39 protein-coding genes and 1 other annotated feature are annotated in these 48,827 nt (G+C 39.6%); of the genes, 23 read left to right on the forward strand and 16 right to left on the reverse strand.

What is annotated here, in order from left to right:
• Positions 1-164: 164 nt before the first annotated feature.
• Positions 165-977, forward strand: coding sequence for a pyrroline-5-carboxylate reductase (gene proC / locus H541_RS0104320; RefSeq protein WP_022796116.1), 813 nt, complete (start codon positions 165-167; stop codon positions 975-977).
• Positions 978-1,361: 384 nt separating this feature from the next.
• Positions 1,362-2,342: a D-2-hydroxyacid dehydrogenase gene (locus H541_RS0104325; protein ID WP_033420778.1), complete on the forward strand. Its 981-nt coding sequence runs from the start codon at positions 1,362-1,364 to the stop codon at positions 2,340-2,342.
• A 40-nt stretch (positions 2,343-2,382) separates the two neighbouring features.
• Here H541_RS0104325 and H541_RS0104330 read toward each other — a convergent pair whose 3' ends face one another.
• Positions 2,383-3,039 carry a Crp/Fnr family transcriptional regulator gene (locus H541_RS0104330; protein ID WP_022796118.1) on the reverse strand — a complete coding sequence of 219 codons (657 nt, stop codon included), beginning with the start codon at positions 3,037-3,039 and terminating at the stop codon, positions 2,383-2,385.
• A 353-nt stretch (positions 3,040-3,392) separates the two neighbouring features.
• On the opposite strand from H541_RS0104330, the gene H541_RS0104335 reads away from it, so the two are divergent.
• Both H541_RS0104335 and H541_RS0104340 read left to right on the forward strand, forming a co-directional pair.
• Positions 3,393-4,604 carry an MFS transporter gene (locus tag H541_RS0104335; protein ID WP_022796119.1) on the forward strand — a complete coding sequence of 404 codons (1,212 nt, stop codon included), beginning with the start codon at positions 3,393-3,395 and terminating at the stop codon, positions 4,602-4,604.
• 314 nt (positions 4,605-4,918) lie between these two features.
• A complete protein-coding gene (locus H541_RS0104340) occupies positions 4,919-6,571 on the forward strand; it encodes an acetolactate synthase large subunit (RefSeq protein ID WP_022796120.1) in 1,653 nt (550 codons plus the stop codon).
• A gap of 232 nt (positions 6,572-6,803) precedes the next feature.
• Here the strand turns inward: H541_RS0104340 and H541_RS0104345 are convergent, their stop codons facing one another.
• The gene (locus tag H541_RS0104345) at positions 6,804-7,799 is read right to left on the reverse strand and encodes a biotin--[acetyl-CoA-carboxylase] ligase (RefSeq protein WP_022796121.1); all 996 of its coding nucleotides are present in this window, start codon (positions 7,797-7,799) and stop codon (positions 6,804-6,806) included.
• A gap of 304 nt (positions 7,800-8,103) precedes the next feature.
• Here H541_RS0104345 and H541_RS0104350 point away from each other — a divergent pair, with 304 nt between their 5' ends.
• The 3 genes from H541_RS0104350 to H541_RS0104360 all read left to right on the forward strand — a co-directional run bounded on the left by H541_RS0104350 (position 8,104) and on the right by H541_RS0104360 (position 10,616).
• Positions 8,104-8,655 carry a biotin transporter BioY gene (locus H541_RS0104350; protein ID WP_022796122.1) on the forward strand — a complete coding sequence of 184 codons (552 nt, stop codon included), beginning with the start codon at positions 8,104-8,106 and terminating at the stop codon, positions 8,653-8,655.
• Positions 8,656-8,839: 184 nt separating this feature from the next.
• A complete protein-coding gene (locus tag H541_RS11540) occupies positions 8,840-9,841 on the forward strand; it encodes a magnesium transporter CorA family protein (protein ID WP_022796123.1) in 1,002 nt (333 codons plus the stop codon).
• A 253-nt stretch (positions 9,842-10,094) separates the two neighbouring features.
• Complete coding sequence (locus tag H541_RS0104360) at positions 10,095-10,616, forward strand: DUF2975 domain-containing protein (protein WP_022796124.1); 522 nt, start codon at positions 10,095-10,097, stop codon at positions 10,614-10,616.
• Here H541_RS0104360 and H541_RS0104365 read toward each other — a convergent pair.
• From H541_RS0104365 to H541_RS0104375, 3 genes are read right to left on the reverse strand one after another with little or no spacing between them, the layout of a single operon-like run.
• Positions 10,613-11,047, reverse strand: a complete 435-nt coding sequence (locus H541_RS0104365; RefSeq protein ID WP_022796125.1) for a hypothetical protein — start codon at positions 11,045-11,047, stop codon at positions 10,613-10,615. The genes H541_RS0104360 and H541_RS0104365 overlap by 4 nt on opposite strands.
• A 50-nt stretch (positions 11,048-11,097) precedes the next feature.
• Positions 11,098-11,958 (reverse strand): DUF1129 domain-containing protein, encoded by an 861-nt coding sequence (locus H541_RS11545; RefSeq protein ID WP_022796126.1) that lies wholly within the window; start codon positions 11,956-11,958, stop codon positions 11,098-11,100.
• Positions 11,955-12,308, reverse strand: coding sequence for a PadR family transcriptional regulator (locus tag H541_RS0104375; protein ID WP_022796127.1), 354 nt, complete (start codon positions 12,306-12,308; stop codon positions 11,955-11,957). The genes H541_RS11545 and H541_RS0104375 overlap by 4 nt, the downstream gene beginning before the upstream one ends.
• Positions 12,309-12,577: 269 nt before the next feature.
• Positions 12,578-12,828 (forward strand) — a binding site (T-box leader).
• A 90-nt stretch (positions 12,829-12,918) separates the two neighbouring features.
• Between H541_RS0104375 and H541_RS0104380 the strand changes: the two genes are divergently transcribed.
• Positions 12,919-14,034, forward strand: a complete 1,116-nt coding sequence (locus H541_RS0104380) for a 5-methyltetrahydropteroyltriglutamate--homocysteine S-methyltransferase (protein WP_022796128.1) — start codon at positions 12,919-12,921, stop codon at positions 14,032-14,034.
• A 314-nt stretch (positions 14,035-14,348) separates the two neighbouring features.
• Here the strand turns inward: H541_RS0104380 and H541_RS0104385 are convergent, their stop codons facing one another.
• The 3 genes from H541_RS0104385 to H541_RS0104395 form a co-directional block, all read right to left on the reverse strand.
• Positions 14,349-15,680 (reverse strand): GntP family permease, encoded by a 1,332-nt coding sequence (locus tag H541_RS0104385; protein WP_022796129.1) that lies wholly within the window; start codon positions 15,678-15,680, stop codon positions 14,349-14,351.
• A gap of 84 nt (positions 15,681-15,764) precedes the next feature.
• Positions 15,765-17,219 carry a CoA-acylating methylmalonate-semialdehyde dehydrogenase gene (locus H541_RS0104390; protein ID WP_022796130.1) on the reverse strand — a complete coding sequence of 485 codons (1,455 nt, stop codon included), beginning with the start codon at positions 17,217-17,219 and terminating at the stop codon, positions 15,765-15,767.
• 61 nt (positions 17,220-17,280) lie between these two features.
• Complete coding sequence (locus H541_RS0104395; protein WP_022796131.1) at positions 17,281-18,471, reverse strand: iron-containing alcohol dehydrogenase; 1,191 nt, start codon at positions 18,469-18,471, stop codon at positions 17,281-17,283.
• Positions 18,472-18,731: 260 nt separating this feature from the next.
• Between H541_RS0104395 and H541_RS11550 the strand changes: the two genes are divergently transcribed.
• The 5 genes from H541_RS11550 to H541_RS0104420 all read left to right on the forward strand — a co-directional run bounded on the left by H541_RS11550 (position 18,732) and on the right by H541_RS0104420 (position 24,158).
• A complete protein-coding gene (locus H541_RS11550; protein WP_022796132.1) occupies positions 18,732-20,510 on the forward strand; it encodes a sigma-54-dependent Fis family transcriptional regulator in 1,779 nt (592 codons plus the stop codon).
• A gap of 222 nt (positions 20,511-20,732) precedes the next feature.
• Positions 20,733-21,434, forward strand: a complete 702-nt coding sequence (locus tag H541_RS0104405; RefSeq protein ID WP_022796133.1) for a 5-oxoproline transporter, DUF969 family subunit — start codon at positions 20,733-20,735, stop codon at positions 21,432-21,434.
• Complete coding sequence (locus H541_RS0104410) at positions 21,434-22,378, forward strand: DUF979 domain-containing protein (RefSeq protein WP_022796134.1); 945 nt, start codon at positions 21,434-21,436, stop codon at positions 22,376-22,378. The genes H541_RS0104405 and H541_RS0104410 overlap by 1 nt, the downstream gene beginning before the upstream one ends.
• Positions 22,379-22,541: 163 nt before the next feature.
• Positions 22,542-23,186: a pyroglutamyl-peptidase I gene (gene pcp / locus H541_RS0104415; protein ID WP_022796135.1), complete on the forward strand. Its 645-nt coding sequence runs from the start codon at positions 22,542-22,544 to the stop codon at positions 23,184-23,186.
• 102 nt (positions 23,187-23,288) lie between these two features.
• Positions 23,289-24,158, forward strand: coding sequence for a DegV family protein (locus tag H541_RS0104420; protein ID WP_022796136.1), 870 nt, complete (start codon positions 23,289-23,291; stop codon positions 24,156-24,158).
• Between the two features lie 237 nt (positions 24,159-24,395).
• Here the strand turns inward: H541_RS0104420 and H541_RS0104425 are convergent, their stop codons facing one another.
• From H541_RS0104425 to H541_RS0104435, 3 genes are read right to left on the reverse strand one after another with little or no spacing between them, the layout of a single operon-like run.
• Positions 24,396-25,235: a sugar ABC transporter permease gene (locus H541_RS0104425; protein WP_022796137.1), complete on the reverse strand. Its 840-nt coding sequence runs from the start codon at positions 25,233-25,235 to the stop codon at positions 24,396-24,398.
• Positions 25,235-26,599 (reverse strand): carbohydrate ABC transporter permease, encoded by a 1,365-nt coding sequence (locus H541_RS0104430; RefSeq protein ID WP_022796138.1) that lies wholly within the window; start codon positions 26,597-26,599, stop codon positions 25,235-25,237. Before H541_RS0104430 ends, H541_RS0104425 begins: the two co-directional genes overlap by 1 nt.
• A gap of 29 nt (positions 26,600-26,628) precedes the next feature.
• On the reverse strand, positions 26,629-27,894 hold the full coding sequence (locus H541_RS0104435; RefSeq protein WP_022796139.1) for an extracellular solute-binding protein: 1,266 nt from the start codon (positions 27,892-27,894) through the stop codon (positions 26,629-26,631).
• 355 nt (positions 27,895-28,249) lie between these two features.
• Here H541_RS0104435 and H541_RS0104440 point away from each other — a divergent pair, with 355 nt between their 5' ends.
• The 8 genes from H541_RS0104440 to cydC all read left to right on the forward strand — a co-directional run bounded on the left by H541_RS0104440 (position 28,250) and on the right by cydC (position 40,405).
• Positions 28,250-30,031: a glycoside hydrolase family 13 protein gene (locus tag H541_RS0104440; RefSeq protein ID WP_022796140.1), complete on the forward strand. Its 1,782-nt coding sequence runs from the start codon at positions 28,250-28,252 to the stop codon at positions 30,029-30,031.
• A 23-nt stretch (positions 30,032-30,054) separates the two neighbouring features.
• Entirely contained in the window at positions 30,055-32,361 is a 2,307-nt protein-coding gene (locus H541_RS0104445) for a family 65 glycosyl hydrolase domain-containing protein (protein WP_022796141.1), read from the forward strand.
• Positions 32,354-33,025: a beta-phosphoglucomutase gene (gene pgmB / locus H541_RS0104450; protein ID WP_022796142.1), complete on the forward strand. Its 672-nt coding sequence runs from the start codon at positions 32,354-32,356 to the stop codon at positions 33,023-33,025. The genes H541_RS0104445 and pgmB overlap by 8 nt, the downstream gene beginning before the upstream one ends.
• A gap of 68 nt (positions 33,026-33,093) precedes the next feature.
• On the forward strand, positions 33,094-34,125 hold the full coding sequence (locus H541_RS0104455) for a LacI family DNA-binding transcriptional regulator (protein WP_022796143.1): 1,032 nt from the start codon (positions 33,094-33,096) through the stop codon (positions 34,123-34,125).
• Between the two features lie 362 nt (positions 34,126-34,487).
• Positions 34,488-35,903 (forward strand): cytochrome ubiquinol oxidase subunit I, encoded by a 1,416-nt coding sequence (locus H541_RS0104460; RefSeq protein WP_022796144.1) that lies wholly within the window; start codon positions 34,488-34,490, stop codon positions 35,901-35,903.
• Positions 35,900-36,922: a cytochrome d ubiquinol oxidase subunit II gene (cydB, locus tag H541_RS0104465; protein ID WP_022796145.1), complete on the forward strand. Its 1,023-nt coding sequence runs from the start codon at positions 35,900-35,902 to the stop codon at positions 36,920-36,922. The genes H541_RS0104460 and cydB overlap by 4 nt, the downstream gene beginning before the upstream one ends.
• Positions 36,919-38,670: a thiol reductant ABC exporter subunit CydD gene (cydD, locus tag H541_RS0104470; protein WP_022796146.1), complete on the forward strand. Its 1,752-nt coding sequence runs from the start codon at positions 36,919-36,921 to the stop codon at positions 38,668-38,670. The genes cydB and cydD overlap by 4 nt, the downstream gene beginning before the upstream one ends.
• Positions 38,663-40,405 carry a thiol reductant ABC exporter subunit CydC gene (gene cydC / locus H541_RS0104475; protein WP_022796147.1) on the forward strand — a complete coding sequence of 581 codons (1,743 nt, stop codon included), beginning with the start codon at positions 38,663-38,665 and terminating at the stop codon, positions 40,403-40,405. Before cydD ends, cydC begins: the two co-directional genes overlap by 8 nt.
• A gap of 24 nt (positions 40,406-40,429) precedes the next feature.
• On the opposite strand, the gene H541_RS0104480 is transcribed toward cydC, so the two are convergent.
• Positions 40,430-41,410 carry a polyprenyl synthetase family protein gene (locus H541_RS0104480; protein WP_022796148.1) on the reverse strand — a complete coding sequence of 327 codons (981 nt, stop codon included), beginning with the start codon at positions 41,408-41,410 and terminating at the stop codon, positions 40,430-40,432.
• 307 nt (positions 41,411-41,717) lie between these two features.
• Here H541_RS0104480 and H541_RS0104485 point away from each other — a divergent pair, with 307 nt between their 5' ends.
• Positions 41,718-42,626: a prenyltransferase gene (locus tag H541_RS0104485; protein ID WP_022796149.1), complete on the forward strand. Its 909-nt coding sequence runs from the start codon at positions 41,718-41,720 to the stop codon at positions 42,624-42,626.
• A gap of 56 nt (positions 42,627-42,682) precedes the next feature.
• Positions 42,683-43,891, forward strand: a complete 1,209-nt coding sequence (locus H541_RS0104490) for an NAD(P)/FAD-dependent oxidoreductase (RefSeq protein ID WP_022796150.1) — start codon at positions 42,683-42,685, stop codon at positions 43,889-43,891.
• 414 nt (positions 43,892-44,305) lie between these two features.
• Here H541_RS0104490 and H541_RS0104495 read toward each other — a convergent pair whose 3' ends face one another.
• The 4 genes from H541_RS0104495 to H541_RS13170 form a co-directional block, all read right to left on the reverse strand.
• Complete coding sequence (locus H541_RS0104495) at positions 44,306-45,304, reverse strand: LacI family DNA-binding transcriptional regulator (protein WP_022796151.1); 999 nt, start codon at positions 45,302-45,304, stop codon at positions 44,306-44,308.
• Positions 45,305-45,487: 183 nt separating this feature from the next.
• Positions 45,488-47,074, reverse strand: coding sequence for a UDP-glucose--hexose-1-phosphate uridylyltransferase (gene galT, locus H541_RS0104500; RefSeq protein WP_022796152.1), 1,587 nt, complete (start codon positions 47,072-47,074; stop codon positions 45,488-45,490).
• A gap of 123 nt (positions 47,075-47,197) precedes the next feature.
• On the reverse strand, positions 47,198-48,400 hold the full coding sequence (locus H541_RS0104505; RefSeq protein ID WP_022796153.1) for a galactokinase: 1,203 nt from the start codon (positions 48,398-48,400) through the stop codon (positions 47,198-47,200).
• Between the two features lie 293 nt (positions 48,401-48,693).
• Positions 48,694-48,827, reverse strand: a 134-nt coding sequence (locus H541_RS13170; RefSeq protein WP_022796154.1) for a transposase, incomplete at its 5' end; no start/stop codon positions are given.

Below are 48,827 nucleotides of genomic sequence, written 5' to 3' on the forward strand. Positions count from 1 at the left end.
AACGACAAGATATACAAGTGTTGGATATCCTTGTATTGATTGCTTTAAAAATATCATTTTGGGGTTGCTATAACAATCATATATATCATTTCTTATGAAAAACTAAAAAAACCAAACGGTATAATGGTATACTAAATGAAAAGTTCTGATGGAGGGTGTTCTGGATGAAAATTGGATTTATCGGGGTAGGTAACATGGCTAGTGCGATTATCAAAGAGTTTGTAAGGAGTGGTGTTGTCGCACCTGATGCTGTTTACTTATTCAACCGTACGCCGGCTAAAGCTGAGGCTGTTGCTCGTAGTGTTGGTGGAGTGGTCGTTGAGTCGGCATCTGAGGTCATCGCGATTTCTGATGTGGTTATGTTGGGTGTTAAACCAGACGGCATTAAACAAGTGATTGAAGCTAATCTGGAAGTTCTAAAAGAGAAGCGTCCTGTGATCGTTTCAATGGCAGCCGGTGTGAGTTTAGAGGCAATGGCAGGGTATTTGGAAGATGAATCACTTGAACTGCTTAGAATTATGCCTAATATCAATGTTGGGATTGGGCAGGGAGCTACTGCGGTATGTGCGACTACTGGAACCTCACAAGTTACTCTAACTGCAATTGTTGATTTATTTGAAGCGGTCGGGAAAGCATGGGTATTACCTGAGGAGGACTTCACAACTTTTGCAGCATTGGCTGGGAGTTCTCCAGCATTCGTTTATTTATTCATTGATAGTTTGGCACGCGCAGGGGTTAAACATGGCTTGCCTAAGAAGATGAGCACGGAAATGGCAGCTCAGGCTGTATTAGGTAGTGCTAGTTTACTACTAGAAACCGGTGAAGAGCCATGGCAGTTGATTGATCAAGTTTGTTCACCAGGAGGAACGACCATCGCAGGATTGGTAGCTTTAGAAGACAGGGCATTTATGGCTACAGTGATCAAGGGAATTGATGAGACCATCAACAGAGAACATGAGTTATCAGAAAAGCCGTAACGTTACATCAAGAGTTAGGAGAAGTTTATTAAGCTGTAAAAAAAGGGGGTTAAGGTTTCCGGAATAGCATCTAAGACGGCGACTTATTTTTGGCCGAATGTTTTTATGTATGTGTATATTGTCCGTGGCGTGATGTTTCGCAAATGGCGTACCATTATCGTGGCGACTTTCTTTCTAATCTTAATGATTGCTTCGCTTCTTTAAACGTCTTAAGCCAAAGTCTTAAGAAAGAAGGAAAAATTAGTTATTATTGGTAAGGATGAGATATCTGGGTATAATAAACATGTAGGATTTTCATCCTTTTTACACAAACATGTGAGGAGTAACTGTTACACAATTAGATATTCGTGGAAGGGAAGTTGATTAGTTGTGGTTAAAATCAAAATGTTCAACGCACGTGACGAAGAAAAATCTATTGCACAAAAATGGGCAACAGCTCATGATGTCGATTTAGAGATTACATCAGACGGCTTAGACGCCACTAATGTGGACTCAGTTAAGGATTTCGATGGGATTACATTGACTGCTTTGTCTCCAGTTGAACCTGTTGTCTATGAAAAATTAAACGAATATGGGATCAAGCAATTGGCACAACGAAGTGCGGGGTTTGATGCCTATGATCTTGACTTAGTAACAAAGAATGATTTGATCCTCTCTAATGTAGCTGTTTATTCACCAGAATCAATTGCTGAATTCACCGTTACAATTGGACTGGCTTTATTAAGGCATACTCGAGATGTTGAAGAACGTGTGAACAAGGGAAATTACAGTTGGACACCAAACATCAGAGGTAGAGTTTTAGGCGAAATGAAAGTTGCTGTCATCGGGACTGGCCATATTGGACGTTTATCAGCTCGCTTATTCCACGCTTTTGGTTGTGAGGTCGTTGGCTATGATATCTATCAAAATGATGGTATCAAAGATATCTTGACCTACAAAGACAGTATCAAGGAAGCTGTTGCAGATGCTGATATTGTGACATTACACGTCCCATTGATGAAAGAAAACCATCACGTGATCGATGCAGACTGTTTAGCTCACTTCAAAAAAGGGGCTTATTTGTTGAATATGGCAAGAGGTGGACTTGTTGATACAGAAGCTCTATTGGCGGCATTGGATAATGGGGCACTTGCTGGTGCAGGTCTTGATACCTATGAATTTGAAGATGCATTTGTGCCTAAAAATCTTGAAGGACAACCCGTTGAAGACGACTTGTTCAAGAGAGTTTTAGATAATCCGAAAGTGATCTACACACCTCACGTTGCCTTCTACACAGATGAAGCCATTAAAAACATGGTTGAGGGTGGCTTGAATGCTGCTTTAGAAGTCGTAACTACGGGGACGACTAAATTCAGGGTGAACTAAGTAAAAATAACTTAACCATAGGTTTGGTTTAAACAATCTATTACGTGATAATGTGATCTTTTAAATGGTCCATATCAATGATGAGTATTTTATGGTCTTTGACTGTTAAAATACTCATCTTTTTTAATTGTTGGAGTATCCTGTTGACGCTACTAGCAGAGGATATGCCACAAAACTTGGCGATTTCTTCATTTGTGATTGGAAAATTAATTAGGATACCATCGGGCGTTTGTAGACCAAACAGGTCACACAACTCAAATAGTTGCGTGCAGACCGCACCTAGTTTACCGTTCATTAGCATTTGTTGCATTTTTTTCATGACACGTAATAAACGATAACGGTAGAAGTCTTTGACGTAGTGTTGCAACTCAGGGTCTTCATTGACATCTCTCCAAAATTTGACACGGTTGATGCGATAAAACTCCGCAGACTCAGATTCAATCCGGATATTATAGGGAGAGTCGATGAATTGCGAGTATTCATCTCTTAAAACTGAGACGATTTCCAAATCCTTAATATATCGGAGATTAAACTCGCGGCCATCGTTAGAGATCACACTAGCTTTCACGATTCCTGACTTGAGAATATGAGAATTGCTATCTTCAAATCCTTCAAAAGTGAGGTATTTACGGTAACCTTTACGAATGACAGGAAAATTGTTTCGATCGACATACTGTTGAAGTGCTCGATTGTCCATAAGTGCCTCCTTCGCTAGCTGGCTTTTGGTTAATAGATAGGTCAATCATACACTAAAACACCATAAACGTGTATAACAAATGTATAAAACAAATAACAGTGACGAATTACAATAACAAAATAGATTTTTGAAATGAAAAATAAAGGATATACTCACGTTCGTAAGAAAATAAAAACCGTAAAAAGATCATTGTTTACAGGATTGTTTTCACTACCAATTATTGAACTAGATTGACAGTTTTTTCATGTAGCACTTATCAAATAGTAGGCACTCATCACATAGTGGACACTTATCATACTAGTAGGCACTCATCACATTACAATAGAGAAGAAAGATGGCGAAAGAGGAAACATATGGAAGAGAAATTATTCAATAAACATTTTATAGGGATTACAGTGATAAACTTTGTGGTTTATCTCGTTTATTATTTATTGATGGTCATCATGGCTGTCATTGCTCAGGACAATCTGCATGCTAGTTTAAGCCAAGCTGGATTTGCCTCAGGCATTTATATTATTGGGACATTATTAGCACGGCTTTTTATGGGAAAACAGTTAGAACTATTGGGACGTAAAATGGTTCTAAGAGCTGGAGCAATTTTTTATCTTGTGACTACGATTGCTTATCTGTTTACCCCAACGATTGGTGTCTTATATCTTGTTCGTTTTCTGAATGGCTTTGGCTATGGGACAGTTTCGACTGCTACTAATGCAATTGTTACGGCCTATATTCCAAAATCAAAACATGGTGAGGGAATCAATTATTATGGGTTGAGCACGAGTTTAGCGGCTGCCATCGGGCCTTTCATTGGAATGATTTTATTGAATTTAACGGATTTCCATTTTATCATTTGGTTCTCCATTGTGTTAATAGCATTAGTTACCGTTGCTTGTTTTGTTTTCCCAGTCAGAAATATTCAACTTTCAGAGGACCTGAAGAAAGTTTTAAATTCTTGGAGTATTCATAGTTTTATTGAAAAGAAAGCTTTGTTCGTAACCTTTATTGCCTTTTTGATGGGACTATCGTATTCGAGTGTCTTGTCTTTCTTGTCTTCTTTTACCAAAGCTATTAACTTAGTAGATGCTGGATCATTTTTCTTTGTGGTTTATGCCTTAGCTATCACCTTTACGAGACCTTTGACAGGTCGTATCTTTGATGAAAAAGGTGAAAAGTTCGTCATGTACCCGAGCTATCTGTTCTTATCCATTGGGTTGTTATTGTTGAGTGCAACCACTAACAGCACGATGTTACTCATATCAGGGGCATTAGTTGGTTTGGGATATGGGACATTCATGTCAAACGGGCAAGCCGTATGCCTTAAATTAGTGAATAATCACCGCATTGGGGTAGCCCTATCGACTTACTTCATTGGGTTAGACTTAGGACTGGGTGTGGGTCCCTATGCGATGGGAATACTACGATCTATGACATCATTTAGAGGAGTTTACATCTTCGCTGCAATTATTCCACTAGTGTGTGCAATTCTTTATCTTGTGAATAATCATCGGATTAAACATCTTAAACTAGATGCTGTGACAGTAGAAACATCAGAAATTGTGGAATAGTTTTTAAATGATTTTTTCAGTACTATCTTATTTTTAGTACTATTTGATTTTCAGTTCTATATTATTTGTAGGACACTGTTTTAAAAGTGTAATTTTCAAAAGAACAGAGCGTGTGACGATAAAAAGTCAGCATACGCTCTGTTTTTTATTATGATTAATAAGTGTTGTAGATTGTTTGCTCCTTAGCAAACGGTTCTAAGCTTTTTTTGTCAGCTTTTAGGGGGTGATGATTGCTTATTATGATAAGAGGTGTAAATTAGGTATGTAATTAGTAGATATGTAATGAATAGGTATATTTTTTAGGAGGTAGTTGTGTGGTTTCTGTTGCAGAAAATATTGTTAAAACACTTGAAGAACGTGGTATTAAGTATGTATTTGGTATTCCAGGTGAGGAGAATATTCGCTTAGTCGATGCCATCCATAATTCCGACAAAATTAGATTCATTTTGGTTCGTCATGAACAAGGAGCTTCGTTTATGGCAGAGGTATATGGACGGTTGACTGGTTTGCCTGGTGTGGCTACGGCTACATTAGGGCCTGGGGCTATCAATTTATTACTTGGTGTTGCTGATGCCTTCACGACGTCAACTCCAATGATCGCGATAACAGCTCAAGGTGGTCTGAATCGGATTTATAAAGAATCTCACCAAGTGATCGATTTGGAGGCCATGTTTAGACCCATCACTAAATGGGCTGGGACACTGTATACTGCAAAAGCTAGTGGGGAAGTGCTGATGAAGGCCTATAACAATGCTGTATCTGGGCGACCTGGACCGACTTATTTAGCAATTCCTCAAGATGTTGAAGAGGAGGAAGTAGACACAGTAACAGCACCTCTGCCTATTCCTAAGGAAAAGAGTTTTCCAGATCAATCGTTGATTGCAAAAGCAACTGATATCATTGCTCATGCAAAGCATCCTATTTTGTTAGCTGGAACTGGTGTCGTCAGAGAACACGCAGTTTCAGAATTGAGAACACTGGTCAAAGAAACGCATATTCCTGTAGCGACAACTTTTATGGGTAAAGGAGCCGTTAGTGATGAGGATCCCTATGCATTAGGTGTGGTAGGGTTCATGGTCAAGGATTACGAAAATTTTGCTTTTGATGAAGCAGATGTTTTAATTTCAGTCGGTTACTCATTTTCTGAGTTTGACCCTAAAAAGATCAATCCAAATAGCGATAAAACAATCATACATCTCAACAGCTTCGGTCCGGAAACCGATAGTCATTTTCCAATCACTGTTAACATCATCTCTACACTCAATGAAAGCATCAAAGCTATTCGGAAGTCATTAGTAGCACGTCATTTTGAATCACCTTTTTATGCAGAAAATATCAGAAAGACATTAGCAAAAGAGCGTGCGATTGGCGCAAGTGACACGGCGTATCCATTTAAACCTCAAACCTTAGTATATGTGACACGAGTAGTGATGCCAGATAAAGGTATCGTTTTAGTTGATACAGGTGCCTTGAAGATGTGGATGGCACGATTATATCCGACTTATGAACCCAATACCTGTTTGATTGATAATGGCTTATCCACCATGTCTTGGACCTTACCAGGTGCAATCGGGGCAAAATTAGCTGTTCCTGATCAACCTGTATTAGCTGTAATGGGGGACGGTAGTTTTATGATGAATTCTCAAGAAATCGAAACGGCTGTTCGTGAGAAAATCCCTATGACAATTTTGATCTGGACGGATAAAGCTTATGGATTAATCAAGTGGAAAATGGATTTAGAACTTGGACATCATTCTGAGGTTGATTTCTCCAACCCAGATTTTGTAAAGTATGCCAAATCATTTGGTGCTGTGGGTCACTTGGCAACTAGCCGCGAGGATTTGAAAGAAAGCTTGGAAAAAGCGTTGTCAGATGAAGAACACGTCAATGTCATCATTGCTCCTGTGGACTATGAAGAGAACAATAAACTATTACAAAAATTAGGAGACTTGACCATTTCAATTTAAAATTGTTTTTTAGTTAATTTGGTTTGCTAATGTAGTGAGTTAATAAAAAAAGTTCACGTAACAAGCTAATCAAGCTAGAGACCACTAATGACTAAAAGAGCCTTTGAATATCATGAAATCAATGATATCCAAAGGCTCTTTTAACCAATTTGCTAATACCAATAAATACTTGAGGAGATAATGGAATGTTGAAAAGTACTGCCCTTCAAAAAGTATTATCTCTTAAAAAGTATTACCCTTTAAATTGAAGGCTAGAAAAATGAACCTCGCCCCCAACTAAAGTGTGTTGGGTATTATCGTCATCTCTTATCAACAGATTGCCACTTTGATTGATACCTTCAATTGTGCCATTGTACTGCTGACCATTTAAAGTATAGTCCACTTTTTTACCAATACCTAGTAGGTGACCGGCATAAATGGGGAGATAGTCATAGTCAAAGAGTGCCTTATGGTACTGGCCAAAGTAAGTCAGGAAAAGATTCATAAAGCTGTTTTGATTAAAATCATCTGGCATTGTAGTCCCAAAAAGAGTGCCCGCAATGTCAGTGACAGAGGTGTCATCTGTTTGAAATTCGCCTGCCAAATTAAGTCCTACGCCAATAACAAGCGAAGTGAGTTGTTTAGTTTCTAAATCCGTCGTTGCCTCACACAAAATACCGCCGATTTTTCTGCCATCATAAAAGAGATCATTGACCCATTTAACGGCCAAAGTTTTCCCAGACAAGTCCTCTAAGGCCTGTAAAACTGCTGTAGCTGTAATGATTGTATAAAGAGTGACATCGTTAGGTAAGATATTCTCAGGACTGATAACTAATGAGAAGTAGAGGCCATCACTCAGATGAGAATAAAAAGATCGTCCTTGACGCCCGCGACCTTTTGTTTGTTTTTTAGTAATGAATAGTGCTGAGTGTCCAGGGTGATTAATTGCAAATTGCTTTGCTAAATCGTTTGTAGACGTCGTCTCCTCACTGACATTGATGGTCAAATCTGGCCACAAAGAAGTAATGCCATAGCATATTTGAACAGCATCTAAGAGAGATGAACGTCGGTCCAGTTGATAGCCCTTATTAGAATGGCTGATAATGCCATAGCCTTCCTCTCGCAGTTGGTTAAATCCCTTCCAGACAGCATTCCGAGAAACACCGAGATGGTCAGCTAGAGACTGACCAGAGACGACTGTATCAGGATGGTCCAAGAGATAGGTTAAGATGTTATCACGAATGGTCATGGTTGAGTCCTCACTTTTTATGACGCTGGATTTGCTGTCTAGATGTTCCTGTTGTATAGACGTATCAGCTGTATAGCTTGCCTATATGTTAGAATACGTCAATAACTTGTTATTTCAACCTCTATCATAGCTTAAAATGATTGGCAAAACAATTGTCAACCAAAAAACTATTTACGGTTGACGTACAGTGTGCTAACATGTGTTACATCACAAGATAATAAAGCATCACAAGGATTACAAAGCATTACAAAGCACTACAAAGCGTTATTAAGTACTAAAAAAAAGATTAGATTAGGTGACTGTTATGAAAACAAAAGATATCACGCAAATGGCACTATTAATTGCAATTATTATCGTATTAGGGATGATTCCAGGTATTCCTCTCGGCTTTATCCCAGCTCCTTTGATTCTCCAAAATCTTGGGGTCATGTTAGCTGCTATATTATTGATGCCTAAAAAAACAGCCATAACTGTTGGTTCATTTCTCTTGCTAGCGTTAGCAGGTTTACCGATATTGTCTGGTGGTCGTGGGGGCTATGCTGTATTTATTGGTCCAACTGGTGGTTACTTAGTCGGTTTTTTTGTGGCGGCAGTTCTAACAAGTATCTGTCTTCATCAAACCCGTTTTCAAAGTCTATGGTATAAAGCTGCTATCATCTGGCTTTTCAATGTTGGTCTCGTTAACTTGCTAGGTATTATTTGGTTGGTCGTTCAAACCAACGCGCCATTCTCTGCAACCTTTGTTTCAAGTCTCGTCTTTTTTCCTGGAGATACCATCAAAGCTGTCATTGCGGTGATCGTCGCTGACAGGCTGCAAAAATATATGAGAACAACAGCGAGTGTTTCACAATCTTGAGAAAAATAGTTGTTAATATAATCAGTTTCATACCTACCATAACTGTCATAACTGTCAGACTGTCATCTGCTCAGGCTCGTTAGTAGCTTAAGTCATATCGTTATCACCAATACCGTCGTTCTGTTAGAATTTAGCTATACTAGAGTAGTCATGCGAGAGTAGCTATTAAGAAAGGAACGAAGTGATGATCACGAGATACCGTTTTTCTAATGATACATTAGGAAGTGATACTAATCCGACTGGACTGCAACACGTGTCAAATGTTTCTACTGATGAAAGTTCCTTTACCATTGTGTCCTATGAATCTCAAAGTGAGGTCAGAGGTATCATTCAAAAGGAAAACTTGCCAGATGATTTGTTAGAATGGCATGATCATCCCACCATAGCAGCCCGATTTGAACCACTAGAAGAAGGGTCCTATATCCTGATTGTGACCAATATAACCCAAACAACATTTACAAATGAACAAGCTAGTGTAGAGCCAATGTCAATCGAAAAGTACTTTGAGGTGATCACTTTCATAAAGAAAAAAAATAACTTGATAGCAATTGTCCCAAAAGAGTCGCTGTTTTTTGAGGATTTCATTGATGAAGTGACGAGAAGCAAAAAAGTTTTGGGAAAGCCGGAAGAGGTCATCGGAGAAGCACTTCTGTCTATTTATGGTCATTTCCGCCAATATCTTGAAGCAATCAAAACAGAAATTGATCGTTTAGATCGTGAAGCAAGACAAACTACGCAAAACAAAGAGTTGTTCAAACTTGCGGATGTTGAACGTCAGATGATTTATTTGGAGCATTTACTTGAAATACAAGGGAAGACATTGGATTACTTTTTAGGTGAAACTGATTTCAAGGAAAAACTTGGGCGTAATGATCTTTCTTATGATGTTGAATTATATATCAAACAAACGAATAGAACCGTTCGTATTTACAGAAATCTACTCGAAACAATAGGGAGTTTGTTTGCTAGTATGATGAGTAATACGCTCAATCATTTGATGAAATTTTTAGAGTCTGCAAGTTTAGTGATTGCTGTTCCGACACTGATTGCTGGATTGTGGGGAATGAATACTGCTGGTGTACCTGGTGCTAAAGAGTGGTATGGCTTTTGGATGATGACAGTTATTGCAATGCTCTTTGTCATTCCGACGCTGATAATTTTGAAAGTAAGAAAATATGCAAAGTGACTGTGTAGGTAAACTAAATTTGTAGTAAGTAAAAGAGCCATGGCATCTTAGCTGATGTCATAGCTCTCTTTTTTGGGGGTCTGAAACTAAATATCTTCATTAGTGGGAAATAGATGTTATAGTGAGATATAGATACTGTTATGCAGGGTGTGGTAGTGTTATAGTATAGACAACTTAATTGTTTTAAGGCAATAACGACTATTGTCACAAGTTGTTGTTAAGGACAATCACATAATGAGAGAGGAGTGAAGTCTTGCAAAAATCGAGTTATAAACTACTGTCAATCAAAGGTATCTTGGGATTAGCCGTTTTATTAGCAATTGGTGCGGGAGTTTTGATCACAACAGCTTTTTTGACATCGTCACACATTTCTTACCCTATCTCGGCCACTATACTGGTCGTGTCGATCTGGGGTGTTATTACAACTTTAGTTTATATCGCCAAACTTCTCTTTAAATTGTTGGAATTGATTAATATGAATAAAGGTTTAACGGCAGAATCGTTAGAACTATTGAGTAAAATCAGAAGAGGGACGCTAGTTATAGCAATCATTTCTTCAGGGTTCTTATTGTATGTTTATGATGGGACGCAAATTTCTGATTTACCTGAAGTCATTATTGTTGCGTTAGGTGTTTTGTTTATTCCATTTTCTATTTTTGTCTTTGTTGGGTTGATTGAGCAATTGATCGAACATTCTGTTGCAGAAAAAGGCGATGAACTAGATGCTCATGAGAATCTTCAGAAGGATCTTCGTCATAATAATCGTGGTTCTTAAATCTTATCATCATTAGTAGGTGAGATCGGTTTGGATGACCGCACTTTTCTAAAGATGATCCAAAGTAGGATGAAGATATCAAAGAGATAGCTAAAGAGATTAACAGCTAATAGTTTGATGATACTGAAATTATCGTCTAATGTCTTTTTACTCCAAACGGGCGTTTGGCCTGTTGTAAACTGATTTGAAAGCGGATCGGGTAGTGATTCTCTTGAAGAATCAGTTTTTCTTTTTGCCTTATTTGAACGGTGGTAAAAATAATATTTGATGCCAATAAATAGGATGAAGTTTACGAGATTAATAACATCATAGACCGAAATGGTATAGATTAAACTACCATCTGGTGCCATGTGCAAAAAGAGAGAGATAAATAAAAAGGGGATCAATCCAGATAGTATGGCTTTAATGAAAAGAAAGATAGTTTTAAACATGAATCGACTCCTCTAATGCTAGATATCTGCTATTTAGGGAAAATGTCTGCTTAGTTTTTGATTTCCTTTTTGCTATTCTTGCTATTCTGACTGTTTTTAATCTTATTACTATATAGGAATATCAGTAGGTATTGTAAGATGAGTCCAAGGACTAAGGTTCCTACAACGATATATTTACCCATTTTACTTTCAAAAAATGCTGATAATGGTGCAATGCGAGAGAATATGCCGATTATCGCGCAAGTTGTCAGGAGTGGCAAGAAGGGTGACCAGAATTTCCTTTCAAAAGGACTGAATCGGAAAAATAGGACGCCAACTATTAGTATCAGAAGCACTATTAGCATGATGCCCCAGATACCGACCAATTGAAAGGAAAATGGTGTTTCTATGAAGGCAGACACTGCAATCACTCCACCGACGACTGTGGCGAATAGCAAGCCAAATAGGACACGGGACAGGGTTTTATGGCTTGAGTAAATACTTGTGCCAATGAATCGGAATGCGACTATGGCGATGGCTATGGAGAATACAGCAACAATTCCTAACCTACCGAGGTCTAAGGGGTAGTCTGGTAATATCAAAGCAGGGAATAATGAACAAAGCGTGTAGGCTCCTAGTATATAGCTTAGTAGTTTCAAGGAATCGATGCTATTAAAGGGAATTACTTCAAGAATTTCATCCGCAATTTCCTTGGGTCTTTTCCCAAAATACGCCTCAGCATTTTCTCCTGTTGTTTGGGCATCAAGAATATCTTGAAGAATTTCAAGGGCTTTTTCTTCGAGTATCAAATCATTTTTGAAGACACCCTTAGCTCTCAGGTAAACGAGCAGGTCACCGTAGTATTTGTCATTCTCTGGGGTCAATTGTTTTTGAAGCTCTGCATTTTTTGCGATTAATTCATCTGGTTTCATAAATCGTTATCCTCTCTTTTATCATCCTCTAGCAGTGTATCTACATTCGTTCGTAACGTTTGCCAATCTAACATAAATTGCCTTTTTTCAGTTTGACCTTCATCTGTCAAACTGTAGTATTTGCGACTTGGTCCATCAGGCGAAGGTACCATTTTTCCGATGATCAATCCTTTCTTCTCCAAGCTGAGTAGCAAAGGATAAATCGTTCCTTTGGGGATCTCATGAAAGCCAATTTTTTCGAGTTTTAAACTGAGCGTATAGCCATAGAGTGTCTCCTGCCCTAATAAAACAAGAATACAGCCAGAGAGTATTCCCTTTAACATTTGTGAAGATCTATTATTGATGGTCATGTCATCACCTACCTAGGATTACTTACTGATTACGGACTACTGAATCTTTGTGTTTTTTTGAATAACTTGTAAGAGTTGTCTAACATTGTAAAAATTGCCTAACTTGTAAAACATACTAGTATGGTGATAGTATGCCCTAACCGAAACTATATTGCAATACATAATAGCTGGTTTTTCAGATTTATTTTGAGAAAAAGCCTAACGCTTTTTTAAACGTTCTTGTTTGACAGCAATATCACACTTTGCTATAGTAGTGGCAATCAAATAATTAGGACACTATGAGAAAGAAAGTAAACATGTCTTTTTTCAATTAGAGAGCCTTGTATGGTGTAAATAGGCGTTAATAGTTGTGTTGAAAATGGCTTTTGAGTGGATCTTCTGAATTATGAAGAAGATACGGGTATTCCGTTAAAAAATCGTAGTTTCCGGCTTTCCGTTCGGGCACTAGCAGAGGCAATTGTCGTGAGGCAGTTGTGAATAAAGGTGGTAACGCATATTAGTTGTCTATTATGTCCTTAAGTATCGATTCGATACTTAGGGACTTTTTTTGTTGGTGTGGATTAGTTGTCAAAAAATTAGGTTAAAAAAGGATATAGGGAGTTGTTGTAATATGAGTCAAATACCATTTCGTTATGATCAAGTTGGAAGTTTATTGCGGCCAGTTCGTTTGAAGAAAGCTCGTCAAGACTATTTAGATGGCACCATTACAAAACGTCAGTTGACGGAGATTGAAGATGAAGAAATCATCGCAGTGATAGAAAAGCAAAAGGAAATTGGACTTAAAGCAGTCACAGATGGCGAATTTAGGCGGAGATGGTGGCACCTTGATTTTATCGCAGGCCTAAATGGTATTTCAGTATTCGATTTTAAAACCTCTGCTTTTGGGATAGAAGCTGACGCGCAAGGGTCATATGTCAGTGGGCAATTATCATTTAACGCCAATCATCCATTTTTAAACCATTTTAAGTTTACACTGGCACATGCTAGTGGTGCAGTAGCCAAGCAAACCATTTCTGGCCCGAACATGATCTACTTAGATGCTGTTATTTTATCGCCACAGTATCATGCTCATCCAGTCTACTCATCCACTGAAGCTTTTAAAGGTGATTTGATTGCCACTTATAAAGAAGCCATCGAAGCTTTCTATAAATGTGGGTGTCGTTATCTACAATTAGACGATACGAGTTGGGGTGCCTTGATAGATGGTCGGTTTAGAGAACTGATCAAGGAAAAAGGCTTTGATCCCGATAATTTGATTCAAGAATTTGGGGATATCACTGAGGCAATTCTTGAGGATAAACCAGATGATCTAGCTGTTACCTTCCACTTGTGTAAAGGTAATTTCCAATCGCATTGGTTGTATCAAGGGTCATATGAACGTATCGCGAAAAGATTATTGTCAATTAGTCCAATCGATGGGTTTTTCTTAGAGTTCGATGATGAACGTTCTGGAAGTTTTGAACCACTCAAATACGTCCAAAATAAAAAAATCGTCTTAGGATTGGTGACCACGAAAAAGCCTGAACTAGAAGATAAAGCCTTGTTAGAGTGGCGGATCAGAAGTGCTGCTCGCTATGTCCCAATCGATCAGCTTTGCTTGAGTCCACAATGTGGTTTTTCATCGACACAGGAAGGAAACAAAATAACAGAAGAAGTCCAATGGGCGAAATTGCGACTGGTGAAAGAAACCGCAGAAGAGGTCTTTTCAAAACCCGTTCGCTCCTAGAGTTTTAGTCTTATTGACATGTTTGAACAGTAGATTAAAAAAGTTAGTAGAGTATTAGCGGTAGAGTTATGAAAGAAGGAGCTGTGACAGTTTATCACAGCTCCTTCTTCCTTACCTAAATTATAGTTTCTACCTATAGTTTCTACCTATAGTTTCTACCTATAATTTCTACTTATAGTTTCTACTACACTATCCAAAAAATAGTATATACCGTCTATATCGTCTTATCTGATGACATCAACTACTATCTCAATGCCATTCTGAGTACTCCATTAAGGGTCTTCAGAAATACCATCTCTGATTTTTTAACTTGGCTATGCTAGTAAAGCCCAGGCTAAGACGACTACTTGTGCTAAGAGGGTGCTACAGAAAACGGTAATGAATGATTCTTTGAATGCCGTTTTAGGTGTCAGTTTACTAATGCCGATAAATGTGATGAAGACACCACTTTGAGGGACGATAGTTAGTATATTTGATCCAATCGCTGCAATTCTGTGGATGAATTCTGGATTCAACCCTAGGTCTAGGTAATAAGTGGCATAATTTGGCATGACAATCCCTAAGGCTCCAGATGACGAGCCTGTGATGCCTGACATAAGAGTCGTCAATAATCCCAAATTCAAATATGGTGGGATAGGGAGGTCAAAGATAAACTGTTGGATTGCTTCAAATCCTGATGCCCTAACAACAATCGAGCCAAATGCGACAGCTGCTGCGGTCGAGAAGATGGGCAAAACTGCACCACTTGCTCCTGCATTCAAACTTTTGGAAAGAGACGGTAGGTGTTTGTAAAACAGCAGAATACAGAGTAAAACTGCAATCAACAGTGCAAAGTAAATCACATTCTTACGCATAAAAGCATTCCCAAAGAGGCTTCCTAAGAAGGTAATAATGATCAACACGACTAAAGGACAGATACTTTTCCAAAACGCAATTTGAGCCTTTTGGGGTATTTCTTGGGTAGAAGTTGCTGGTTGCGTTGATAGAGTAGTAAAGCCTTGATTAGCAGCAATACTTTTGTTTAAGGCATATTTCATGTACCACAGACCAAACCCGATACAAACGACAGAAGCTACTAAACTAGGTAATAAAGCAGCGGTCAATGAGGTTTGGAGGTAATCAATCGGAATGATATTTTGAATCGATGGTGTCCCCGGTAAAATGGTCATGGTAACGGTACAAATGCCTAGCCATAAGGGTATCTGGACTAAATGCCAAGAAATATTAGCCTTTTGAAAGAGGACTCTCGCCAAGGGAATAATCGCAAACATCGCTACAAATAAACTGATTCCACCATAAGTCAGAATAAAACTGATTAAAAAAATCGCTAATAAGATGTTGTAAGGGTTGTCTGTGCCGATTTTTACAATGATTGTTTGAGCGATACTATGAGTCGCACCACTGGTTTCCATCAAGTTTGCTAGAATCGATCCGAGTAAGAAAATCCAAAAATATTTTAGGACATAATCCACAAGTAGCGCCATAAAACTTTGTGAATCAGTACCTAGGTATAGATCAGTTAGGGACATCTGATTAAACAATACGACCACCAGAGTAGCCAGAGGTGCCGCAATCAAGATACTGATATTACGCATTGATAGAAAAATAATCAACAGGATCCCTAATAATATGCCGAGAATAGCCATAAAATGGCCTCCTTTAAAAAAGGGACAGTAGCTTTTGAGTGGCTATGTCCCTAAAGATTAGTCGTTCAACTGAAAGATCAACGATTAGATTTCGCTTGGAGAGTAGCGTGCTGTGACAACTTTACGATGGGTGTAAAACTCAATACTGTCTTTCCCGTTAGCATGTAGGTCACCAAAGAATGAGTTCTTCCATCCTGAGAATGAGAACCACGCCATTGGAGCTGGGACACCTAGGTTGATTCCAAGCATTCCTGCGTCGACATTTTCTCTAAAGTATCTAATAGCCGAAGCGTTGTTAGTGTAAAGACAAGCTCCGTTAGCAAACTCTGATTCGTTCGCAAGGGCAACAGCTTCATGGATATCTTTTACCCGAGTGATCGAAGCTACTGGTGCGAAGATTTCCTCTTTCCAAATCTTCATATCTTTTGTAACGTGATCAAAAATCGTTGGGCCGACAAAGAATCCTTTTTCTGGCAAGTTTTCTCTACCATCCAATAGTAGCTCGGCTCCCTCTGCTACACCGGCTTCTATGTAGTTAAAGGTTCTGTCCCTCGCGTCTTTACGAATGACTGGTCCTAAGAATACCCCTTCATCCAGACCATTTCCGATAGTAATTTCTTGAGCGGCTTTCTTGAATTTTGTTAAGAACTCATCAGCAATACTTTCTTCCAATACAATGACTGCGGCTGCCATGCAACGCTCGCCAGCAGAACCGTAGGCTCCTCCAATGATATCTTTAACAGCACGATCAATATTAGCATCTTTTAAAATCACAACATGATTTTTTGCGCCAGTCAGTGCTTGGACACGCTTGAGATGACTGGTGCCTGTGCGATAGACATATTCACCCACATTTTTAGACCCAACAAAGCTAATCCCTTTGACTAAGGGGTGACTTAAAACAGTGTTGACTACGTCATGAGCCCCATAAACGACATTTAATACGCCATTTGGGAAGCCTGCTTCATCGACTAGGGAAACGATTTTTTCAATTAATAAGGGTGTTTTTTCAGACGGTTTCAAGACCACAGTATTCCCGGCAGCGATTGCCATAGGAAAAATCCAAAATGGGACCATCATTGGAAAATTGAATGGTGTGATAGCGCCAATGACGCCAATTGGATAGCGGTAATTAGTGATTTCAATATCGGTTGCTGCTGAAGATAGAGAGTCTCCCATGATCAAGTTGGTGATGCTCGCCGCATTTTCAACGTTTTCAATACCACGTTGCACTTCTCCTAAAGCTTCGGAATAGGATTTACCATTTTCAATCGTGATCAAACGAGCAAGTTCTTCTTTATTGTCAATCAAGAGGTTTTGTAATTTGAAAAGGTAGCGGCCTCGTACTGGAATACTAACCTTCTCCCAGCTTTTAAATGCTTTTTGGGCTTCTTCAATTGCATGAGCCGTTTCCTCTTTAGTTGAAAGTGGTACTTCGGCTAGGATTTCTTCCGTTGCTGGATTATATACAGCTTCTGTTTGGCTTGAGCTGCTGCTGACCCAGGCACCATTGATATAGTTCTTTAAAATACGTGTCATTTTTTTATTCCTCCATTATGGTTAGTGTGCTGTCTTAGGGTTTGTACTGTCATGAAATGACTTAAACTGAAAATTCTACTTCTTTTCTGGTGTCGTATTGATAATCAAAGCAAGTGCGATAGAGTTCCATAATTTCTTCATGTGTTGGGACTCTCGGGTTATTGGCTGGACTGCCACTGATCAGGGCATCGGATGCCATTTTATCAAGAGAACGTTCAAATGTTTCGGGATCGATTCCCCATTGACGAAGATTTGGGATTTCCAAAGCTTGGCATAATTGTTTTACTTCTGCGATGAAAAGGTCTGCTAGTTGTTCATCGGATTGGTTGAGTTCAGGATGTAAGAAGCGAGCAATTTCAGCGAGCGATTGGATGGCATCGTCTCTGGTGAAATCGAGAATAGCAGGTAACAACATGGCATTTGAGATACCATGAGGGACATGGAATAAGGCTCCTATTGGACGTGACATGCCATGGATTAGCGTCACTGACGCGTTGGAAAAGGCTAAGCCTGCTTCTAAAGCTGCAAGAGACATATTATTCCGGGCTTCAAAGTTTTGACCATCATGATAAGCTGTCTCAATATAGGTGACGATTTTTTTGATGGCTGAAAGAGAGAAAGTTTTAGTGATGGGTTGTGTTTTCTTAGAAAAATAAGATTCCATGGCGTGACATAGGGCATCTAATCCTGTCGCTGCAGTCACTTTTTGAGGGCTTGAGAAAGTGAGCGATGGGTCTACTAGTGCCACTTGTGGTAGAAAAGCGCTCTGTTTGATCATCATTTTAGTATCATGAGTGGTGTCGTTGATAACTGTTACATTTGTGGCTTCAGACCCTGTACCGGCAGTTGTTGGGATTGCAATCAATGGAACAGGTTTATTTTCAGCGATGCGATCTTTCATGAATTCGCCGATATAACCAGGATTTGTAGCTAGAACTGCTACCGCCTTGGCTGTGTCAATACAGCTACCACCGCCAAGTGTGACAATGACCTCGCCATTGTTTTCATGGAATAAAGCCAAAGCTTCAGCGACAAAAACATCCGTTGGTTCAGTATTTGCGCCAAGATAACTAAAGGTTGTTAGACCTTCTGCTTCTAAGAGTTCAGTAACGCGCTCAAGGTAACCAAGAGAAGCCATCATTTCATCGCTCACAATAAAGACTCGTTTCCCGAATGACTTAGTGATTCCACCTAATGCTTCCAATGACTCTTTGCCATAGACAATTTTTTGTGGTGTTTCAAATGTAAACATGTTAACGCCTCCTAATTTTTTAGTGATATATTTTGTCGACACTTACTATTAGCAAAATCCATGCCAATTTGAAAACGCTTTATTTATTGGTTTTATTACTTTTATATGTCTGATATAATGGACAAGAAGCGCTTACAATGTTTGCAAACGTAGACACTTTTGAAAATTGAAAGTCATTTAACATTTTTTGAGTGTCACTTGATACTTCTTGAGAGACAATCGTTAACGGCTAAACATAATGTCTTTGATGAGGAGGATATATGGAAAAGGGGAAAACGAGACCACAATTTATCACCACAGCCAATACTGTCACTAAATGGATGACGACGCAGCCAACAACAATTAGTTTGGACATGACCTTGGGAGATGTGATTCACCTTTTTTCTGAGAACAATTTTTATGGTATTCCTGTAATCAATTCGGCAGGTTATATCGAAGGTATGGTCACTAAAACCACGATAATGCTTGCCATGTATAAGAATAAATCGGTCACAGAACCGATTAAAAATATCATGGAAACATCGTTTGATGCTGTGTATCCCATGGACCCTTTAGAAAAGGCGGTCAATATGCGAGAGGGATGCTTGCCAGTGATTGCTCAAGATGGCAAATTAGTCGGTATCATTACCAGGACAGATTTATTAAAAGCAAAATCGATTGGGGTGGAGACAACACCAGACCCCCTGTTTTCTGTATCAGTGATGCAACAAGTATTAGACAGTGCCTATGAGGCCGTGGTTATGGTGGATACGGATGGTAGGATAACTGAAATCAATGAGGCCTACTGTAAAATCATCAATCAAAGACGGGAGGATGTCATTAACCGTCCAGTAGAAGAGGTCATTGATAATACAAGACTCCATCACACTTGCCGAACAGGTGAGGGGGAAGATAATCAGATTCAACGGATCAATGGTCAAGAAATGATCGTCCATCGGGTGCCTCTCAAAAGAAACCAACAATTGGTTGGGGCGATGGGACTTGTGATTTATCGCAATGTGGATGAAATGTTTGCGCTGACCAATAGAATCACACATAGTTATTTTACAGACCTTGAAGGAGAGCAAACAAAAGAAACCTACTACCTCAGCAAGATCATCGGGAATTCCCCAGTGATGGTAGAGCTGAAGAACATGATCAAAAAAGTCTCGCCACTACCTTCAAACGTGTTGATCACTGGCGAGAGTGGCTCTGGTAAAGAACTGTGTGCTAGAACGATCCACCAACTGAGTCAGTTCGTCGACGGCAAATTTATAGCCATCAATTGCTCTGCAATCCCAGAAAATCTACTGGAATCTGAACTGTTGGGTTATGCGGAAGGCGCCTTTACAGGAGCTTTGAAAAATGGTAAAAAAGGTAAATTCGAATTAGCAGAAGGTGGGACAATCTTTTTAGATGAGATTGGTGATATGCCGTTAGCCATGCAAGCTAAACTCTTAAGAGTGCTCCAAGAGAAAACCATCGAGCCAGTGGGAGCAACTTATTCCAAACGTATCAATAGTCGTGTTATAGCAGCTACCAATCAAAAGCTAGAGGAGCAAGTTGAAAAAGGAGAGTTTAGAGAAGACCTCTATTATCGGTTGAATGTCTTACCAATCACACTTCCTAGTCTGAAAGAAAGTCCGTCGGATATTCCCACATTATTAGATCACTATCTCACATTTTTTGCGAGAAAATTTCAAAAACCAGTCCCGCAATTAGAAGATGATACGAAAGATCTATTATGGCATTACCCTTTCCCAGGGAATATCAGAGAATTGGCGAATCTGTGTGAAGCTCTTGTGGGCTTGAATGAGGATGGCCGGATCAAACTTGCAGATATCCCTGAAAGAATCCGAAAGAAAAGAAGTTACCGAACGACCTGTGAAGACGAGGGTAGTTTAAAATCGTCACTCGAGCAAGTAGCAGCCGACGCAGAACGAGTCATGATTCAGAATATGCTAAAAGAATGCAATGGCAATAAGAGTCTATGTGCTCAAAAACTAGGTATCCAACGCTCAACCCTCTATAATAAATTGAAAAACTATCGCATTGTCTAACAAGAAGTTTGATAGGCAAGATTTGAGACCAAGAAGCGTGGCAAGTGCCACGTTTTTTTTTGAGCTGATTTATGTATAATTTGACTATAGCAGAGTATGCTAGAGAAATAATGACACCATCGGATGATGTCATCACCATAAGTTGGGAGGGTAGCAGCTGTTTTGTGATAACAGACCAACAGTCAATTGAAAGATCAAAGAAGAAAAGCGAGGGGATAGAAAGTGGAACTCATCAAATTATTAGGGATTCTTATTGTTATTATCGGATTTGCATTAAAAAAAGATAGTATTTTGATCATTATTTTAGCAGCGATTGTTACGGCTTTAGTTGGTGGACTTGGTGTTACAGGGTTTTTAAATACCCTTGGAACAAGTTTTGTGGCTAACCGCGCAATGGCGGTGTTTATCATCATCATGCTCGTTACCGGAACGTTGGAACGGAATGGGTTAAAGGAAGTTGCTGGTAATTTGATCAGCAAAATCAAGGGAGCCTCATCGGGAGTTGTTATTGGTGTTTACGGGTTGATGCGTAGTGTTTTTGCGGCATTTAATATCAGCTTTGGTGGTGTTGCTGGTTTTGTTCGGCCAATTATCATGCCCATGGCAGTGGGAACGCTAGAAGCAAAGCATCAGACGGTTAACGAAGACTATGTAGAAGACCTCAAGGGTATGTCTTCTGGTATGGAAAACATCGTATGGTTCTTCTGCCAAGTGTTGTTTGTTGGTGGGCCGGGTGCTTTGTTGGTCCAAGCTACTTTAAGTGGTCTAGGGTATGAGGTAAATCTGATAGACTTAGCTGCTGTTGAGATTCCCGTAGCCATTTTTGCAGTATTATTTACGGTTGGATACTACTTTATAAAAGATCGTCGCTTAGAGAAGAAATACTATGGAAATGATGTAAAGAATGAAGGGGGGCATAACTAATGGCTTTTTTCATGAGTCCAGATGTTTTATTGTCTGAAAAGTTGCTGGAAGTCTTATACATTGTTATGGGGCTAGTCGTGATGTATACAGGTATCAAAAATGCTACAGACAAGGAAAATCCTCACCCAATTGGGACTGCCATCTTTTGGTGCTCATTAGGTGTAATCTTGATATTCGGTCGTTGGATACCGGCTGAAGTCAGTGGTGTGATTGTGCTTATTATGACACTTCCTCCTATTTTTAAACGCGTCAGCAAAGGTAAACAATCAGAACCATCTGCTGAATATTCAGAGAAAATGGCAGAGAAGATCGGACCGAAGATTTTCATCCCAGCATTGTCTATCGGTATTTTTGCCATCATATTTGCTCTATTTACGACACTTGGAGCTTTAGTAGGGGTCGGAGTTGGTGTTTTTGTGGCGATGATTATATTACGACTCTATTCTAAAGATAATAAACCTCGGGTATTCTTAGATGATACAGAGCGCATGTTATCGACAGTTGGACCCTTAAGTATGCTACCGATGCTGTTGGCTAGCCTAGGTGCCATATTTACAGCCGCTGGAGTTGGCGATGTTATTTCTCAGTTAGTGGCGCAAATCATCCCTAAAGGAAATGTAAACATTGGGATCATTGTATTTGCGTTAGGTATGGTCTTGTTTACAATGATTATGGGAAATGCATTCGCTGCAATCACTGTAATGACTGTAGGAATTGGAGGGCCATTCGTCCTAGCTTATGGAGCAGATCCAGTGCTGATCGGTATGGTCGCTTTGACTTGTGGGTACTGTGGAACACTGTGTACACCAATGGCTGCCAATTTCAATATCGTACCAGTTGCCATGCTTGAAATGAAAGATCGCTTTGGTGTGATCAAAAACCAATTGATCCCGGCAGTAGTGATTTTAGTCTTCCAAATTGCTTATATGATCCTCTTTAAGTAACCGTTAGAAGTGTTTGATTTGAGTAAATAAGTAACTAACTATAGTTTAGAAGATAGAATTAGAAGGTAGAGTAATATAAAACGATTAATACAGAAGTAACAAAAGGTAAAAATAAAAAAAGAATAAAAAAAGAATAAAAAATATCAAGAAATGAGGTATTCTGATGAAAGTATTAATAACTGGTTTTGATCCGTTTGACGGGGCAAGCATCAATCCGGCATTTGAGGCCGTGAAAAGATTACCAGATGAGATAGCAGGAGCAACAGTAGTCAAAATCGAGATTCCAACTGTTTTTGGGAAAGATGGAGAGGTCTTACGAGCAGCAATTGCAGAACATCATCCAGATATTGTGTTTTGTATTGGTCAAGCTGGTGGGCGTGCGAAGATTTCAGTTGAAAAAGTAGCTATTAATTTGATTGAGGCACGTATTCCTGACAATGACGGCAAGCAACCACTGAATGCAGCGATTGAAGAGGATGGTGAGACAGCTTATTTTGCCACTTTGCCGGTCAAAGCAATCGTTAACCAAATCACTGCTGCTGGAATACCAGCAACGGTTTCTTATACAGCTGGAACATTCGTTTGTAATGATATTATGTACCGGCTACTTTATCTCGCTAAAACAGAGTTTCCATCTCTTATTGGTGGGTTTATTCATGTTCCTTATCTGCCAGAACAAGTTGTATCGCTGCCAGATGGGACAGCTAGTATGCCGGTTGAATTGATGACTGAAGCTTTGCGGATCGCTATTGAAACGACAGTCACAGTTGATGAAGATGATCAAAATGCTATGGGAACGATCATGTAGTTTATCAGTCATGACGGAAGAATAACGCTTATTAATGTTTCAGGTTATAGCAATAAATAGTGTATAATGTGGTTAAGTTGAACGAGAGGAGGGAGGAAAACAATGTACCAGATACTAACCGATTCTTGTTGTGATCTCCCACATGAATTTTTAGAAGAAAATCATGTCGATTACATCTCAATGGAAGTGACTTGGGATGGTAAGACTTATCTAGATGACCTGGGGAAGACATTTGATCACAAGAAGTTTTATGACCTTTTAAAAACAGGAACGATGCCGAGTACGACACAAGTTAATATTGGTCGTTATGTCGAATTCTTTACCGAATATGCCAAGAAGAATATTCCCTTTATCTACATTGGTTTTACCTCAGGCATGAGTGGCTCATACCAAAGTGCTCTTCAAGCCGCACGAATAGTTAAAGAGGATTATCCAGATGCTCAGGCTGAAATTTTCGATTCACGTGGCGCTTGTACTGGATTAGGCTTAATGGTCTATGATGCTATTGAAAAGCAAAAAGAAGGTTATTCTTTACAAGAACTACAGAGTTGGTTGTTTGCCAATCGCTTTAACTATAATAGTTGGGTTACCGTCACCGATTTGAATCACCTCTATAAAGGAGGAAGGATTAGTCGAACTTCCGCAGCACTAGGGGGGCTGCTTAGCATCAAGCCAATCATTTCAGTCAACCGAGCAGGTGAACTCAAAGTGATTGGTAAAGTGAGAACGCGACATAAAGCACTCCAACGTATTGCAGATTTAACAGTCCAAAGTATGGAAAAGCCAGAAGATAGTGTGGTCTTCATTGCAACAAGTGGTGATTTTGAAAGCGCAGAAGTTGCTAAAGATATGATACTAGAGCAAGTGACACCAGCTCACATCCAAATCGTACCAATGGGAACCACAATCTCAAGTCATACAGGATGGGGTTGCATCGCCATCTTCGTCAGAGGAAAAGATGTTAGGGAGTAAGTGCTAGAATGCCTTTTCAAGTTAGATGACTGCTATGATTTTTTAATCTATATATAAATCAAGTTCTTATGGAAGAAAAGAGCGAGCTGTAGGGTTAGGTGATACTAACCTTACAGCTCGCTCTTTTAAACATTTTTAAATCCTTGTATTTCGATATTCCTATAATCTTTTGTTGTTTTATTTTATCTATTTACTACCTTAAATAGGATATACAGTCACATACTCAATCTATCATCTTTAACCTTTGACAGCTCCACCAGTGATACCTTCAACGTAATAACGTTGCATAATCATGAACATTATGGTGATTGGAATCGCGATGATGATACAACCGGCAGTAAAGGCCATGAACCATTGGTTAATCGTATCTGGAGCAGTCATTCTGAATAAACCGATGGCAACTGTATATTTTTGCACCTGGTCTCCAAGGATTACTCGAGCAAAGATAAAGTCCATCCAAGGTCCCATGAATGCCATCAATGCTGTATAAACAATGATTGGTTTTGAGAGTGGTAAGGTGATTTTTAAAAAGATATCTTTCCGTGTGGCACCATCTATCATAGCTGATTCATCCAACGAGTAAGGAATCGTATCGAAGAAACCTTTGGCAATGTAAAACCCTAAAGCTGCTCCGGCTGAGTAGACGATCACTAAGGAAATTAAACTTTGAGTCAGATTCATTGCTTTTAGGATGTAGTAGATTGCAATCATGCTCATAAACCCTGGGAACATATTCAACACTAACGCGAGTTTCAAGAAGCGATTGCGAAATTTGAATTTAATCCGAGAGAGGGTATAAGCCATGGCAACGGTAATCAGTGTGCTGATGATACAAGTTGCGGTTGCAACGACCAAAGTGTTCATAAACCAACGAGCAAATGGGAATGAGTCATTCGTAAACAGCATTTTATAATTGTCCAATGTAAATGATTTTGGAATAATGTAGCTCACAAAAGCCGTTCCTTCTGCTCTAAAACTAGTCAGAACAATCCAAAAAATTGGAAATAACCAAAGAATAACAAGGATGGTCAACAGAGCGTAAACACTATATATGACATGTTTCTTGTGCTTTCTCACTAGGATACGCCTCCTTGCTTATAAGAGTTTGTACGAGTGTAAACTAATAAACTAAAGAAGGCACTCAATACAAAGATGATAATACCGATGACACTGGCTAAATTATAGTCCGCAGCTTCTACTGTCAGTTTGTAGAGCCAAGTCACGAGTAGATCTGTCTCTCCTGCTTGGTAATACCTCGAGTTCGTTGGGCCTCCACCGGTCAATAGGTAGATAACATTGAAGTTGTTTATGTTTCCAATGAACTGTTGTATCAAAGTTGGTGTCATGATCAACAGGATTTCTGGAAACTCAATCGATTTGAAAATTTGGAACCGGCTAGCACCATCAATCTCTGCAGCTTCTATTTGATCTTGTGGTAAATTCATGATGATTGCGGTTGAGACGAGCATCGTCACTGGAATCCCAATCCACATGTTAACGAAAATAATACTGAATTTTGCCCAAGTTCCATCACTAAGAAACGGCAGTGAGCTATCGATCCAACCCCAATTTTGTAAAAGTGTATTGAGTGGACCGGCATCTGCTAGCAGGCTTCTCATGATCAATAAAGAGATAAACTGAGGAACAGCCATAGTAATCACGAATAATGTTCGCCAGATTTTTTTCCCACGAACCCCTTTAGTATTAATCAATAAAGCGAGTAGAATCCCAAAGATAAAACAAGTAAAGGTGGCAAAAACTGCCCAAATTAATGTCCAAGATAGTAATGGGAAGAATGTTCCCGCCATTCTACCGGTCAGTATACTCGAGAAATTTTGAAGGCCAACCCATGAAAAAAGATTCTTAGGTGGTAAGTGGTTATGATCATAACTAGTAAAAGCGATAGAAATCATATAAACCAATGGCAAAATAGTGAATACGATTACCCCAATGATTGGAATAAACATTAAAGTCATATGGAAACGACTATCGTAGAGTGTTTTTAAATCTTCTATAAAGGTCGGAATCGGTTTATTGTCACGATTTAGTTTATATAGTCGCCTAGCACTCTTTAGATTGCACCAGTAGACATAGAGAAATACAAGACAAAATATGATCGAGGCTAATCCGAAAATAAGGAGGATCATCGAGTTGTCCCCAGCAACGGGGACATTCATCTCGATACCATCAACCACTTGTTTTTGAACGCCTTGTGCAGTAGTTCCTAGTGTTATCAATCCATGGATAGAAGGAATAACTTGTGTCACAAAAGTGATCACAAACAAGATTTCTGTCATCAGGAATAGAAATCCTTTAATAAATTGTTTATTGAGAAAATTACTGGCTCCCATGATAAAGAAAGAGAGCTTTGTTTTAATGCCGCCATGTTTAAAAGCATCAAGCATACTATTCGCTTGGCTTTTTATCGTAGTGTCCCCCATGGCAATCTCCTTTCACAGCTTGTCCAGTGTTATTGGCCTGAAATATCCTTAACGAGTTGATCAAGTTTTTCTTGGAATTGATCTGGTGTGATCTTACCATTGTAAACGTCAGTCAAAACGGCTGCAGAAGCTGTCCAGAAATTATTCATTTCAGGAATCTTTGGCATAACAACAGAGTAATCAGAACCACTCATTGTAACCACTGCATTTGCTAACTCATCATTTGTCACATAATCTGCAGTTTGAATTTCTTTATTAGATGGAATGATATTCCGACTGGCATCTTTGAATTGAATTTCTTGGAAATGAGCGCCAGAGAGATAAGCAGCAAGTTTATATGCTGCTGCTAAACGATTTGTGTCTTCTCCAGAAGGAACAGCATTGACAGCGTATAATTTAACCCCTAGGAAAGCTTTTTGTTGCACATCTTCTCCACCAATGTTGATAGTTGGATAAACACTGATGCCTAATTTGTCTTCGCCGATTGCTTCAATTGCTTTTGCTTTATCCCAAGGACCAGATTCAAATGAAGCGATATCGCCACTTGCAAATTTAGAAATGGTGTCGTCTCCCACATTTACAAAACCACTATTATCATTTTGATCAGCGATCCATTGTAAAACGGCAACCCCTTTATCATTGTTCCAATCTGTTCCTGTCACATCTTCACCAGATTCTCCAAATAAATGGTCACCTACTGACATGAATAACGGTGCTGTTTTATAAGCATCTACGGCTTTTAAGTTCATCCCCATAGTAGCTTTTGAAGTGATATCTTCATAACTTTTAACGTCTTCTTCACTTAATAGATCTTTGTTGTAGTAGAGCACTTGTGATTCAATCCCGTAAGGGAAGGCATACATTTTTCCTTTATACTCAGCTCCTACTACAGCACTTTCGATTTGCTCATCTTTGATTTGGGTTGCAAATTGTTCAGGGATTTCTTGAATGACGCCAGAGTCAACTAATTGACCTAGTTGATCATGCGGTAAGGCAAATATATCTGCTGCTGCAGATGGATCCTTTTTGACATTTTCTTGAGCCTTAGCATCTTCAGTTTCGATGACTTCTACTTTGATGTTTGGATTTTCGTCATTAAAATCTTTCAAACCATCTTCGTAGAATTTCTTAGAGTCGGTTGTGACCCACAGTTTTAACGAGGTTTCGGCTGCTTGATTATCTTCAGCATTCCCTCCGTTGTCAGCTGAGTCATTGTTGCCGCAAGCTGCTAGAGTAAGAGCTGCAACGCTTAGTGATAGACCACTCAATAGTTTTTTCTTCCAGTTTTTTGACACGATTAACACTCCTTTTTTTAGTAATGCTCCTTGATACTTCTATTATGCAAACGTTAGCATAAAAAGTCAACAAAAATATCTAAAAAAAACCCTAAAAACACCTAAAAGAATCAAAAAACATTAATTCAGGATTAAATAATCCTTTTATTACAACTATTAATGTTAATAATGGTTAGCTGTCACACCATTAATCGTAATACAAACGTTTGCATTAAATGTGCAATAATATATTGAACTTGCCCGTTTGATGTGCTATATTTTGCTTATTGAGATGTTTTTGATTAAAACATAAGCAATGCCGAAGAACTAGAAAATGACCTTGCTAAATTGAACCCCTTAAAGGAGAGTCGAAAAGATGAACTCAGCAGCTATTTACCACCGACCAGAAAGTGAATATGCCTACTTATATGATAGTGAAACGGTACATATTAGACTTAGAACAGCAAAAGATGATGTGAAACGAGTGAATCTGTTAGGAGGAGATCCCTACTCTTTAGCAGAAGAAAAGTGGTATGACAAGGCAATCCCTATGATAAAAGGACTGTCGACAGACGTCTACGATTATTGGACGATTTCCGTCACTGCCAAACATCGCCGACTGAGCTATGCGTTTACACTTTTAGGCGTTGATGGCTTATCCGCCTTTTATGGAGAGCATGGGGTATTACCTCTTGACGAGAAGTATATCAGCATGGCCAATAATTACTTTAGACTTCCGTATTTTCATGAAGTTGATCGGGCCAAATCGCCACAATGGGTTAAAGAAACGGTGTGGTACCAAATTTTCCCAGAAAGATTTGCTAACGGTGACGCCGGGAATGATCCTGAGGGAACGTTGAAGTGGGCTAGCAAAGCACCAGATAGAGAGGACTATTTTGGAGGTGACTTACAAGGCATTATTGACCATTTAGATTATATAGATGACTTGGGCGTCAATGGCTTATACCTCTGCCCCATTTTTAAAGCAAACAGTAATCATAAATACGATACGATCGACTACCTTGAGATTGACCCTGATTTTGGCGATAAAGAAACCTTTAAAAACCTAGTGGAAGCCTGCCATGAGAGGGGCATCAAAGTGATGCTGGATGCTGTGTTCAATCACATGGGAGATACTTCTCCACAATGGCAAGATGTCGTTTTGAATGGCGAAAAATCTCGTTTTGCAGATTGGTTCCATATCCATTCTTTCCCAGTTGCCTATACACCAACTGATGACTTTGAGTTTGCTGCTGATGCAACTTATGACACTTTCGCCTTTACACCCCATATGCCAAAACTAAACACAGCCAATAAAGAAGTAGAAGAGCATCTGCTTCAGATTGGTCAGTATTGGATCGAGGAATTCGATATTGATGGATGGCGTTTAGATGTTGCAAATGAGGTCGATCATCAATTCTGGAAAAAGTTTCATCAGATGTGTGTGTCATTAAAACCTGATTTTTACATCTTAGGCGAGATTTGGCACTCATCACAAAGTTGGCTTCATGGCGACGAATTTCACGCTGTTATGAATTATGCCTACACTGATGCCATATTATCCTACTTTATTAAGAAAGAAATTCCGCTCGACAAAATGATATCGGAAATGAATCAGCAACTCATGCTCTACAGGGATACAGTTAATCAAGTGCAATTCAATGTTTTGGATAGCCATGATACCCCTAGATTATTGACCCTTGCAAATGGGGACAAAGATTTGATGCGACAAGTGTTGGCATTCATGTATCTACAGCCCGGGGTCCCTTGTCTTTACTACGGCGACGAGATTGGATTGGATGGCGGGGCTGATCCGGATTGCCGTAAATGTATGATCTGGGACGACAAGCAACAAGATCAACAGTTGTTGACCTTTATGAAGGAATTGATTGCTTTAAGGCGGGCCTACCATAATTTATTGACTGAAGGTCAGTTGTTATGGACGCAGTTAGAAGATACTCCGGGATATTTGACTTTTTTGCGTGTTGATCCACTGACACATCTGAGCGTTGAAGGTGTATTTGTAACGAGTGATGATTCAGTAATAATCTCACTAACTAACAAGACAATTTTACTAGGCCAAGAATATGTGATCTCCGGGGACGACACAACTGTGACTATTTTTCAAAAAGGCTTTGTGATTATGCTAGACCAATAATTATCTAAAGAGGAGGCAAAGAGATGACTAAGACACTGTTTGATGTATTACCATGGCAATTAAGAACGAACAAACTTCATACGAGTGATTTTTTGTTGCAAGAATCTCTAACATCAATTGGAAATGGTTATATGGGGATGCGGGGGAACTTTGAAGAAACTTATTCAGGTGAGATGCACAAAGGAACCTATTTAGCAGGAGTGTGGTATCCTGATAAGACCAAAGTGGGCTGGTGGAAAAACGGCTATCCAGATTATTTTGGAAAAGTGGTCAATGCCGTCGATTTTATACCGGTCAACATCCAAATTAATGGAGTTGAGATTGACCTGTCACAGGTGACCTATCAGGACTTTGAACAAACCTTAGACATGCGAACCGGGGAATTGAAACGATCGTACAAAGTCGTATTGGGTGATGCTTGTGCTCTTATAACCTTCAAACGTTTTCTATCTTTAGCGGTCAAAGAACTGAGTTATCAAAAAATCAGTATTGCAGTGATAGAAGGTAGTGCAACGGTTACCTTAAAACCCTTAATCAACGGGTTCGTCAAAAATAATGATTCTAACTATGACGAGTTGTTCTGGAAAGTACTGGAAACTAGTCATAAACCACTTCCTTATCTCACCATGATAACAGTCCCTAATGCCTTTGGTATTGAGCAGTTTACAGTGACTGCAATGATGAAAAATGTTGTCACATTATCAGGCTCTGACCAAATGTTTGCAAAAGAGAGTTTACAAACAGATGAGCAAGTTGCTGAGATTTATCAGGCTCAATTGGCGAGTGGTGAATCAATCACCCTTGAAAAAGTAGTTTCAGTTGTCACGAGTAGAGATATTTTACCAAGCCAGCAAAAAGAGACAGCAGAAAGCTTAGTACACAAGATCCTGCCATATGATGAAGCCTTGGAAACCCAAGAAAGACTATGGGAAGAAAGATGGCAATTAGCTGATGTTGCGATAGAGGGCGACGTGAAAGCACAACAAGGGATAAGATTTAATCTGTTTCAATTGTTTCAAACCTATTATGGCGATGATGCCCGTTTAAATATTGGACCAAAGGGTTTCACAGGTGAAAAATATGGTGGGGCGACCTATTGGGATACAGAAGCTTATGCTGTTCCACTTTACTTGGCATTGGCCGACCCTAAAGTGACGCGAAACCTATTGGAATATCGTCATAGCCAGTTAAAAGGGGCCAAAGAAAATGCCGAAAAACTTGGTTTAAGAGGGGCTCTTTATCCAATGGTGACGTTTAACGGGGTAGAGTGCCATAATGAGTGGGAAATTACCTTTGAGGAGATTCATCGTAATGGTGCTATTGCCTATGCCATCTATAATTATACAAACTATACGGGAGATACGTCTTATCTCGCCCATGAAGGGTTAGAAGTATTAGTAGAGATTTCAAGATTTTGGGCATCTCGTGTGCATTATTCTACTGAGAAAGAACAATTTATGATCCATGGTGTGACTGGTCCGAATGAATATGAGAACAATGTCAATAACAATTGGTATACCAATGTTTTAGCAACTTGGGTCTTGAGATATACAAAAGAAGCTTATGAGAAGTATAGTCAATTACCAGATTTTAAAGCAACTGTCTTTTGCTCTCCTGAAGAGTTAGCTCATTGGGCCAATATTAGTGATAATATGTACTTTCCTTATGACGAAAAACGTCAGGTATTCGTGCAACATGATACATTTCTAGATAAGGAACTGATGCCTATCACAGAGCTTAAGGAAAGTGATCGACCACTCAATCAAAAATGGTCTTGGGATCATATTCTAAGAAGTTGTTTTATCAAACAAGCTGATGTCTTGCAAGGAATCTATTTCTTTGGGGATCATTATTCATTAGCAGAGAAGAAACGAAACTATCTGTTTTATGAGCCAATGACTGTTCATGAGTCCTCTTTGTCTCCTTCAATACACGCTATTTTAGCAGCGGAAATTGGTCTCTACGATAAAGCGATGAGTATGTACGAAAGAACCGCTCGTCTTGATTTAGATAATATCAATAATGATACTGGTGATGGTCTGCATATCACTTCCATGACAGGAAGTTGGTTAGCCATTGTTCAAGGTTTTGCTCAAATGAGAACTTGGAATGGCCAATTGAACTTTAGTCCATTTCTACCTAAAGGATGGGAGAGCTATAGTTTCCGCATTCTCTACCGTGAACGTTTATTGAAGGTGACAATCACAGAGACCGTCCGTATCGACTTGTTAGAGGGAGAGCCGTTGACCCTCACCCTTTATGATCACAATGTGGAGTTATCCGATCACATAGCAATGCCGATAGAAGGGGGAGTCCCATCAGATGTTTAAAGCTGTGTTGTTTGATTTAGATGGTGTTATTACTGATACTGCTAAATTTCACTTTGAAGCCTGGAAACAGCTAGCAAAAGGACTAGGAATCACTATCGACAAATCGTTTAATGAGCAACTAAAAGGTGTCAGTAGAGCAGACTCATTAAAGGGCATTTTAGCCTATGGTGGGATAGAGAAGCAGATCACACCTCAACACTTTGAAGACTTGCTGGCAGAGAAGAACCAACAGTATCTCAAATTGATTGATCAGTTGAATGAACAAGACATCCTGCCAGGAATACTACCTCTGCTGACCACACTTAAAGACCATGCTATAAAAATTGCCTTGGCTTCTGCTAGCAAGAATGGTCCGTTTATTCTAGATAAATTAGGGATCAGTTCTCTATTTGATACAATAGTTGATCCGGCAAAAGTCGCTCATGGTAAGCCAGCCCCAGATATTTATCTGGCTGCTGCAAAACAATTGGGTGTATTGCCAACAGAAGCAATCGGGATAGAGGATGCACTTTCAGGGATAGAAGCGATAAAGGGTAGTGGCGCATTACCAGTTGGTGTTGGACGACTTGAAGATTTAGGAGACGATATTGCAAGGGTTTCAAACACTCAGTTATTATCGTATAATTATCTTATTGAAATTTGGGATAAAGATCACCATAAATAGGGCAAATAGGTCAATAAAGAGGTTCATTTCAAAATGAATTAAAATACCAAAAGTCGGGGGGGTTGCTAGTGGCCGTCACAATCAAAGATGTAGCAAAGGCTGTTGGCGTTTCTCCATCGACAGTGTCGCGTGTTTTAAGTAATAAATCATCCATATCAGATCAAACAAAGCAAAAAGTGCTATCTGCTATGAAAGAACTGGGTTACGTTCCAAATGTTTCTGCTCAGAATTTGGTGAGGGGTTTAACTGATTCAGTCGGCGTCATTTTTCCTCCGATGGCTAAAGACGGCCGAATCGAGCAACAGTTTTATATGCAGATTTTGAGTGCCATTAATTCCGAAGCAAAATCTAAAGGCATTACCGTTGCAATTGCAACCGGGCAAACAAATGATGAGTTGATCGATAATGTAGCACTGATGTATAATCAACGGCGAGTCGATGGGTTTATATTGCTTTATTCTGTGATCAATGATCCCGTCAAAAGGTATCTTTCTCAAAACCATATTACCTACTCGGTGGTAGGTTCTCCGGTAGATCAAAATACTGCGGCACTCTACATTGATACGGATAACCAATTACTAGGAGCCAATATGGTCGACCATCTGTTCAGTAAGGGACATCAGCGGATCCTTTTTGTAACGGATAAAACGAGTGAGGGATTTGTAGAGCAACGTTATACTGGCTATTTTCTTCAAATGAGAAAACTTGGTGCCATACCGCATGAAGCTGTCTTGTTTAATCGTAAAGATCCTGAAACCCTTGACGCTTTTTACGAGAAGCTAATCAATACAAAAACAACGGCTGTAATCGTCATTGAGGATATCCTAGCGTTAAGAGTGATGCAGTATTGCCAGTTAGTCGGTTACCAAGTTCCGGATGATATCTCAATCTTGAGTATCAATAATTCAGACTTTGCAGAAATCATCCACCCCTATCTGTCGAGTTATGATGTCAGCATCGAAGATTTAGGGCGTATTGCTTTAAACGAGTTGGTCAAGCAAATCAGAGATCCAGATCAAAAAAGGTATGTTAAAATCATGGTTCCTCATCACTTGGTGGCAAGGGAATCAGTCCGAGATCTCACTAAAATTGATTATTAAGACTATCTCAATGAAGCTATCTCAATGAAGCTATCTCAATGAGACTATCTCAATGAGGCTATCCTGATAGAAACTGAAATGCTCAATTTTGAGTGTTTCGGTTTTTTTATGTTGTTTGTGAACCCAGTGATTTTTTTAAGAAGCTTACCACTAGCTGAAAGTCGTTGATTTATAACAGAATTTATAGCTATTTTGTATGCAGTGTTTATAGGGAAGATTTGGCGATGTCATGGAATAAAATCAGTTGAATTTTTTGAAATTAGGAGTATAGTTGACGTGGTATGCCATCTGTTTTCTATTATGATATATAATTCATTAGACAGTTGGTTAGATTTAGGAATTATCTTGTAGGAGGAGTTAATATGGACATTGTTACCTTGGCACGTTTTCAATTTGCCATGACAACAATTTTTCACTTTTTCTTCGTGCCATTTTCCATTGGCGTCGGTTTAGTCGTCGCTATTATGGAAACGATGTATGTGACAACGAAGAAGGATGTTTATTTACGAATGACGAAATTCTGGGGGAATATTTTGCTCTTGAGTTTTGCTGTAGGTGTTGTGACTGGGATTATTCAAGAGTTTCAATTTGGAATGAACTGGTCGGATTATTCTCGATTTGTTGGAGACATTTTTGGAGCACCGCTCGCTGTCGAAGCTTTATTAGCATTTTTTATGGAATCGACATTTTTGGGGTTGTGGATGTTCACATGGGAACGTGTGAGTGCGAAACTTCATTTATTGTTCATTTGGTTAGTGTCAGTAGCCTCGATTTTATCTGCCTTTTGGATTTTGATTGCTAATAGTTTCATGCAACATCCAGTGGGTTATACCATCCGCAATGGCCGGGCCGAGATGACTGATTTCAAAGCTTTATTGACCAATACTCAAGTCATCTACGAGTTTGGGCATGTGATTGCAGGTGCCATCACTATGGGCGGTATCATCGTAGCAGGGTTAGCGGCTTTTCAATTGCTCAAAAAGAATATCAAGGAACAAGACTTCTATCAAAAATCATTACGTCTTGGGTTAGTTGTTGCTTTGTTTGGGTCGGTAGCAGTATTAGGTGCTGGGGATGCGCAAATGAAGGCACTAATCGAGGATCAACCAATGAAATTTGCAGCAATGGAAGGTGCTTATGACGATACTGAAGATCCTGCGCCATGGACATTAGTTGGTTGGGCAGATGAGTTAGAACATAAGCAAGTTTTTGGGATTAAAGTTCCGTATATGCTTAGTATTTTGGCTTATGGAAAACCAAGTGGTTCGATTGAAGGAATGACTAGTATCAATGAGAAATTAGTTGCAGAATATGGCGACCGCAATTATTATCCGCCAGTTAATGCCTTGTTCTGGAATTTTAGGATAATGGCTGGCTTTGGAACGTTGATGTTATTAGTTTCTGGTCTTGGTCTGATTCTATCGCGCCGTAAGAAGGCTGTGTTATACGAAAAACGGTGGTTACTATGGGTCGTTGCATTGACAACCTTCACCCCATTTTTGGCGAATACAGCAGGTTGGTTGATCACTGAGTTGGGTCGGTATCCATGGACGGTCTATGGCCTGTTCACCATCGAAGATAGCGTCTCACCGAATGTTTCAGCCATGTCTTTATTGATTTCAAATATCTGTTACTTTGTGTTATACGCGAGTCTGGGTGCTGTGATGGTTTACTTAGTGATTCGTGAATTGAGAAAAGGTCCTGATAAACTTGAGGATATTCACTCTAGCAATTCACGGGATCAAGATCCATTCGATAGGGAGGCGCTAGTCAAATGAGCGGGTTACAATTATTTTGGTTTATTTTGATAGGAGTTCTCTTTTCAGGCTTTTTCTTCTTCGAGGGCTTTGATTTTGGCGTCGGGATGGCGGTACAGTCTTTGGCACACACAGAAGAAGAAAAGGATCAAATCGTTCAAACAATTGGACCAGTTTGGGATGGCAATGAAGTGTGGTTGCTAACCGCTGGAGGGGCGATGTTTGCCTCGTTTCCATATTGGTATGCTAGCTTGTTCAGTGGCTATTATTTGATTCTATTAATCATTCTAGCAGGTTTAATTATTAGAGGCGTATCATTTGAATTTCGTCATCGGATGCCAGAAAAGCAAAAACAAATTTGGAATTGGACCTTGTCGGTTGGCAGTTTTATCGTACCTTTTTTCTTTGGTCTCATGTTTGTCAGCATGATTCAAGGAATACCAATGGACGCAGATGGCAATGTTAGCGCGCACTTCTCTGATTATGTCAATGTATTTTCAGTGGTGGGTGGCATTGCCGTTAGTTTGTTGTCATATCTTCATGGCTTAAACTATTTAGCCTTAAAGACACTGGGTCGAGTGAGAGAACGCGCGAGAAACTATGCCACCTTTTTCTACTGGGTGCTCTATGCAGGATTGATTGTCTTCTCACTCTTACTGTTCTTAAAAACAGATTTTCTAGTGTTGCATCCAGCTGTTACGAGTGTGTTACTACTAGTTATTGTCCTTTTGACAGTGCTTGCGAACGTTTCGGTTGTTAAGGAAAAAGAAATGCGAGCGTTTCTTGCAAGCGGGTTAACGATGGTTGTCTTGGTGGCATTGATTTTCTCAGGGTTATTTCCAAGAGTCATGATCAGTTCAACTGCCAGTAGTAATGATTTATTGATTGCTAATGCTTCATCGACGCCGTATACATTGACAGTGATGAGCTATCTGTCACTGACTATTTTACCATTTGTCTTAGCATACACTGCTTTTAGCTATTATATCTTCCGTAAACGTATTGTTAGTGGACCAGTTCAATCGGAGGGGTACAAATGATTGACCGTAAACTCCTAAAACTTCCTAAAATGAAACAAGTGTTAGCTGTGCTTGCTGGACTTTTTGTCTTGCAAGCATTCTTTATCATTGGGCAAGCTGTTAGCCTGTCACAAGCTATCACTCATCTTTGGTCAGGTCAGTCACTCGTTAATCAGTACTACTGGATGATTTTTTTCTTAGTGACTTACACACTGAGACATGGTGTGAAATGGCTACAAGATATGCTGTTAGACCGTTATGCTACCGAACAAGCTAGTGCGCTTAGACAACAATTGCTAGTCAAAGTTTTTAGAGGTGGGCCAGCTATCATTCAAAAACATGGTACTGGAAATATGACGACATTAGCCTTAGACGGCATCGACAATGTGAAGAACTATTTAAAACTAATTACTGAAAAAATGATGAGTATGTCCATTGTACCTTGGTTTGTCCTAGTAACGATTTTTTGGTTAGATTGGCAATCTGGCGTGGTCCTTTTGCTTGTTTTCCCATTGATTATCTTGTTCATGATTATTTTAGGATATGCCGCTAAGAATAAGGCTGATAAACAATTTGCCAGTTATCAAAAATTAGCCAATCATTTTATGGATGCCATACGTGGTATTGACACCCTCAAACGTTTTGGTATTAGTCAGGACTATGGCAATAGTATTTTTAAGACAAGTGAGCGGTTTAGAGTAGCAACCATGAGTACCTTGAGAGTTGCTATCCTATCGACATTTGCTCTTGATTTTTTTACGACCTTATCGATTGCCATTGTAGCTGTATTGCTAGGTTTACGGTTGATTAACGGAGAGGTCTTCTTATTTGAAGCGTTGACCGTCTTGATCTTATCACCTGAGTATTTTTTACCAGTGCGAGACTTTTCTGGTGATTATCATGCGACCTTAGATGGTAAGAATGCCTTTCAGGCGGTCACATCTGTTTTGGATGAACCGAGCCAAGTTGCAAAGACAACGGCTATTAGTGAGTGGCACGACACTAGCAGCTTGGAACTTTCAGGGATCACTTTTAGCTATGATACTAGCCATAACACTAGTAGTAATGGTAGTTCAAAAATGGCTCTGAAGCAGATTGACTTGGCAGTAAGTGGTTATCAAAAAGTGGGGATCATTGGGATGAGTGGGTCGGGTAAATCGACCTTGATTAATCTATTGAGTGGTTTTTTGTCTCCAAAAGCTGGAGAAGTAAGACTAGAGGGTCAGGAAATTTCTTCTTTAAAAGAAAAACAATGGCAGCAACAATTAGCCTATATCCCACAGAACCCTTATATTTTTAGTGGCACACTTGCAGCCAATATGGCTTTTTATCATCCAGCAGCTACGAGGGAACAGCTCATAGAAGCTGCTCAGGTAGTTGGACTAAATGACCTAATTGCTGAACTGCCTGATGGTATCGATACTAAGATTGGAGAGGGGGAGCGCGCCTTAAGCGGTGGACAAGCTCAGCGGATTGCACTTGCTCGTGCTTTCTTAGACGCTAGTCGCAAGATTTGGTTGTTTGATGAGCCAACTGCTCACTTAGATATTGAAACAGAAGTAGAGTTGAAAGAACGGATGGTTCCTTTGATGACCAATCACCTTGTATTCTTTGCCACACACCGTCTGCACTGGATGAAACAGATGGACTATATCATTGTGATGGATCAAGGAAAAGTTGTTGAACAAGGCAGCCTCGAAAAGCTGTTGGCAAAAAATGGCGCTTTCTGTCAGTTATCAACCACATTGCGAGGTAATCAAAATGTTTAAAAATAGCTTAGGTGCTAGCTTAAAGAAAGATGATTGGGTCAAGCCTTATTTAAAACGATATAGGGAAACTTTATGTCTTGCCATCAGTCTTGGCTTTCTGACCTTTTTCTGTGGGAGTGCTTTGATGTTTAACTCGGGCTATCTCATCAGTAAAGCAGCGACACAACCAGAAAATATTTTGCTGATTTATGTGCCCATCGTTTTAACCAGAGCCTTTGGTATTGGTAGACCTGCCTTTCGTTATGTAGAGCGTTTAACGAGCCACAATTGGGTCTTAAAGATGACCTCTAATCTACGATTGAGACTTTATCGCGTGATTGAAAAAGAAGCTATATTCGTGCGACAAAAATTTAAATCAGGCGATATACTGGGATTACTAGCAGAGGATATCAACCATATCCAAAACTTATACTTACGGACGATTTTTCCAACAATCACTGCATGGCTACTATATACCGTCATCGTGATTGCATTGGGCTTTTTCTCGATATGGTTCGCAGCAGTCATGGCGCTGTTACTCGGTATTATTGTATTTGTATTGCCACTCTGGTCAGTTTTGGTCAATGGTGCGAGAATCGAGCAGCAAAAGGTTCAAAAGAAAGAACTCTATTCGACTTTGACTGACAATATCTTAGGCGTATCTGATTGGATTTTTGCTGATAGAGGTGAGGACTATGTTGCACTGTATACCAACAAAGAAGCACAATTGATCAATACAACGCACAAGATTGAACGCTTTAACCGCAAACGAAATTTTCTGGTCCAATGGATATTTGGCTGGATCGTTTTAGTGCTACTTCTCTTTACAGGGACAAGGTTTGTGGGCAATTATGACTCAGCTAACTGGATTGCAGCATTTGTGCTTAGCGTTTTTCCGCTGATTGATGCTTTTGCCCCGCTATCTATTGCTGCAGAAGAAACAACCAGCTATAAAGAGTCGATTGATCGATTTAATGACTTACCCAAACTGACTGACGACAAAGAGTCTTATCCAGAACTTGATGGCGAAATCACAATAGCTGTCAAAGACGTTAGCTTCCATTATTCAAATACCGCACAAGATGTTTTGAAAAAATTGACCTTAACGATACCTGCTCGGGAAAAATTAGCAATCCTCGGTAGAAGCGGTTCTGGGAAAAGTACACTCGCGACCCTTTTGAGAGGTGATTTAAAGCCGACCCATGGCGATATTTTCCTGAATGACCTGGCGGTAAGCGAACTTGGCGACTCTGTCCATCGCTACATTGGCGTACTCTCTCAAAACCCCTATTTATTCAACACAACGATATTAAATAACATTCGAATTGGCAATGAGAACGCTAGCAAGGCAGACGTTTGGACTGCACTTCAACAAGTTGGCCTGAAAGACCTGATTACTTCTTTACCTCAGGGATTAGAGACGATGGTTGATGAAGCTGGCAAGCGGTTTTCTGGAGGCGAACGGCAGCGTCTGGCCTTAGCACGGTTATTAATCCATGATGTGCCAATTATTTTGTTAGACGAACCAACAGTTGGTCTAGATCCCATCACAGAACAGGCCTTGATCGATACGATTTTCAAAACATTGGCAGATAAAACGATTATTTGGATTACACACCATCTACAAGGCATCGATGTCATGGATAAGGTTGTTTTCTTAGAAGATGGGACTCTAGAAATGTCAGGAACACCGTCTGAACTTCTCCAAAAAAATACCCATTACCAACGGCTGATAGCCATCGATAAAGGGCTTTAGTTTTAGCAATTTAGACTTATAAATTCAAGAGTGCCTCGATAATAGAGAATGAGTGATATGATGGAGGATGTGTTTAGCTTTTTGGTCTGGCAATTGTTCAATGGCTTTTATGGCTTTTTGAGTAAAGTCTACAGCATATTCTTTAGCTTTTTCCACACCACCATAGTCTACGACAAGCTTGGCGGTCGCTTTGGCATCAGCTTCACTAATATGTTGTCGTTTGTTTAAGTAAGGTGTAAATTTTTCGGGAGCAGCTTGCCTTGCTAGCAACAACGGTAGGGTATAAACACCCTGAGCAAGGTCTTCCAAGGCAGGTTTTTGGAGGATATCATCGCTTTCCGTATAGTCTAGGATATCGTCGAAGATTTGAAAAGCCATTCCAATATTTTTGCCGATGACTTCAGCAGCTTGTTCGACTGAAGCGCTACAACAACCGAAATGAGCCCCTTCTTTGCAGGCTAACCAAAACAATTCGGCTGTTTTACCCGTGATATTGTGAAGGTAGTCGTCAATACTCTCGTTTTGGTTATAGGTAGCATCCATTTGGTCGAGCTCTCCCAAGAGAATTCCTTTCATGGCCGCAGCATTGATGGCTAAGAAATCAGATCCATTCATAATCTCAATCACTAATTCAAAGAATTGGGTGAATAAGAGGTCGCCAGTGTAGACTGCAACGTCTTTACCATATTTAGATTGAATCGTGATCTGCCCACGTCTTAGAGGAGAGTCGTCAATCACGTCGTCATGGATTAAAGTTGCCATGTGTAACATTTCCAGGGATGCTGCAACTTTGATAAGTTGGTCTTTCTCTTGCTTATTTTTGTCCCCAAACTCTGACATTAACAGAAATAGAGCCGGGCGAAGCATTTTACCGCCAGAATTGGCAAAATCAGACAGAGCCCCTTGAATGGTCTTGTTACTGACTTTCATGCGGTCAAGAATCACTTGGTGGACGGTGTTTAATCTATTTTGTAAAGATGGGTAAAGGTTCCAGTAATCTAACATGAAATAACCCTTTCTCAATATGTAATGACAATCGATCTCTCTCATTCTACCTTATCGTTGTAATATTGACTAGCTTTTAACGCTTGGATATATTTTTGTTGTCTATAGTAAATTTACATAACAGTAATGCGAAATACCAATGCGAAATACCAATGCGAAAGACTAATGCGAAAGACTAATGCGAAAGACTAATGCGAAAGACTAATGAAAAAGACTAGTGAAAAAGACTAGTGATAAAGACTATAGAATGATAAAGGCTAAAGCAGAAAGACTGAAGAAAAATAAAGAAGAAAGGAGTTAACTGTTTTTGAAGTTATCTGTATTTTTGGAGCTTGTCGAATTTAAAGCCAAAACTGCCAGTGTTTTACCATTTTTAATTGGCCTTTGTTTTAGTATATTCCATTATCAATCGGTGCATATTGGCTATGTTAGTTTGTTCTTTGTGGCGATGCTTTTATTTAACATGGCAGTTGATATTTTGGATAACTATAATGACTATCGTCATGCAATAGCCGGACACGATTACAAAGAAAAAACGAATATTATCGGGCGGGAACACTTGTCTCTAAGGACTGTTTGGTCGCTAATGGTCGGAATGATCATCATTTCGGCAGGAATGGGTATTTGGTTGAGTACGCAAGTGGGAGCACCTATACTATGGCTGGGTATTTATTGTTATCTTGTCGGTATTTTTTATTCTTCTGGTCCAAGACCGTTATCAAGTCTACCCTTAGGCGAGTTCTTCTCTGGCTTTACCATGGGGTTTATGATTTCGTTGATTTGCGTCTACCTAAATACCTTTCAATTTTTTGATTGGTCACTAGAAAGTATTTTAGAAGTCTTTTTAATATCACTTCCTAATACCTTATGGATTGCAAATCTGATGCTCGCGAATAATATGTGTGATTTAAAAGAAGATGAACAGAATGAGCGATATACTTTGGTCCATTATTTTGGGGTGGAGAGGTCGAAGCTATTGTTTATAGGATTAACATTCCTGCCATTTGTGGCAATTTGCCTTGCAGTATGGTTAAAATTGGCGCCTATCACTAATCTACTAACTTTGCTAATACTACCTGTTATTGTGAAACAAGCTCGAGTATTCCTAAAAAAACAAGATAAAAAAGAGACCTTTCCATGTGCCGTAAAGATCCTAGCTATAGGGGCATTAACGTCTGTTTTAACTTACGGTCTTGGGCTTTTACTTATGAGTTGATTATTTGTGAAATAGCGGTATGATATAACCGTGAATTAATGAAGGGAAGAGTATAAATGAAGGAAGTAGTTATATTAGGGGCTGGCTATGCTGGTCTACGGGCACTACATGTGTTACAAGCAAGCAAAGAGGCGTTTCATATCACGTTAGTGGATCGGCATAGTTACCATTACGAGTCAACCAGTCTACATGAAGTAGCGGCCGGAACTCAATCTAAGGAAAAAATCACTTATGACATTCAAGATGTTGTCGATTCGCAAAAAACAACTTTTCTAGAGGATGAAGTGACTAAAATCAATCGCGACAGTAAGACCGTCCACTTAAAAAGTGGTAAGGAACTGACCTATGACTATTTAGTTGTATCATTAGGCTTTCAATCAGAAACTTTTGGTATTCCAGGTGCTAGTGAAAATGCCTTACAGATGGTGGATATTGATTCTGCCGTAAAGGTCAATGACCATCTCAAAGAAAAGATGGCTGAGTATGCTCAAACTAAGAATGAGGATGACCTAAAAATTGTCGTTTGTGGTGCTGGCTTCACGGGCATCGAGTTACTTGGTGCATTAGTTGAAAGTCGCCCTTCATTAGCTAAAATAGCGGGTGTTAAACCAGAAGAGATTCAATTGTATTGTATTGAAGCAGTGACACGGTTATTACCGATGTTTGATGAAAAACTGGGGAACTATGGCATAGATCATTTGGTTGATTGGGGAGTTCATTTTCTGACTGGGAAACCAATCAAAGAAATCAAGCCAGGAAGTGTCGTTTACCAAGTAGATAAAGAAACAGGTGCGACAGAAGAATTAGCTGCACAATCGATTATTTGGACAACCGGTGTCAGTGGTAGCCATGTCATGGCGGATTCAGATTTTGAACAAAGAAGAGGCCGGGTGATGGTAAGCTCTGATTTGACGGATCCAAGTCACTCAGAAGTCTACATTGTGGGTGATGTCTCTGCGGTCATGGACAAAGAAAGTAATCGTCCTTATCCGACAACGGCGCAAATTGCATTGAAGATGGGAGACTGGGCTGGTAAGAATATTTTGAGACAATTGAAGGGTGAAGCAACGCAACCATTCACTTTCAAGTCGTTAGGATCAGTCGCATCGATTGGTAATACACATGCCTTTGGTGTCGTCGGGAAAACACCTGTTAAAGGTTACCCTGCTTCGTTCATTAAAAAAGCGATTATGGATCGCTCATTATTTGAGACCGGTGGCGTGAAAGAAGTTCTCTCTAAAGGACGCTTTGATTTTTATCATTAAAATGGTGAGAGGGAACTATAGTAGTTTTGAGAATTATAATCTGAAATAAAAAATAAGAGCAAAGAAAATATAAGAGAAAATAAAAAGAAAAAAGCAAGGGAAAAAACAGATATTGCGAGGGTCGCAATGTCTGTTTTTTTTACGTAATGGCTTGAAGGTGAAGGCTTGTCCCACAACTTCTTGTCGGAGTTAAGAAAGTAGCTTCTTCGGACATAAGTCAATCTGCCTTGAAAATTACAAATTTTCAGTCATCTTGTCTTATGTCTTGAAGCTGACCACTTTTTTAAAAACCTTTTGTTGTCAGTGTGGTTCAAGCAGCTTTTTGTACATAAGTCGACCTAGCCCGAAAATTACAAATTTTCTGCTATCTCGTCTTATGTCTCAAAGCTGAACGCTTGTCCCACAACCTCTTTTTTAACAACCTCGTGTAGTTTCTCTTTCTACTATTGTTGTACCGAGGACTAGTTTAACGGGGACTGGGTTACTTTCCGTCATATGGGTCAATAGGAATAGGACTGCTTCTATGCCAAGGTAGTCGGTATAAACTTTGACGGAACTTAGCGATGGGATGGTGTATTTAGAGACAGAGCTGTCATTGAATCCCATGATGCTGATTTGTTCTGGTACGGGTATATGATGCTCTGTCAGTGCTTTTAGGACCCCGATTGCGATAGCATCACTGGAACAAAAGAGAAATGATGGTAATGACACTTCTGCTGATTGTTTTAATAGGGTATCCATAGCTTGATAGCCACCCTCAACGGTGAAAGGGCAGGTATGGATGAATGTCAATGGGTAGTCATTAAGACGGGCATAGTGTTTAAAAGCGGTCAAACGTTTATCTTCTAACAATTCACCACTGAATCTTGCCGTTTCTTCCCCAGAGATGATGCCAATAGTGTCGTGACCGCTTTGTTTTGCAAATTCAACGACTTGTTTGACGGATAGGTCAACATCAATTGTGACGGAGGAACAATGGTTCCCTGTTTGATCATCGTCAACGAAGATTAACGGTAACTGATACAGCTTAAGTTGTTCTACCTGTTGATCCGTAAATTTTCCAAGGGCAATGATGCCTTCTGTATCATTTGGTAAAGTTAGTTCTGAGGTCAAGACTGTCTTGAAAAGGTCACAATTGGACTCATTTACTTTTTTTTCAATGGACAGTGAAATCGATAAATAGAACAAGTCTTCGAGTTCTTCAGAATCGTCGTACCACTGCACCAACGCAATTTTTTTAGGCTTGAGCGTACTTTTTCGATTGTGTTTGGTGTAATTTAGCTGTTCAGCTGCTTCAAAGATTTGTCGTCGTGTTTTCGGGTTGACAGAGAGTTCACGGTCATAATTGAGGACGCGAGAAACAGTTGCTTGGGAGACGCCAACGCGTTCAGCTATGTCTTTGATAGTTGCCATTTCTCTACATCCTTTCTGCTTTTATAGTTTTCCAATTTTCCGGTTTTATAGCATTCTGGTTTGATAGCTTTTTTTGTGTGATTCTACCATAGAATCTACAGAGGGATTACTTGGGTCTGTGTAAGAACTAGCACTTTGCTCACTTCTATTGTATGCTCTGTAAACTATCATACTTTTTATTAGTTAAGCATTCAATGATGCGATAAAGTGTTTAAAAGCTGTTTGTCCTTCTGACGTGCGTTTGAAGACACCAGCATCTAGTAGTACGTTTTTAAAGACCTCACCCACAGCTTCTTGGACGATATGATGGACATTTTCCGAAGTGATTGGCTCGTTTTTTTGCGCATAGTGGGTCTTGATACCAGTTGCCCAGTTTTTGTGATAGTCAGCAATCTGATTATCTTGTTCAAGCAAGTAACGACTCACTACTTTGAGTTCATCTTTTAGTCGAGGAGGTAGTATTGCTAGTCCCATGACTTCAATTAGTCCGATATTTTCTTTTTTGATATGGTGCAATTCAGGATGGGGATGGAAGATACCATCTGGAAACTCATCTGATGTATTATTATCCCTTAAGACCAGATCTAACTCGTATCGTTCTCCTTTTCTTCTGGCGATAGGTGTGATCGTGTGATGAGGTGTCCCGTCAGCAGAATGAGCTGAAACGGAAACTGATAGGTCAGAATACTGCCGCCATTCGTCTAGAATGAAAGTAGCTGCTGCAATGAGTTCTTCTTTGTCTGCGCCATTTAGTCGAATCACAGACATTGGCCATTTAACGATGCCGCAAGTCAATGTTGGATAAGCGGAAAGGGTAAATGGTGTTTCAATTTCTGCTTTTTCCATCGCAAAGTGATGATTGCCACCTTGGTAATGGTCATGGCTTAAGATAGAACCGCCAACGATCGGTAGATCAGCATTTGAACCGACAAAGTAGTGAGGCAACCAGTCAGTGATGGCTAACAGGCGCTCAAAGGTTTGTTGTGACACTTGCATCGGACGATGGGTATCTGAGATAAAAATAGAGTGCTCATCGTAATAAGCATATGGCGAGTATTGAAAGCCCCAAGTTTCATTGAGTAAGGGAAAGCGGATGATCCGATGGTTTGACCGTGCGGGATAGCCCAGTCGCCCTTGATAGCCTTCATTTTCAAAACAAAGCATACATTTGGGATAGCTTGGTTTTTCGGTTTGCCTTGCCAGAGCAATCGCTTTTGGATCTTTCTCTGGCTTAGAGAGATTGATCGTTATTTCTAAGTCGCCATAATCGGTAGTGACGGTAAAAGCCTCGTTTTTAGCTATAGCGTCTTTTTTGATATAGTCGTTTGTGAGACAGAGGTCGTAAAAGTACTGTGTCGCTAATTTAGGGTCTTTTTGATAGGCATCATTAAAGAGGTGGTTGACTTGACTAGGTGTCGGAGTCACCAAATCCATTAGTTGTCCTCGCAAAATATCCCTTTCAGAAATACCATCTGATATTGTTCCGTTTTCAATAGCACGATCAATCAGTTGGTCTAAAAGAACGATTGAGGAACTTTTAAGCGTTTTTAGTTCTTCCTTTGTTTCCTGAGCGGAGTCACTATAGTCTTGATTAGCACCTTTACTAGCATGCTTTTGATTTCCCTCTTGGTATTCATCATCTTCTGGGAGAGCTAGGTCTCCAATCAAGGCCAATATGCGATTTTGAACGTAGAGATGATCTAATGGCTCAAAACGACCTAGGGTTATGGACAAAGCAACAAAATCATCAATGGTTTGTCTGAGAGACATCTATTTTCCTTCCTTTGCTTGTATTCACTCAAGTTTCTGTGCTTGGTTAGAGGAGTAGACTCAGAAGATAGCTTGAATAGTAGTTAAGCTATCTTCTGAGTTGTCCCTAAGCGCTGATGGTGATCACCAGTCTAATTTCTTGGCACCTGTTTCAATATGTGCTGGATAGAAGGTCGCCTCATAGCCGATCTTGTCTTGATAGGCTTCTCCAACTTTTGCTTCAAAATCTGCTGTGTTGGCTTCTTTCACTAGAGCAATAGCACAGCCACCAAAACCTGCTCCGGTCATACGTGCACCAAGGACGCCAGGTTGTCGTCTCGCCACAGCTACTAAGGTGTCCAACTCTTTTCCGGTGACTTCATAATCATTTTTCAAAGAATCGTGTGACTCGTCCATTAATTGACCGAAAGCAGTTAGGTCGTTCTTTTTAAGGGCATCTTTAGCTTTTAATGTCCGTTGGTTTTCATAGACAGCGTGTTTGGCTCTTTTTTCAAGAATGTCATCATGGATAAGATCACGATTTGCTTCAAACGTTGGAATATCTAAATCGCCAAGTGACGAGATCGATAGTTTCGTTTGCAGTCGTTTTAAAGCTTCCTCACACTCGCTACGACGTTCATTGTATTTAGAATCTGCAAGTTCGCGCCGTTTGTTCGTATTCATGATGATGATGCAATAGTCCTTTAGTTTGATAGGAACCAATTCGTAATCAAGCGTATGACAATCTAATAGAATTGCTGTATCTTTTTGGCCCATCCCAACCGCAAATTGGTCCATGATACCAGAGTTAACCCCAATAAAATCATTTTCGACCTTTTGTCCCAGCTTGATCAGTTGAATCCGATCAACGCCTAAGTCATAAGCATCATTGATCGCAACACCAGTCAATAATTCGATAGAAGCCGAAGAAGAGAGCCCAGCACCATTAGGAATGTTACCGTAGACTACCATATCAAAACCGCTGGAAAGAGGTTTGGCAGCTTCGGTAAGATATTTCACCATTCCTTTAGGGTAATTTGCCCAATTGTCAGCCTTATCGTAGTCTAAGTCTGAAAGAGAGAAAGTAATCACGCCTTTGGCTGGAAAGTTTTCGGAGTAGACAGTAACAAGATCATCCTCCCGTTTTCTAAAAAGGGCATAAGTCCCAAAGGAAATCGCACATGGGAATACATTCCCACCGTTATAGTCGGTATGTTCACCAATTAGATTGATTCTACCAGGCGCAAAATAATAGTTTGTTGACTGAGTATCAGATTGACTGCGTGAAATGTGGCCCGCTTTTGTGAGTTTTTGGTAAGTTTTGTCGAGTTGTTCTTTGATTGACATATCTTTTCATCCTCCTAGTAAATGTTTAGTAAAATATTTATCCCTGTTACTCTTTATTGTAATGATGTTTTTGTTGTTGTCAACCAAAAAATAAAAGGGCTTACATTATGCGGGGTTAATTAAGCTATCGGTAGAGTGGAATAGTTGTGTCAACTTTTTTAGCCTCTATTTTAGTCTTTACTTAAGATGTATTATAATTACTCACTTGAGAAATAAAAATAGCTGAGAAGCAAATAACATTTTAGTCAAGTCCATAATCTTGTGTAAAATACACTACAATGTTCAACCTTCTCTCACTGATCAAATTTAAGATACTTTCTGGTCGAGCCAAGCCATTCTTCGTGGGTATCTATCAATAAAGCACCAACCAATCGGTTGGCAGAAGCACGGTTAGGAAAGATGCGAATGATTTTCTCTCTTCGACGAA

It is taken from the genome of Bavariicoccus seileri WCC 4188, from assembly GCF_000421665.1.
Classification (GTDB): Bacteria; Bacillota; Bacilli; order Lactobacillales; family Aerococcaceae; genus Bavariicoccus; species Bavariicoccus seileri.

Excerpts from the sequence above, each read along its gene's own strand:
- proC (WP_022796116.1), top strand. The coding sequence starts at position 165 with ATGAAAATTGGATTTATCGGGGTAGGTAACATGGCTAGTGCGATTATC.
- H541_RS0104325 (WP_033420778.1), top strand. The coding sequence starts at position 1,362 with ATGTTCAACGCACGTGACGAAGAAAAATCTATTGCACAAAAATGGGCA.
- H541_RS0104330 (WP_022796118.1), bottom strand. The coding sequence starts at position 3,039 with ATGGACAATCGAGCACTTCAACAGTATGTCGATCGAAACAATTTTCCT.
- H541_RS0104335 (WP_022796119.1), top strand. The coding sequence starts at position 3,393 with ATGGAAGAGAAATTATTCAATAAACATTTTATAGGGATTACAGTGATA.
- H541_RS0104345 (WP_022796121.1), bottom strand. The coding sequence starts at position 7,799 with ATGACCATTCGTGATAACATCTTAACCTATCTCTTGGACCATCCTGAT.
- H541_RS0104350 (WP_022796122.1), top strand. The coding sequence starts at position 8,104 with ATGAAAACAAAAGATATCACGCAAATGGCACTATTAATTGCAATTATT.
- H541_RS11540 (WP_022796123.1), top strand. The coding sequence starts at position 8,840 with ATGATCACGAGATACCGTTTTTCTAATGATACATTAGGAAGTGATACT.
- H541_RS0104365 (WP_022796125.1), bottom strand. The coding sequence starts at position 11,047 with ATGTTTAAAACTATCTTTCTTTTCATTAAAGCCATACTATCTGGATTG.
- H541_RS11545 (WP_022796126.1), bottom strand. The coding sequence starts at position 11,958 with ATGAAACCAGATGAATTAATCGCAAAAAATGCAGAGCTTCAAAAACAA.
- H541_RS0104375 (WP_022796127.1), bottom strand. The coding sequence starts at position 12,308 with ATGACCATCAATAATAGATCTTCACAAATGTTAAAGGGAATACTCTCT.
- H541_RS0104380 (WP_022796128.1), top strand. The coding sequence starts at position 12,919 with ATGAGTCAAATACCATTTCGTTATGATCAAGTTGGAAGTTTATTGCGG.
- H541_RS0104385 (WP_022796129.1), bottom strand. The coding sequence starts at position 15,680 with ATGGCTATTCTCGGCATATTATTAGGGATCCTGTTGATTATTTTTCTA.
- H541_RS0104390 (WP_022796130.1), bottom strand. The coding sequence starts at position 17,219 with ATGACACGTATTTTAAAGAACTATATCAATGGTGCCTGGGTCAGCAGC.
- H541_RS0104395 (WP_022796131.1), bottom strand. The coding sequence starts at position 18,471 with ATGTTTACATTTGAAACACCACAAAAAATTGTCTATGGCAAAGAGTCA.
- H541_RS11550 (WP_022796132.1), top strand. The coding sequence starts at position 18,732 with ATGGAAAAGGGGAAAACGAGACCACAATTTATCACCACAGCCAATACT.
- H541_RS0104410 (WP_022796134.1), top strand. The coding sequence starts at position 21,434 with ATGGCTTTTTTCATGAGTCCAGATGTTTTATTGTCTGAAAAGTTGCTG.
- pcp (WP_022796135.1), top strand. The coding sequence starts at position 22,542 with ATGAAAGTATTAATAACTGGTTTTGATCCGTTTGACGGGGCAAGCATC.
- H541_RS0104420 (WP_022796136.1), top strand. The coding sequence starts at position 23,289 with ATGTACCAGATACTAACCGATTCTTGTTGTGATCTCCCACATGAATTT.
- H541_RS0104430 (WP_022796138.1), bottom strand. The coding sequence starts at position 26,599 with ATGGGGGACACTACGATAAAAAGCCAAGCGAATAGTATGCTTGATGCT.
- H541_RS0104440 (WP_022796140.1), top strand. The coding sequence starts at position 28,250 with ATGAACTCAGCAGCTATTTACCACCGACCAGAAAGTGAATATGCCTAC.
- H541_RS0104445 (WP_022796141.1), top strand. The coding sequence starts at position 30,055 with ATGACTAAGACACTGTTTGATGTATTACCATGGCAATTAAGAACGAAC.
- pgmB (WP_022796142.1), top strand. The coding sequence starts at position 32,354 with ATGTTTAAAGCTGTGTTGTTTGATTTAGATGGTGTTATTACTGATACT.
- H541_RS0104460 (WP_022796144.1), top strand. The coding sequence starts at position 34,488 with ATGGACATTGTTACCTTGGCACGTTTTCAATTTGCCATGACAACAATT.
- cydB (WP_022796145.1), top strand. The coding sequence starts at position 35,900 with ATGAGCGGGTTACAATTATTTTGGTTTATTTTGATAGGAGTTCTCTTT.
- cydD (WP_022796146.1), top strand. The coding sequence starts at position 36,919 with ATGATTGACCGTAAACTCCTAAAACTTCCTAAAATGAAACAAGTGTTA.
- cydC (WP_022796147.1), top strand. The coding sequence starts at position 38,663 with ATGTTTAAAAATAGCTTAGGTGCTAGCTTAAAGAAAGATGATTGGGTC.
- H541_RS0104480 (WP_022796148.1), bottom strand. The coding sequence starts at position 41,410 with ATGTTAGATTACTGGAACCTTTACCCATCTTTACAAAATAGATTAAAC.
- H541_RS0104490 (WP_022796150.1), top strand. The coding sequence starts at position 42,683 with ATGAAGGAAGTAGTTATATTAGGGGCTGGCTATGCTGGTCTACGGGCA.
- H541_RS0104495 (WP_022796151.1), bottom strand. The coding sequence starts at position 45,304 with ATGGCAACTATCAAAGACATAGCTGAACGCGTTGGCGTCTCCCAAGCA.
- galT (WP_022796152.1), bottom strand. The coding sequence starts at position 47,074 with ATGTCTCTCAGACAAACCATTGATGATTTTGTTGCTTTGTCCATAACC.
- H541_RS0104505 (WP_022796153.1), bottom strand. The coding sequence starts at position 48,400 with ATGTCAATCAAAGAACAACTCGACAAAACTTACCAAAAACTCACAAAA.